A 54,890-nucleotide genomic window follows, 5' to 3' on the forward strand; every position below is an offset into this window, starting at 1 on the left:
ACGTGGCGCGCCGGTCAAACGGCCGCGATACGTATCGCCGCGACCAACAGCCCGCAGCTCTCTGCCGGCGCGGTCGTGACGATCCGGATCTACACCGAGCAGTATCAGCTGGCCAGCGTCACGGCAACCGCCTGACCGTCAGGAACCCCTCGATAGGCCTCGGGAACGTCGGCGACCGTCGTGATGGCGATCTCCCACCTTTTACTTCGTCGGGTTCGCTCGCTCCGTCGCCGGCGCTATGCGCCGGCTGCCTGGGAGAGCTTCGCTCTCCCTCCGCTCACGAACCGCTTCTCGCAAAAGCTGGACCAAAACTGCTGGCCGCTCACACAGTTCGCGGCCAGTCTACTCCTCTGGCACCTTCGCGACCGTCGTGATGGCGATTTCGGGGTTGTAGTCCGGCCCCATCGTCCGGTGTTCGAAGTCGGTGAAGCCGGCCTCGCGGAACATCCGGTCGGCCTCCTCGCGGTCGTAAAAGAGCATGATGGCGTCGGCGAGCTTCTGGAACACCGTCGAGTTCGGGTAGTTCGGGCCGACGATGAGGACCTGGCCGCCCGGCTTCGCCACGCGACGACACTCCCTGATCGCCGCGACGGGATTGGGCCAGTACTCGATGGAGCCCGACGACCAGACGACGTCGAAGCTGTCGTCAGCGAAGGGGAGTCGCTCGGCGTCGCCCAGCTGGAAGGTGACCGGACCGTCGGTCTTCCCGAACTTCGCGTAGGCTTTCTCTAGCTGGTGTGGACTCTGATCGAGGCCGTACACGTGGTCGACCTCGTTCAGCAGCCCTTCGGTGGCAAAGCCCGTGCCACAGCCGACGTCGAGGACCCGGTCTTCGGGAGCGAGGTCGAGCATCCCGATGGCCTCGGTCCGCATCTCCTCGTTCCAGATGAACGGGTTGACCTGATCGTAGACCGTCGAGAGGTACTTGTAGAAGGTCCGTGCCCGCGACTTGTTCTCGAGGACTCCCATTGCCCCATTTTGGGTACTCAGCGACATAATACCATCTTTTTCTTCGGCGGGTGGTCTCGCTGCGCTCGTGCGGATGCTGGTGGTCAGTAGAGGCTGTGCAGTGAGCACGGAAGCATCCACCGAGCGAACGAAGTGAGTGAGTCGTCCGGCAGTTTTAGTCCAGGTTTTACGAGGAGTGGTGCCCGCAGGCCGGCGGCCGAGGACACCCGACGACGTAAAAAGTGGGCACGCACACTGAGCAACGTGGAGATACGAGCATCCGGCGAGATTGCTCGCCGGTTCACTGAACGCGAGGCGAAGCCGAGCGTTCAGCCTTTTTCACCCATGTACACGAGAGCTCGCTCTCGTGTGCCCACCAGAAATCTCTGATTTCTGGGGATGTTTTTGCGAGGAGGGGTGCGCGAACGGAGTGAGCGCACCCGACGAGCAAAAAGATGGTTTCGCAACTACCATATAGGCGCTTCTGCAATCTCCGCATGATTCAAATGCCAAGGCCAGAGGTTCTCGACCAGATTAAAGAGGCCGAGCAGGAGGCCGACGAGATCGTCGCCGAGGCCGAGCAGGCGGCCGAGGACCGGATCGCCGACGCCAGGGAGGAGGCAGACGAGATCCGTCAGGAGGCCCGCGAGGACGCAGCGGAGATCGCCGAGGAACGACTCGCGGACGCCCGCGAGGAGATCGAGGCCGAGCGCGAAGAGCTCCTCGAAGAAGGAGACCAGCAGCGAGCGGCACTCGAAGACGCGGCGGCCGAGCAGAAAGACGAGGTGATCGAGCACGTCCTGGAACGGTTCGAGGAGGCGGTGCATGCTCAGACCTGAGCGGATGAGTCGGGTCTCGGTAACCGGATCCAAGGGCGTCATGGACGACGTCATCGAGACCGTCCACGACCTGAACCTGTTGCACGTCACCGACTACGACGGCTCCTGGGACGGCTTCGACCTGGGCGACCCCATCGAGGGTGCCGAGGAGGCCTCCCAGAAGCTGGTTACCGTCCGCTCGCTGAAGTCCATCCTCGACATCGACGACGAGGACGCCGGCCCGACGCAGCTGGTGACCGACGAGGCGCTCGACGAGGAACTCGAGAGCGTCCGCCAGGACGTCAACGAACTCGACGACCGGCGCGACGAGCTCGTAGACGAACTCCGGAGCGTCGAGGAACGGATCGACAGCGTCGAGCCGTACGCGGCGCTGGGCATCGATCTCGACCTGCTCCAGGGCTACGAGTCGCTCGTCGTCGCCGTCGGAGAGGGCGACGCCGCGGGCATCGAGAGTGAACTCGCCGCGGCCGACGAGGTCGACGAGTTCATGGTTCGGTCGTCGGGCAAGGCGGTCGCGATCTTCGTCTACCCCGAGGGCGAGCCCGAGACCGTCGCCATCCAGGACCTCCTGGTCGGCGCGACGTTCCAGGAGTACGAGATCCCCGACGCCGAGGGGAGCCCCGAGGAGTACATCTCGGAGCTGCAACACCGCAAACAGCAGCTCGAATCCAAGCTCGACACCGTCGAGAACGAACTCGGGGACCTCAAACACGACGTCGCCGGGTTCCTGCTCGCTGCCGAGGAGAAACTCGCGATCAGGGTCCAGCAGGCCGAAGCGCCGCTGAACTTCGCGACGACGGAGAACGCCTTCGTCGCCGAGGGCTGGATCCCGACCACGGACGTCGACGAGCTCCGGATCGCACTCGATTCGGCCGTCGGCGACCACGTCGACGTCGAGGAGCTCGAACGCGCCGAGTACGACAGCGACGGACACGTGACCGGACACGAACCGGTCGAAGAGAGCGGTGGAATGCCCGGCGAACCGGCCGCCGTGGACGGCGGCGACTCCGAGACGGCCACCGACGGTGGCAAAAAGAAAGCCACTGACGGCGGATTGGTGACGATGAGTAGCAGCGAGCCGCCGGTCATCCAGCAGAACTCCAAGCCGGTCAAACCCTTCGAGGCGCTCGTCGAGGTCATCAACCGGCCGAAATACTCCGAGTTCGATCCCACGGTGCTGGTCTTCCTGACGTTCCCGGCCTTTTTCGGGTTCATGATCGGGGACCTCGGCTACGGGATCCTCTACATGCTGCTTGGCTTCTGGCTGATGCGGAGCTTCGACAGTCCCGTCATCAAGAGCCTCGGTGGCGTCGGCCTGTGGGCCGGGCTCTTTACCGGGGTCTTCGGTATCATGTACGGGGAGATATTCGGGTTACACCAGCTCGGCGAGATCGTCTGGGGCGGGAACCCGCCGATGCACAAGGGTCTCCAGCCCGCGTACGCCGACTACGCGCTGGCGTGGCTCGTCATCAGCGTGCTTGCCGGCGTGGCCCACCTGACGATCGCCTGGGTGCTCGACTTCATCGAGAACCTGGGTCACGGGTTCGGGACGGCCATGGGCGAGAGCGGCTCCTGGCTGCTGATGATGTTCGGGCTGTGGGCCTGGATCTTCGCCGGGGCGTTCGGGAGCGCACCCGACCTGCTCTTTAGCGTCTTCACCGGTGATCCCTACAGCGTCGTGCCAGCGAGCGCCCTCCCGCTGCCGTCGGTCGTGGGACTCGCGGGACTCGGCTTGTTCGCGCTCGGGTTCGTCCTGCTGCTGGTCACCGAGCCGATCGAGATCGTCGAGTTCCTCAACGTGATGGTCAACGCGCTGTCGTACACCCGGCTGGCGGCGGTCCTGCTGGCGAAGGCGGGGATGGCCTTCGTGGTCAACCTCCTCTTTTTCGGCGTGTACGTCGACAGCCACGGCGGCTGGCACTTCGGGATCAATCACGCCCCGAGTACGATGGTCGGCGAGACCTACCACGGGGCCGAGATCACGAGCGTGATGTTCGAGGGCCTGATGCACTCGGGCATCGCCGCGCTCGTCCTCGGTATCTTCGTGCTCGTGATCGGGCACCTGCTCGTGTTGACGCTGGGGATCACCAGCGCCGGCCTGCAGGCGATCCGTCTCGAGTACGTGGAGTTCTTCGGGAAGTTCTACGAGGGCGGCGGCAAGCCCTACGTGCCGTTCGGGTACGACCGCGAGTACACCGCCGAGGACTGACCGACAGGACTCCTCGGCACACAGTCGGTGCCCGTTCCCGGTCGGACGCCCCATCGGGCGGCTGATCGTTCGTGTCGCTAGTCATGAGACTGTCTCTCACCGGTAGCTCGCGGGCTGACGGCGGTATTTGGGAAGTTTTATGAAGCCACTACAGCCATATCAGCCTGTTCGGAACGAGCGAATCCCCAAGAGATTCAAAACATGATCGAAAACGCTTTGGCACTCGTAGGCAGTGTCGCACCGATTCTTCAGAACGCCGGAACCTCGTATCCGGCCATTCCCCCGAAAGCGGCGGCAGCGCTCGCGGTCGGTCTGGCGGCGTTCGGTGCTGGCTACGCGGAGCGCGGTATCGGTGCCGCGGCGGTCGGTGCGATCGCGGAGGACGACGACATGTTCGGTCGTGGCCTCATCCTGACGGTCCTGCCCGAGACGCTGGTCATTCTGGCGCTGGTCGTCGTCTTCGTCGTCCCCGACTGGTCGGCCGTCGTCTAAACAAACCCACCTTTTAACGCATGAGCTTAGATACGGTCGTAGAGGACATTCGAGACGAAGCCCGCGCGCGTGCAGAGGATATCAAAGCCGAGGCGGAAGAGAAAGCTGACGCTATCGTCGCCGAGGCCGAGCAGGACGCAGACGAGATCCGAGCCGAGCGCGAGGCAGAGGTCGAATCGACGATCGAACAGGAGCGCGAACAGCGCGTCTCCAGTGCGAAGCTGGAGGCAAAACAGGCACGCCTCGAGGCGCGCCGGACCGTCCTCGCGGACGTTCGCGAGGACGTCGAGTCGGCGGTCGCAGACATCGACGGCGACCAGCGCGAGGAGCTCACCCGAGAGCTGCTGTCGGCTGCCGTCGAGGAGTTCGAGGACGACGCTACGCTGGACGTCTACGGGCGCACCGAGGACGAAGAGCTCCTCGAGTCGCTGCTCGATGAGTTCGAGCAGGACGGACAGTACGCCGGCGAGTACGACTGTCTCGGCGGCGTCGTCGTCGAGAGCGAAGGGTCGCGCATTCGCGTGAACAACACCTTCGACTCAATCGTCGACGACGTGTGGGAACAGAACCTCGGAACGATCAGCGACGAACTGTTCGAGCAATGAGCACGGAGCAAACGGCCACCGGCGGCAATTACGAGTACGTCATCGCGAGAGTCCGGTCGCGCCGTGCCGCGCTCTTCGACGACGACGACTACCGCAAGCTGGTCCGCATGGGCACGGGCGAGATCGCCCGGTTCATGGAGGAAACCGAGTACGAGACCGAGATGAACGCGCTGGGGTCGCGACACACCGGCGTGGACTTAGTCGAGTACGCGCTGAACCGGAACATCGCCAAGCACTTCGACGACCTGCTGCGGTGGGCCGACGGGCGACTGTACGAGTACGTCGCTCGGTACCTCCGGAAGTTCGACGCCTGGAACGTCAAGACGATCATCCGGGGGAAGTACGCCGACGCGAGCCGCGAGGAGGTCGAGACGGACCTCATCCGCGCCGGCGAGTTCGACGACGAGTTCCTCGAATCGCTGCTCACGGCGAGCAGCATCGAGGACGTCGTGGAACTGCTGGAGAACACGCGCTTCGGCGACGGACTCGCCGAGGCGTACCCGGTCTACGAAGAGGAAGGCGTGCTGGTGCCCCTGGAGAACGCGCTCGACCGGGCGTTCTACGAGGAGTTGCTCACCGGGCTCTCCGGTGAGGTCAGTCGCGCGATGGAGCTGTACATCGAGTTCCTCAGCGCGGAAGTTGACTTCCGGAACATGCGCAACGCCTTCCGGCTGGCGCGCAGCGGCGCGGACATCGACCCCTCGGAGTACTACATCGAGGGCGGCAAGCTGTTCGACGCCGACGAGATCAGCCAGCTGTCGCGCAACACCGACCAGCTGGTCGAGTTCGTCCGGGAAAGCAAGTACGGCGAGGACTTAGAGGAAGGACTGGCCTCCCTTGAGGACGCCGACAGCCTGATGCAGCTAGAACAGGCGCTCGACGCAGCACTGCTGGAGTACTCGGACACGCTGTCGAACCGGTACCCGCTATCGGTCTGTCCGGTGCTCGCGTACGTGCTGGCGAAAGAACGGGAGGTCGACAACATCCGGGCCATCGCACGCGGTCGCGAGGCCGGGCTCTCCGAGGACGACATCGAATCAGAGCTGGTGATTCTATGAGCCAGGAGATCGCCGTTATCGGCAGTCCGGACTTCACGACCGGCTTCCGGCTGGCCGGCGTTCGGAAGTTCGCGAACGTCGCCGACGACGAGAAAGACGACCGACTGGACGACGCGGTTCGGGAGACACTTGACGACGAGGAGGTCGGCATCGTCGTGATGCACGACGACGACCTGTCGCATCTCTCGCGGGCCGTCCGCAACGACGTGGAAACGAGCGTCGAACCGGTACTCGTGACCCTCGGTGGCGGCACCGGGAGCGGGAACCTGCGCGAGCAGATCAAGCGAGCGATCGGTATCGACCTGATGGAAGACTAAACTATGAGTCAAGCAACCGAAGCAGACGTCAGCGAAGACGGCGTCATCGAGAGCGTAAGCGGTCCCGTCGTGACTGCCAAAGACCTCGACGCGAAGATGAACGACGTGGTCTACGTCGGTCACGAGGGTCTGATGGGAGAGGTCATCGAGATCGAAGGCGACATCACGACGATCCAGGTGTACGAGGAGACGTCCGCGGTCGCCCCCGGCGAGCCCGTCGAGAACACGGGCGCGCCGCTGTCGGTCGACCTCGGACCGGGCATGCTGGACGCCATCTACGACGGTGTCCAGCGCCCCCTCGACGTCCTCGAGGAGAAGATGGGCAGTGCGTTCCTGGACCGTGGTGTCGACGCGCCCGGAATCGACCTGGAGAAGACCTGGGAGTTCAACCCCGAGGTCTCCGAAGGTGACGAGGTCGAGGCCGGCGACATCATCGGAATCGTTCCCGAGACGCCGAGTATCGACCACAAAGTGATGGTCCCGCCCGATTCGGAGGGCGGCGAGGTCGTCGACGTCAAGTCCGGCGACTACTCCGTCGAGGACACCGTCGTCGAACTGGACACGGGCGAGGAGATCCGGATGCGCCAGGAGTGGCCCGTCCGATCCCAGCGACCCGCCGACGAGAAGCAGACGCCGACGGAACCGCTGGTCAGTGGCCAGCGCATCCTCGACGGCCTGTTCCCCATCGCGAAGGGTGGGACGGCCGCGATTCCGGGCCCCTTCGGCTCCGGGAAGACGGTCACCCAGCACCAGCTCGCCAAGTGGGCCGACGCGGACATCGTCGTCTACGTCGGCTGTGGCGAGCGGGGCAACGAGATGACGGAAGTCATCGAGGACTTCCCGGAACTGGAAGACCCCAAGACCGGGAAGCCCCTGATGTCCCGGACCTGCCTCATCGCGAACACGTCGAACATGCCCGTCGCGGCGCGTGAGTCCTGTATCTACACGGGGATCACCATCGCGGAGTACTTCCGCGACATGGGCTACGACGTGGCGCTGATGGCCGACTCCACCTCCCGGTGGGCCGAGGCCATGCGCGAGATCTCCTCGCGACTCGAGGAGATGCCCGGTGAGGAGGGGTACCCCGCCTACCTCGCCGCGCGTCTCGCGGAGTTCTACGAGCGGGCCGGCTACTTCAGCAACATCAACGGCACCGAGGGTTCGGTCTCCGCGATCGGGGCGGTCTCCCCGCCCGGCGGGGACTTCTCGGAGCCCGTGACCCAGAACACGCTGCGTATCGTCAAGACGTTCTGGGCGCTGGACGCCGACCTCGCCGAGCGTCGGCACTTCCCCTCGATCAACTGGAACGAGTCGTACTCGCTGTATCGGGACCAGCTGGACCCGTGGTTCGAGGACAACGTCGAGGACGACTGGTCCGACCAGCGTCAGTGGGCCATCGACGTGCTCGACGAGGAGACCGAACTGCAGGAGATCGTCCAGCTCGTCGGGAAGGACGCCCTGCCCGAGGACCAGCAGCTCACCCTGGAGGTCGCACGCTACCTGCGTGAAGCCTGGCTCCAGCAGGACGCCTTCCACGACGTGGACACGTTCTGTGAGCCCGAGAAGACCTACGGCATCCTCTCGGCCATCCGGACGTTCAACGACGAGGCCTTCGAGGCGCTCGACGCCGGCGTCCCGATCGAGGAGATCAACGAGGTCGACGCCGCGCCGCGGCTCAACCGTATCGGCGTCCAGGACGAGTGGGAGAGCTACATCGAGGAACTGGAATCGGACATCCAACAACAGGTCCGGGAGCTCTACTAATGCAAAAAGAATACCAGACGATCACGGAAATCAGCGGTCCGCTGGTCTTCGCCGAAGTCGACGAACCCGTCGGCTACGACGAGATCGTCGAGATCGAGACCCCCGACGGCAGCACGCGCCGCGGACAGGTGCTCGAATCGACGAGCGACTTCGTCGCCATCCAGGTCTTCGAGGGAACCGAAGGGATCGACCGCAATTCCTCGGTCCGGTTCCTCGGCGAGACCCTGCAGATGAAGCTCACCGAAGACCTGCTCGGACGCGTCCTGTCCGGCTCCGGTGAGCCCATCGACGGCGGACCCGAGATCGAACCCGACGAGGAACGACCCATCGTCGGCGAGGCAATCAACCCCTACTCCCGGGAGTACCCCGAGGAGTTCATCCAGACCGGCGTTTCCGCCATCGACGGCATGAACACGCTGGTTCGGGGCCAGAAGCTCCCGATCTTCTCGGGGTCGGGCCTGCCCCACAGCGACCTGGCACTCCAGATCGCTCGTCAGGCGACGGTCCCGGAAGAGGACGAGGCCGCCGAAGCCGACGACGAGGAGGGCAGCGAGTTCGCAGTGATCTTCGGCGCGATGGGGATCACCCAGGAAGAGGCCAACGAGTTCATGGAGGACTTCGAGCGCACCGGTGCGCTGGAGCGCTCGGTGGTCTTCATGAACCTCGCGGACGACCCCGCAGTCGAGCGGACGGTCACGCCGCGACTCGCACTCACCACCGCCGAATACCTCGCCTTCGACAAGGGGTATCACGTGCTGGTCATCCTCACGGACATGACCAACTACTGCGAGGCGCTGCGCGAGATCGGTGCCGCACGTGAGGAGGTCCCGGGTCGCCGTGGCTACCCCGGGTACATGTACACGGACCTTGCACAGCTCTACGAGCGGGCCGGCCGCATCGAGGGCCAGGAGGGCTCTGTCACGCAGATCCCGATCCTGACGATGCCGGGCGACGACGACACGCACCCCATCCCGGACCTGACCGGGTACATCACGGAGGGCCAGATCATGATGGATCGGGACCTCAACAGTCAGGGCGTCGAGCCGCCCGTCTACGTGCTGCCGTCGCTCAGCCGTCTGATGGACGACGGGATCGGCGAGGGGCTCACCCGCGAGGACCACGAGGACGTGGCCAACCAGATGTACGCCGCCTACGCCGAGGGTGAGGACCTTCGGGACCTCGTGAACATCGTCGGTCGCGAGGCCCTGAGCGAACGGGACAACCTCTATCTCGACTTCGCCGACCGCTTCGAGACGGAGTTCGTCCAGCAGGGCTTCAAGACGAACCGCAGTCTCGAAGAGACGCTCGACCTCGGCTGGGACCTGCTCTCGACGCTGCCGAAACAGGAACTCAACCGCGTCGACGAGGAGTTCATCGAGACGTACTACGTCGAGGACGAACCGGCCGAGACCGTCGAAGCCGAAGAATAATTCGCCGCAGTTTTCCGTTCTTTTCGACGTCACCGGTAGTGACGGGGCCGTCCTTCGAGAGCGCTGTCACTCGATGCCGGCCCGTTCGAGCCAGCCGCGGAACTGCTCGCGGCGGCGGTCCCAGACGAGCGTGATGAGCGCCAGGCCCGTGATGAAGACGCCACCGCCGATGAACCCGAGTATCATCCGGGATGCGAATTTCTCGATGAGGAACGCCTTGGCGGGGTCCTCGGGGTCGACGTAGGCGGTGATCCGGTCGCCCTGCTCGTACTCGTGGCTGATCTCGAAGGCCCGATCGCCCGACGTTTCGTGGGTGACGATGCCCGGATACAGCACGTCGTTCCGGTACTGCTTGCCCTCGTACTCGTAGCTGTACGTGACCGCGGGTGCGAACTTGCTGCCGGCCTTGTCCTCGAGTGTCGCCGACTCGATGGTCGCGTTGACCGTCTCGGCGTTCTGGATCGCGGTGTACTGCGTGTACAGGACGTAGCCCCCGATCCCCAGCAGGACGATCCCCCCAACAGCGAAGAGAACGGCGAGAAGCTTCAGCGAGTCCATACAGGGTGCATACACCTGCTGATACAAGTAACTTCCACAGGCGAGCGGGCTGTACGGAACCTGGCGCGGCCGGTCGTCGCGGATGACCGGCGTCTCGGGAACCGTCGAGCCGGGGGCATCACGGACGAACTGAAAACAGTTAACCGACTGGGTCAGCAAGGTCCACCCAACAAATGGCCAAAGACGTCAAACCGACCCGGAAGAACCTCATGGCGATCGAGGACCGGATCGAACTCTCCGAGCGGGGCCACGACACGCTCGAAAAGAAGCGGGACGGGCTCATCATGGAGTTCCAGGACATCCTGGACCAGGCCCAGGACGTGCGCTCGAACCTGGCCGAGGACTACGAGACCGCCCAGCGCCGGATCAACATGGCACGGGCCATGGAAGGCGACGTGGCGGTCCGCGGTGCGGCCGCCGCGCTCAAGGAACACCCAGAGCTGACAACCGAGTCGAAAAACATCATGGGCGTCGTCGTCCCCCAGATCGAGTCCTCGAAGGTCAAGAAGACCCTCGACGAGCGCGGGTACGGCATCCTCGGAACGAGTTCCCGCATCGACGAGGCCGCCGAGGCCTACGAGGAACTGCTCGAATCCATCATCCTCGCCGCGGAGGTCGAGACCGCGATGAAGAAGATGCTAGACGAGATCGAACGCACCAAGCGACGGGTCAACGCCCTGGAGTTCAAAGTCCTGCCCGAACTCACCACCAACCAGGAGTACATCGAGCAGAAACTCGAAGAGCAGGAACGAGAGGAGATCTTCCGGATGAAGAAGATCAAGGCCAAGAAGGAAGAAGAGGAGAAAGCAGAGCGGGAAGCCGAGGAAGCGGCGGAAGCCGAAGCCGTCCCGGCCGACGACTGAACGACACGCGTATCGCCGGCGGCCACGCGCGGTTTTCTCGACGCCAACAGGCCCGGTGAGTCGGTTCTCGTAGCGGTCAGGCAATATTTCGGGAGGCACGCCGTCGAGAAGTCCGTGCCTCGGTCGAGAGGGCGAACCTTTTCCATCTACCCGACAATGATAGTTGCATGAACTGTCCCCACTGCAAAACGCAGGTGCTGCGCTTTCCCGTTCCCGAGGAGTACGCGGCATACGCTCCGAAGGACGCCCCCGGTGCGACCATCTGTCCGACCTGTCTGGTGATGGAACCCGACGAGGAACCCCCGTCGGAGCTGCCGGACTTTACGACCATCGGCGAGTCGTTCCCGGCCGAGCCCGACGCCGCGGTCCCGATGGCGCTGGGAATCGGTCTGCTCACCTCGCTCGCGCTGTATCGCCAGCAGATCACCGAACTGTTCGACGCCGTCGAGGAAGCCGGGACCGACCCGATGCTCGTCCTGGACCGGCTCGCCGCGAGCGGCAGCGTCGACAGCCAGATCGACCTGCAGGGCCGGAAACAGCAACTAGAACAGTTGCGGGAGTAGCCGAGCGCCCTATACGCCGGTGTCGTACCGCAGAATGCCCGCGATGCCGCCGAAGGCGTTGAGGAGCTGTTCGCCTTTCTCGAAGTCGGTGGAGATGAACTTCGTCTCGGTCCCGCGCTGGTCGGCGATGTTCATGAGGTGGTCGATGAGGTCCTCGCGGTCCTCCTCGTCGGCTTCGACGGTCTCGCCGCAGCGCGAACACTCGTGGTCGGGGGTGTCCTCGCGGCGGTCGACGACCTCGTGTTCCTCGTGGCCGTTTTCACACTCGTAGGTGACGACGTCTTTGCGCAGGTCCTCGGAGATGAGCAGGCGGTCGACCGCGCCCATGATCAGGTTCTCGCGGGTCGGGCCGAACCCGTAGGTCGCGAGGTTCCCGTCGTGGAGTTCCTTGAAGAACTCCTCCATCTCCGTTTTGTCCTGCATGATCTCGTACTCGCCCAGGACCTCCTGGGCGGCGTCGACGAGGTCGTACAGCCCCGACTCGTCGGTGTAGGAGACGTCGAACTTCCCGAGGACGCTGTCGCGGAGTTCGTGGTGGAGGTAGTCGCCGTCGAGGAACTCGTCTTTGGTGGGGGAGGGACCGCCGACGAGGATGCCGTCCATCTCGTGGCGCTGGTCGACGAAGAGGTCGTCGGCCATCCCGGCGACTTCCTGGTAGAAGTTGTCGATCGCCTCCAGCCGCAGGCGGGCGAATCGCTGGGCGGACTGGCCCCCTTTGCGCTGTTTCCCGGGGACCAGCGAGGACGCGGACTTGACCGGCTCGACGCGTTTGCCCTTGAGCCAGCCGACGTTTGCCTCCCGCCGGTCGAGGACGATGAGGCCGAACAGCCCCTTGTCGCCGAGCATCTCCTCCAGGGGTTCGGTGAGGAAGTCCGAGTCGCAGTGGTACCGGAACGACTCGATGGGCTGGGGCGGCGACTCCAGAACCTTGGTGACCATGTCGGTCCGGCCGCCGCCGCTATCGATGGCCCCCGAGAAGATGACCATCCCGTTCTCGGGCGGGTACGTGTCGTAGTAGCGCAGCCGGTCCTTGATGGAGGTCAGGGCGTCCTGGACCGCGGTCCGGGTCTGTTTTGACTTGATGTTCGACGCTTCGCTGTGCTCCTGGGTGACGTGCTCGACGACCGAACTGACCTGGCGGTCGTCAGGAATGTAGATGGTGACGAGCTGTGTCCCGGAGCCCTCGTACTCTTTCAGGTCCTCGATGACCTTCCGGAACTCGTATTTTTGTTTGTCCGTCTGGTCCTGCTCGGAGCTACTCATTACTTCCTGTTGTAGACCCGGAGACTAAAGGTCGTGGGATTCCGCGGGACCCCCGCTCGCGACGCGACGCGCGGAACTGACGTAAAGACCCCCTCGTATCTGAGCATCAATCCTTACCGACAACTCGACAAAACAATGTGGCAATGTCGACGCAAGAAGGGGAGAGATACACGATCCAGTTCGGGGAAGACGAACAGGTTGCGGTCGCCGAGACCGTTCGGGCGGGGATCGGCGAGGAACTGTCCGACGAGCAGGCCGACGCCATCGTCAGCCACGTGGGGGACCTCGTCGCGGAGAACATCGCTGCGAACGGCGACGCCGACGTGGTCGTCGTCGGGGTCAAAGACCTCATCGTCAAACACCTCGTCGAGGGGGGCCACTCGGACGCCATCGTCGAGCGGACCGCCGACATCGTGCTGGACAACCTGGGAATGGGTTCGGTGTTCATCAAGCGAGCGCTCAAGAAGATCGTCAGGGGCCTCATGGGGCAGTCCGAGGCCGTCGTCAGTGGCGTCGGCGACGTGATCGGCGAGAAACTGGTCGAGGGGGACCACACCGAAGCGCTCGTCGAGGAGGTCGCGCGGCTGGTGGTTCACCAGGCCATCGAGAACGAGTACTCGGAGACCCTGGTCGACGGAACGCTCGACGAGGGGCTAGCGATCATCGTCGAGGAGGAGGGTGTCGAACGTATCGTCGACGAGATGCAGGCGGAGTACCCCGCCGAGACGGCGGCCTGAGGCCCCGCAGTCGGTGGGAATCCACGGGAACCGATGTCGGTCCCGTCAGTCGGTGTGAACTACCGTGTGGCTTTTTATTGATTGCGGGCATGTGTCCACGTAGTATCGTCCGGGCCGGTCACGCGGGCAGCGACCACCGCGGACGACAGTGCGGGAAACCCGGCAAGGGGGACCGACCGCCCGTCAGACGCACGGGTTTATATGTTTCCCTTGTCTGTAGCTACACAACAGGAAGTATGACGGGATACGTCTTCACCATCGCAGGCGGGAAGGGTGGCGTCGGGAAGACCACGACGACCATCAACGTCGCCGTGGCGTTACAGGACGCCGGCCACGACGTCGTCGTCGTCGACGCCGACCTGGGAATGGCGAACCTGGGAGCGATGCTCGACATCGATCACTCCCCGAGTCTCCACCAGGTCCTGGCAGGGAAAGCCGCCGTCAGCGACGCCATCACGGAAGGCCCGGGTGGCATCACCGTCGTGCCCGGCGAGCGGAACCTCGAAGCGTTCGCCGACGCCGACCCGGCGAAGCTCCGGAAGGTCGTCAAAGCCCTCTCGACTGCCTACGAGATCGTCCTCATCGACACCGGTGCCGGATTGAGCCACGAAACGACCGTCCCGCTCGGACTGGCCGACGGCGTCTTGCTGATCACGACCGCAGACGACGTCGCCATCGGCGACACCGTCAAGACCGCCCAGCTGGCCGAACGCATCGAGGGCGACGTGGTCGGTGCCGTCCTGACCCGGGCCAACGACGACACGAACGTCTCGCAGGTCGCCGACAAACTCGACCTGGAGATGCTCGCGGTCGTCCCGGAGGACCAGGACGCCACCAAGTCGGAACCGCTGCTCATCAACCACTCCGACAGCTACGCCGCCGAGGCCTACCGCAGGCTGGCCTCGACCCTAGAGGAGATCTACGAGGTCAACACCGAGGGCGGCGCGACGACCGAACAGGAGTTCGAGCCCGCCGGCAGCGACGACGGCGACGGCAGTGAGACCGACGCCGCCGAAGCCGACGACGGTTCGACCGGCAGCGAGACCGGGATCGGCCCGAACAGCGGTACAGAGGGCAGCGACGGCGACGACAGCGACGACGACGAGGACGAAGACGGCGTGTTCGGGCTCTTCAACTGAGCTGCCAGTACCCATTCTCGCGGCGAATCCCGTCTCGGCGCCCGTTCTCCGTTCGAAGCGGTACATTCAAACGGTCGCTCCGGCCAGTAAGGGGTATGGCAGACGAAGAATCGATACGGACGAGTTGGATCCTGATCTACCTCCTCCTCGTGCTCGGGCTCGGGTTCGCCGCCGTCCGCGGTGTCGGGGGCAGCATCATGGGAACCGTCGTGCCGGCGCTACTGTAACCGGTCGCCCTACATCGACTCCGGCGCAGCGACACCGAGTACCGACAGCGCGTTCGCCATCGTGTGGCGCGCAGCAGCGACCACTGCGAGCCGCGCGTCCCTGACTTCTTCGTCGGCGTCCAGAACCGGACACTCCCGGTAGAAGGCGTTGAACCGTTCCGCGAACGTGCGCGTGTAGGTCGCCACGACGTGTGGCTGGTGGTCGGCGGCCGACTCCTCGATGACGCCGGGGAAGCGAGCGACGGTCCGGAGGAGGGCCCGCGCTTCCGGCGTGTTAAGGTGTTCCACGTCGAGCGCCGACGGATCGGGGACCTCGTAGCCGGCATCCGCTGCCTCGCCGAGGATGCCACAGGTCCGCGCGTGGACGTACTGGACGTACGGCGCGGACTGGGCCTCGAAGTCGAGCGCCCGCTCCCACTCGAAGGTGATCGCCTTCGTGGGTTGTTTCGAGACGATGTCGTAGCGGACGGCACCGATGCCGACCTGGTGGGCGATGCGTTCGACGTCGTCGTCGTCGAGTTCGTCGTTGCGGAGGCGGTCGTCGAGTCTGTCCTCGACCTCCTCGCGCGCGCGGTCGATAGCCTCGTCGAGCAGGTCGTCGAGGTCGATGCCGGTCCCTCGCCGTGTGCTCATCTTCCCTTCGGGGAGGTTGACGTAGGAGTAGAGCACCTGATCGAGCTGGTCGGTGTCGTGGCCGAGCAGGGAGAGCGTGGTGTCGACCTGCTGGGCCTGGAGCTTGTGGTCCTCGCCCAGAACCGTCACCGCGCGGTCGAAGTTGTCGAACTTCCACTCGTGGTGGGCCAGGTCCCGCGTGGCGTAGAGGCTGGTACCGTCCGAGCGGAGGAAGACGAGGTTCTTCTCGATGTCCGGGAGGTCGAGTTGCCAGGCGTCCTCCTCGTACACTGCCTCGTCGAGTTCCTGCAGGCGAGCGACCAGGTCGTCGGTCGCGCCGTCGCGGATAAAGCGGGTCTCCTTGACGAACTCGTCGAACTCCGCGGGGAGACGGCCGAGACACTGCTTCATGCCCGAGAGCACCTTGTCGACGACCTCGCTGACGCGCTCGTAGGCGTCCTCGTCGCCCTCTTCTAGCCCCTGCATGATGGACTGGATCTCCGCTTCCGCGGCCTCGACCTCCTCCTCGGGACCCTCTTCGAGGAACTCGTTGCCGACGCGGTAGTACCGCACCATGTCGTACTCGATTCGGTCCCGCTCTGGCTCCGGCAGGTCCGACTCGTCGAAGGTCTCGTAGGCCCAGGCGAACACGGCCATCTGGCGGCCGGCGTCGTTGACGTAGTAGTGCCGTTCCACGTCGTAGCCGGCGAAATCGAGCACGTTCGCCAGGGCGTCGCCGATGATGGGGTTGCGGGCGCGGCCGACGTGGACGGGACCGGTCGGGTTGGCGCTCGTGTGTTCGACGACGACGCGCTCGTCTTTCGAGTCGAGTCGACCGTACTCCTCGCGCTGGGCGGCCTCGATAGTGGCCTGGAAATAGGCCTCGCTGGGCAGGAAGTTGACGTACGGACCCTGGGGCTGGACGGTGCCCAGATACTCGTAGTCGGCTGGGTCGATCTCGTCGGCGATGTCGGCGGCGACCTTCGGCGGCGGTGCGCCGACCTCGCCGGCCAGCCGGTAGGCGACACTGGACGCCAGGATCGCGTCGACGTCCTCCGGTGGCTCCTCGATACCGAGGTCCTCAGTGGGGAGGTCGAGCGCCGAGAGCGCGCTCTGCAGGGCGTCCTCGACCTCCGCGCGTGCGGACAGGAACATACGCCCCCTTCTGTGGGACCGTGTATATGCGTAACGAGTCGCCCCGACCGCGGGGGACAGCGCAGTCAGCCGAGGTTGGCCGCGTCGTCGCCCGACGCGAGCGCGTCGAGACATGATTCGACGCTCTCGTGAACGCCGTCCGACCAGCACGGGTAGAGCCCGACGAGGTCCCCGTCCCGTCGGATCGTGAGGGAGACGACTGGGAAGACGATGATCCGCTGCGTGGGCGGCCCCGCCGAAAGCAAGCCGCCGACCGCCTTGCGCGACTCGAAGAAGGGTTCGAGTTGGAGGCCGGCACTGTCGGCCACGGCTTCGAGTTCCTCGTACAGCGCGACGGCATCGGCGTCGGCCACGTCGTCTTCGGCGGCCGGGACGTTCACCCGGGACCCTACTCGTTCGATCCGCAGGTCCGGGACCGTCCCCTCGGCCTCGAACGCACGCAAGCGTTCGAGGACTGCCTGCTGGCGACGCGCTGCTGCCCCGGTCGGTGACGCCCGGAGATGGGCCGTCACCGTGATCGTCGCTGCCGTCTCCCCCGTCTCCGCCTCGCCCGTCGTCTCGTCCTCGGACGCCTCGGCCTCCACGACATTGGTAGCCATACCCATACTTGCGGAACATACAATAAAAATCTTTTTCCCAAATCAAGCATCGGCCTATAGCAAAAATAAGCAGACATTCGTATTATTATATAGATCAGACCAGGACTTTGTCCACCGGCAGGGCAGCGAACCGGTCTCGACAGGGACACCCGGGTGCTTTTGCCCGCCGGCGCACAACGCCACTCCAACATGAGTGACTCGGAGTCCGGGGACGGGGGACCGAAGCAGGTTTCGGACCCTAACTACCACAGCGTCAACCACACCGCCGCCCAGACCTGCGGGTGGACGAAAAATGCCCTCAAAGGCGAGGGAAAATGTTACAAAAATATATTTTATGGGATAGAATCGCACAGATGTATACAAATGACGCCGGTCGTCAAGTGCAACGAGCGGTGTGTCTTCTGCTGGCGGGACCACGCGGGGCACGCCTACGAGATGGACGAGGTCGAATGGGACGACCCGAGTGCCGTGGCCGACGCCAGCCTCGAACTCCAGTCGAAGATCCTCTCGGGCTTCGGCGGCAACGAGGAGGTCCCCGACGAGGTGTTCGAGGAGGCCATGGAACCGCGCCACGTGGCAATTTCCCTCGACGGCGAACCCAGTCTCTACCCCTATCTGCCGGAACTCATCGAGGAGTTCCACGAGCGAGACATTACGACGTTCCTCGTCTCGAACGGGACGCGACCCGAAGTCCTCGCCGAGTGTGACCCGACCCAGTTGTACGTCAGCGTCGACGCCGCCGACCGGCGGACGTTCGACGAGACGGTCAAGGCCGTCGAGGACGACGCCTGGGAGAACCTCATCGACACGCTGGACGTGCTGGCCGAGAAAGACGAAACCAGAACGGTGCTGCGGACGACCTGCATCAAGGGGCTGAACATGGCCCACCCCGAGTGGTTCGCGGCGATGTTCCAGCGCGCGGACCCGGACTTCGTGGAGCTGAAGGCGTACATGCACGTCGGCCACTCCCGCGGTCGGCTGGGTCGGGACTCGATGCCCGAACACGAGGAAGTCGTCGACTGGGCCGAGGAGGTCATGGCCGACATGCCCGAGTTCGACGTGTTGAAGCAGGTACCCGCCTCGCGGGTCGCACTGCTGGCGAAAGAGCGCAACACGCTGGTCCCGAAACTCCAGAAGGATAGCGACTTTTGGGCTCGCGACCCGGTTTCCGGAGACTGACGCGGCTTTTTGCTCGCGGAGACCGTGTTGGTTCCATGGAGATCGTTATTCTTGCCTTCGACGGCTTCGACGAACTGGACGCGATCGGTCCCTTCGAGGTGTTCGAGAACGCGGCTCTGGCCGGTGCGGACCTGACGACAGCGATACGAACCGTCGATGGGGCCGAACGGGTGACCGCCAGCCACGGACTCGAAGTCGGGGCCGACGGTGCCCTCTCTAAGGCGGACCCGGACGTGCTACTGGTGCCGGGCGGGGGCTGGAACGCGCGAAACGACGAGGGTGCCTGGGCGGAGGCCGAACGCGGTGCGATCCCGGACGCGGTCCGCGATCACCACGAGCGCGGCGTCACTGTCGCAGGCGTCTGTACGGGCGGGATGCTCCTTTCGCGGGCCGGGATTCTCGACGGGCGGCCGGCGGTCACCCACGCCGGCGCGCTGGAGGACCTGCGAGCAACGGAGGCCGAGGTCGTCGACGCCCGCGTCGTCGACGACGGCGACGTCCTGACGGCCGGCGGCGTCACGTCGGGGTTAGACCTCGCAATGCACTTCGTCGAGCGGGAGTTCGGGGCGTCCGTCGCCCGGGCAGTCCGAACGGAGATGGAGTACGAGCCAACGGGAACGGTCCATCGACTCTGAAGCGAGCGCGATCGAAACAACGCTTTTAGGACGGTAGTCCCTAACTTCTGATCAGGAAACGCTGTTTGCGTTCCTTCGCGTTCCATAGTTGAGACGTATCCCACATTCGTTACGCTTATCCGGAGGAATCCCTAACGTGTGGATATGGCACAAGCGACGGGGCGGACGGTCGGCTACGACGAACTCGCGACGCTGAAGTTGCTGGCCCTGGCGGACGCGCTGGATGGGCAGCAGAAGGTATCGTGTTCGGCGCTGGCCGACGACCTGGACGCCTCGAACCAGACCGCGTCCCGGCGGCTACAGGGACTCGAGGACGCGGGCTACGTCGAACGCGAAATCGTCAGCGATGGGCAGTGGGTCACGATCACGCCCGAGGGCGAGTCGGCGCTCCGTCGGGAGTACGCCGACTACCGCCGGATCTTCGAGCGCGACGCGAGCATCGAGCTCCAAGGGTTCGTGACCAGCGGCATGGGCGAGGGCCGACACTACATCTCGCTGCCGGGCTACATGGAGCAGTTCATCGACGAACTCGGGTACGAGCCGTTCGCAGGAACGTTGAACGTCGACCTGACGGCCGAGAGCGTCCGGGCTCGGGCCGGCATGGCCGCACTCGAACCCGTCGGGATCGACGGCTGGGAGGACGACGAGCGCACGTACGGTCCGGCCTACTGTTATCCCGCGGCGGTCGAGACCGAGGACAGCATCTACGAGCCGGCCCACGTCATCGCCCCGGAACGAACCCACCACGACGAGGACCAACTGGAGGTCATCGCCCCGGTGAAACTTCGGGAAGAACTGGGCCTCGAAGACGATCAGGAGGTCACGATCGATGTCACGGAGCGATAAGATGCGCCAGTCGTCGAGCACCGTCGACGCGGCGGTCGCCGCCTTCCGGGCCGGCCAGCCCGTACTGATTCACGACGCCGCCGACCGCGAAGGCGAGACCGATCTGGTGTATCCCGCGGGCGAATTGACCCCCGACGCGGTCGCCCGCATGCGAAACGACGCCGGCGGACTGATCTGTACCGCCCTCTCCCACGGGGTGGCCGAGACCCTGGAGCTCCCCTTCCTGCAGGAGACCATCGACCACCCGCTGTCGGCCGACCACGACCTGGCGTACGACGAACGGTCGTCCTTTTCGCTGACGGTCAACCACCGCGACACCTTCACCGGCATCACCGACGAGGACCGCGCGCTGACCATCACGGAACTGGCCGACGTCGCGGCCGACCCCGACCTCGACGCCTTCGCCGAGCAGTTCCGCGCCCCCGGCCACGTCCACCTGCTGAAGGCCGCGCCCGGCCTCCTGGACGACCGACTGGGTCACACTGAACTGGCCGTTGCGCTGGCCGCCGCGGCCGACCAGTCGCCCGCCGCCGTGGTCTGTGAGATGCTCGACGACGAGAGCGGCGAGGCGCTCACCCCCGCGGCCGCACAGTCCTACGGCGAGCGCAACGACATCCCCTACGTCGAAGGCAGTCAACTCGTCGAGCGACTTTCGTAAGCCCGTTTTTTCGGTTTTCGCCGTTTTCGCGTCCAGTACCGTCAGTTTCAGCTATCGATCGACGATCGGCCCGCGACCACTCCATAAACCACTATTCGCAATATAAAATTCTGCGTTCGCAGTGAGACGCCGACACAGCGAAACCGGCGAAAACAGCGGCGAGCGTGTCGCTATCTGGGCGTCAGTCGAGCTGGCGAAAAACCGGCCCGGGACAGTGACTCGGCGGGATTCCCGCGAACGGAGAAGCGGGAAGTCGGCGAGGGAATGAGACGAACGAAGTGAGTCGAATGGACTCGGCGGAAGTTACTCGTCGACGGTGACTGGTGTCTGGTTGAGGTAGGCGTTGAACGTCTCGACGTCGCCGGTGATGATGCGGCCGATGTTGGCCTCGTATCCCCCGACGACGTAGTCGCCGCCGTTCTGCGGCTGGCGCGGTTCGGGAATGTGAGCGCGGCCGTCATCGACGCTGACGACGACGTGGTACTCGACCGGCGAGTTGTCGTAGAAGACGTAGTAGCCAAAGCGGGCGTTCGATCCCTGGATCCCGTTGGTCCAGGGCTGGTGGTACTGGCTGTCGATCTGTTCCTCACGGCTGATCCGCAGCGAGACGTCAGGTTGGTACGTCCAGGTCCCCCGGTTTGCGAACCGGATCCACTCGTGGTACTCCGAGCCCCCGACCATCTCTCGGATGTCCTGAGAGTTCGGCATTCGGCCGAGCGTACTCGATGGACCATCATAAATCGCCCTGAATGTCCCGAATTCCAACCATTGAAGCCACAGACCGAACGCGTCTCAGGACTCGTCGTCTGCCAACGCGGCGACGCGGCCGTCGCCCAGAACGCCTCGTTTAGCGGCCGTGTCCAGCGAATCTCGCCGACCCGCCCGTCGATACCGGTGGCTGGGCGTCGTGGTTGTCGGATGTACGCCCGCTCCGAACCGCCGCTCGACCGGTAGTGGAGGAGCGATTTCACGGAGCACTGTGACCGACTACGGCCGATTTCGTATAGCGGCATTCAGTTTATCTTCAGTCAGTGCGGGTTCTGCCCGAATTGGGAGGGCAGCGGAGTACCAGCGGGTCGCGGGCGGCACGGAAACGGTTAAGGCCGAATTACGCCAAGGGCAACCAGACAATGGGTTTCGACGAGATGGACGTCGATCTGATCTGGCAGGACGGAGAGTTCGTCGACTGGGAGGACGCACAGGTCCACGTCCTCACGCACGGGCTCCACTACGGGACCGGCGTCTTCGAGGGCGTTCGGTGTTACGACACGGAAAAGGGGCCCGCGATCTTCCGCTGGGAGGAACACTTAGATCGGTTCTACCAGTCGGGCGATCCGTACGACATCGAGATCCCCTACGAGAAGGAGGAACTCACGGAGGCGACGGAGGAACTCATCCGCCGGCAGGACCTCCAGTCGTGTTACATCCGCCCGATCGCCTTCTACGGCTACGACATGCTCGGGCTCAACCCCGAGAGCTGCCCGGTCGAGACGGCCATCGCCGTCTGGCCGTGGGGCGCGTATCTCGGCGAGGAGGCGCTCGAAGAGGGGATCGACGTTGCGGTCTCCTCCTGGCGCAAGTACGCATCCAGCCAGATGCCGACCAACTCCAAGACGACCGGGACGTACGTCAACAGCGTGCTCGCGTCACAGGAGGCAAAGGCGAACGGCTACACGGAGGCCATCGTCCTGAACAAGGAGGGCAACGTCGCCGAGGGACCGGGCGAGAACGTCTTCCTCGTGCGTGACGGCGAACTGTACACGCCCGGACTGGCCGAATCGAACCTCGACGGCATCACCCGCCGCAGCGTCATCACTATCGCCGAGGACCTGGGATACACCGTCCACGACGGCGCGACGGTCTCACGGAGCGAGCTGTACACGGCCGACGAGTTGTTCTTCACGGGAACGGCGGCCGAACTGACGCCCATCCGGAGCGTCGACGACAACGAGATCGGCGCGGGCACGAAGGGGCCGGTGACCGACGAGATCCAGCAGCGCTTCTTCGAGATCATCGAGCGCCGCACCGACGAGTACGACGACTGGTTCCGCTACCTCTGAGCGGCGGCTCCCCGCCGGTTACCGGTTCTGGATCATCCGCTCGACCGAGTTCATGATGCCACCTTTCCCGAGCGCGCGGTCCATCGCGTTGCTGAGCCGCGACTGCTCGAAATAACTCCCGAAGGCGAGGAAGGTGGGGGGCCAGAGCCCGACGAACAGCCCCATCTCCCGGTTGCCCTGGACGAAAAACTCGTACCACGACAGCAGTACCGACGCCACCGCGGCGACGATGTACGGGTCAGTGCTCGACCGCTGTGCGACTTCGACCGCCGCGTCTTCCTCCTGGGTTCGCGTTGCCATACACTGCCCGTAGCGCCAGGACGTCCTTAGTTAGAAGCCGCGTTGTCGACCCTGCCCAGCGAACACGGCGAGTCGGGGCGAGTAGAGCTATCGTACGCCCAACGTGACCGTTCTCGGGTGTTTTCGGCGACCGGGCGGACCGCAGCGACGGGTCCGGCGGCGAGGCCGCCAGTAAGGGCAGCGAAAAGCTATCAGTCGTCGTCGTTCCCGGTAGTCGGTGCGCCGCCGTCGGAGTCGGTCGCCGGTCCGTCCTCGCCGTCGCCGACCATCTCCTCGGTGACGGCGATAGAGATGCCGTTGTCCCGTGACTCACCGAAACCAGCGCTGAGCACGCGGGTCAGGGCGTCCTCGACGCCTTCGTCGGTCTCCTCGTACCGGTCGGAGTCGACTTCGATCACGTACCCGGTGGTGATGTTCGGGGAGGTCGGGAGGAACAGCACGTCGCGGCCGTCCGGGGTCGTCTTGCCGGTCTTGAACGCGGTCATGCGGAGGCCGTCCCACACTTCGAGTTTGACCGGCGTCTGGAGTTCTTCGGTCCCGGAGACGGCGGTTTCGACGGCCATCTTCGAGGCGTTGTAGACCACCCGCAGGCCGGGGAGACGGTTCATCAGGTTGTCGATGACCTCCTCGAAGATGTCGCCGAAGGCGGTGCGGCTGAGGTAGCCGACCGAGAGCACCAGGAGGAAGAACACGACGAGCGTGAGGGCGACGCGCAGCGTCGGGTCCTCGATGGGGACCGGCACCGACGCGAGCTGGTTGTAGATGATCGCGACGATGTAGGCGGTGACGATGAGCGGCAGGAGGACGATCAACCCACTCGCGATGTCCCGTTTCCAGGCAGCCATTGAACTGGGCGACGTTTCCCACCGCTCCCCCTACTAGTTGACGATTGCCCGCAGCGCGAAGAGGAGGTTCCCCTTGCGCTCTGCCAGCCGCCGATAGAAATACGAGAGCCACTTCGACCCGTAGGGAACGTACTGCCGGACCTCGTAGGACCCCGCCAGGTCGTACTGGGCGTCCTCGCGAACGCCCATGAGCATCTGGATCTCGAAGTCGGTCCCGTGCTCGGCGTGGAGGTCCGTCGCCAGATCGATCATCTCGGGGTCGTGACTCCCCACGGCGATGCCGCCGTCGAACGTCTGGAACATCCGCTCCAACAGTGATCGGTAGGCCTCGTCGACGCGCGCTTTGTCCGTATAGGCGACGTCGGCTGGCTCGTCGTAGGCTCCCTTGACCAGCCGGACCTTCCCCGGCAGCGTCGCCAGCCGCTCTACGTCGTCGGCCGTCCGCCGGAGGTTGGCCTGGACGCAGACGCCGACGCCCCCGTCGTGGGCGCGAGTCTGGGCCTCGAAGGCGTCTAGCGTCGCGTCGGTCGTCGTGTGGTCCTCCATGTCGAGCCAGACGAACACCCCCTCGGTCGCAGCGCGGTCGACGAGACGGTCCAGGTTCTCCCGGAAAACGGTCTCGGACACGTCCAGGCCGATCTGGGAGGGCTTGACCGAGATGCACGCGCCCAGGTCGGTGCCCGCGATGTCCGCGACCAGTCGGCAGTACGTCTCGGTGTCGGCGTCGGCCGGCGGGCGCTGGTCGTAGTGCTCGCCGAGCAGGTTGAGGATGGCGCCGACCGACCGCTCGTCGAGTCGCCGGGCGTGTTCCAGGGCGGTAGCCGCCCCTTCCCCGGCCACGAACCGGCGCGCAATCGGGGGGATCATACCAGTGACTATCGGCTAACAGGCAATGAGTGCGGTGGTGGGCAGGGAGCGGTCGAACCGAACCCACCGCGGTTAAGGGTCCTGACAGCGAGGATACGGGTAGCAATGGATATCGTGGCGGTGCTCGTGACGGCGTTCTGGGCGATGTTGCCCGCCTACGTGCCGAACAACGCGGCCGTACTCACGGGCGGCGGACCGCCCATCGACGGGGGACGGACGTGGGGCGGTCGCCGCCTGCTCGGCGACGGGAAAACCTGGCGGGGAACCGTGGGCGGCATCGCGGCTGGGGCGGTCCTGGCGCTCCTGTTGAACGCGGTCCGGCCCACGCTCGACGAACTGATCGCGGTCGAGTTGCCGGCGGCGTTCCCCCTGGCGGCCGTCGTCGCGCTGCCGACGGGCGCGCTGTTGGGTGACATCCTCGCCTCTTTCCTGAAGCGGCGGACCGGGCGCGAGCGCGGCGCGGCGTTCCCCGGCGTCGACCAGCTCGATTTCGTCGTCGTGTCGCTGGCGCTGACGGCCGTCGCCGCGCCGGGCTGGTTCGGGGCGACGTTTACCCTCCCCGTGCTGGCGACGGTGCTGGTCATCACGCCGCTGTTGCACGTCAGCACGAACGTCATCGCCTACAAGCTCTCGCTGAAGAGCGAACCCTGGTAGGCGTGGTTTTCAGTCGGCTCTGTCGAGCGAAAGTCGAACCACCGAGCCGTCGGCGTCGTTCTCGAAGGAGACCGAGCCGCCCGAGCGGCGGACGATGAGCACGACCAGCCACAGCCCGACGCCGCTGGAGTGGTGCAGGGGCGTCTCCTCGCCGTCCTCGAAGACGCGCAGTTCCGCCTCGGGGATGCCGGGGCCGTCGTCGCGGACCTCGATGGTGACCGTCTCCGCGTCGCAGGTGGCCGAGATCCGGGCCTCGGGGGTCGCAGTCTCGGCGTGAACGACCGCGTTCTCGACGAGGTTCGCCAGCGCCACCGGTAGCGTCGGGAGCGCCCGGACCCGGCAGTCCGCGTCGAAGGTCTGCGTGACGGTGAACGGGTCGACGCTGCCACGGACCCGCTCGACGGCTTCGTCGACCGCCTCCGCGAGGTCGTGTGTCACGCGCTCGTTATCGCTGGTCAGGACCCGTTCGATGGTCGAGGCCTTCCGGCTCCGGGAGGCGATATCGTCGCTTTTGTCCTGGATCTTCCCCGCGAGGGCGGCGGGGTCACCGGTGGTCTTGCGGGCGATCTCCTCGGCGTAGCCGTCGACGACGGAGACGTCGTTTCTGATGTTGTGCCGGAGCACGCGACTGAGAACCTGCTTCAGAAGGTCCAGTTCCGCCTCGCGGTCCTTGAGTTCGGACACGTCCCTGAGGACGATGACGCGTCCCTCGACGAGACTCTCACCGGAACGGACCGGCGAGATCTGCAGGTGGAAGTGGTGCGTCTCCCCGTGCCGGTCGACCTGAATTTCGGTGTCGACGACGGTCGTCGACTCGAACTGCTCGACCATCGCGGGGAACTCGCCGAAGAAGTCCCGCCCCGGCGTCCCGACGGCGTCGTTCTCACTGACGTCGAACAGTTCGAGCGCGGCCGCGTTGATGTCGACGACCCGGTCGTCGTCGTCGAGCGTGACGACGGCGTCTTCCATCTGGTCCAACACCGTTTTCCGGGCGATGGGGAGGAGTTCGAGCAGTCGATACCGAAACAGCGCCCACGCGAACAGTGCAGTCGTCACCAGGAACGCGAGCGGCGTCAGGTCCAGGTCGGGATAGGGCGTGATCCCGGCGACGAAGAGGATGTTCGCGACGAACGGGATCAGCGCACCGGCGAACAGCATCCCCGTCTGGTTGCGACGGATGCCCTGTGCGTTGCGGTAATCGTCGAGAAAGAGTGCGAGCCCGGCGACGACGAGGGCGTAGGAAAACAGCGCCTGGACGTAGAACCACGGGCCGAACTCGGCGTGAAACACGCCGATGCTGTCCACGTACCGGTAGGTGAAGACGTACTGGGGGCCGAGCCAGATGACGGCCTGGCTGAAGAGGGGAAACGCGAACAGCCAGAACCAGCGCGAGCGCCGTTCGATGCGTCGGCGGCGGACGTACTCCAGCGCGAGCAGGAACCAGGCGATGGTGACGACGTCGGTGAAGAAATACCGGAGGTTCACCGCGACGAAGGTGGGAGCGGTGGCGTCGACGACGAGGCTGAGCCCGTAGGTGCTGGACCACCCGGCGACGGAACACACGAAGACGACGAACCAGCGAGTGCCCGGCTTGCCGCTCTGCTGTGCGGCCACGTACGCCATCAGCAAGGCCGGCACGAGCGTGGTCACCAGGGCGACACCCAAGACGTCGACGGCGAGTACCATCTGTGCGACAACAAACACATATGAGAGGATATACTAAAAATTGTACCCCGCCACCGGCTGTAATCAGGGGGTCATCGCCGAACTGGTGGGCTTTTCACCACGGACGCCAGAGGGAGGGGTATGAACGCCCGCGGCAGGACGCTCCGGTTGGCCACCCGGGGCTCGGACCTCGCGCTCCGGCAGGCAGCGTCGGTCAAGTCGACACTGGAAGACCGCCGGCACGCGGTCGAACTCGTCGAAGTGGAGACGACCGGCGACCAGATACGTGACGAACTCATCCACCGGCTCGGGAAGACGGGCGCGTTCGTCCGGAGTCTCGACCAGAAGGTGATGGACGGGGAACTCGACGGCGCCATCCACTCGATGAAGGACATGCCGACCGAACAGCCCGACGACCTCGTGGTCGCGGGCGTCCCGGAACGCGCGGCCGCCGAGGACGTGCTCCTGACGCCCGACGGCACCGGCCTGGCGGACCTCCCCGAGGGCGCGACCGTCGGCACGTCGAGCCTCCGTCGACAGGCCCAGTTACTCGCCGAGCGACCGGATCTCGACGTGCAGCCGCTCCGTGGCAACGTCGACACGCGCATCGAGAAGTTGCTCGCGCCCGGCCTGCAGGCCGAACACGAACGGCGGATCGACCACGCCGAGGGCGAGGGTGGGTTCGACAGCAGCGAGGAGGACGCCCTGGAGTTCGACCAGGAGACCGAGAACTGGTTCAACGAGCTTTCGGAGATCGAACGCCGGGCGATGGAACGGGACATCGACACCGAGTACGACGCCATCGTGCTCGCTCGCGCCGGACTGGAGCGGGCGGGCCTGCTCCACCACGTCGAACACGAGTCGCTCCCGAAATCGACGTTCGTCCCCGCGCCGGGACAGGGGGCGCTGGCCGTGACCGCCCTCGACGGCGACACTGCCGAGAGCATCCGGGAGACGATCGACCACCCGCCCGCGCGGGTCGCGACCAGCGTCGAGCGCATCGTCCTCGACGAACTCGGTGGCGGCTGTGTCGCCCCCATCGGCGTCAACGCCGTCCTCCAGGGCGCGGTCGTCCACACGACGGTCCGCGTGCTCAGTCGCGACGGGAGCGAGGAGGTCAGCGCCGGGCGGGACCTCCCGGTCGAGAGCCATCCGCGAGCCGCCCGCGAACTCGCCGCCGAGTTGCGCGAGCGGGGCGCGGCCGACCTCATCGAGCAGGCCCGCCGCGAGGAACCCGACGACGCGAAACGAGAGGAATAAATGGGCCCGGCAGCGAACGGACGGCAATCATGACGGACGACGCCGATATCGCCGAGGGGACGGTCTACCTGGTCGGCAGCGGCCCCGGTGACCCCGAACTCCTGACGGTGAAAGCGAAACGAATACTGGAAGAGGCCGACGTGGTGCTCCACGACAAACTGCCCGGCCCCGACATCCTCGGGATGATCCCCGAGGAGAAACGCGAGGACGTGGGCAAGCGCGCCCGCGGCGAGCGGACCTCCCAGCAGTACACGAACGAGCGAATGAGCGAGCTCGCCCACGACGGCAAGACCGTGGCCCGGCTGAAAGGCGGCGACCCGTTCGTGTTCGGCCGCGGCGGGGAAGAGGCCCGATACCTGGCCGAACACGGCGTCCCCTTCGAAGTCGTGCCGGGCGTCACCTCGGCCATCGCCGGCCCGGGCGTCGCGGGGATTCCCGTGACCCACCGGGACCACGCCTCGTCGGTGTCGTTCGTGACCGGCCACGAGGACCCGACCAAGGAGAAGTCGGCCGTCGACTGGGAGGCGCTGGCCGCCACCGGCGGCACCATCGTCGTGCTGATGGGCGTCGGGAAGCTCCCGGATTACACGCAGGCGCTGCGTGAAGCCGGCATGGACCCCGGAACGCCGGTCGCGCTGGTCGAGCGGGGCACCTGGCCCGACCAGCAGGTCGTCACCGGGACGATGGACACAATCGTCGACGCCCGCGACGAGGCCGGCATCGAACCGCCGGCCGTGACGGTCATCGGCGACGTGGCCGCCGAGCGCCAGAACGTACTGGCTTTCCTCCGGAACGAGCGCACGGAGGGAGCGTGACGCGGGACCTCCGGGTCGCGGCGTTTCGCCCTGACGACGAGCGCATGGCCGAGGCGGTCGAACTGATCGAGTCGCTGGGCGCGACGCCCGTCGCCGACCCCATGCTCGCCGTCGATCCGACGGGCGCGGTCCCCCGGACCGACGCCGACTTCACGATTCTGACCAGCAAGACCGGCGCGGAACTGGCCGGCGAGGCCGGCTGGCAGCCCACCGACACCACGCTGTGTGCCATCGGCGATCCGACCGCCGACGCACTCGAAGCCGAGGGGTACAGCGTCGATCTGATCCCCGAGGCGTTCTCCTCGACCGGCCTCGTCGATACCCTCGAAGGAAAGTGTGGTGGGGCACGGGTAGAGGTCGCCCGGTCCGACCACGGAAGCGACGTGTTGACCGACGGCCTGAACGCGGCCGGCGCGTTCGTCCACGAGACGATCCTCTACCGGCTCACCCGACCCGACGGGGCCGGGGAGTCGGCCGCGCTGGCCGCCGAGGGCGACCTGGACGCCGCGCTGTTTACGTCCTCGCTGACCGTCGAGAACTTCCTCGACGCCGCCGCGGAACGGAACGTCCGTGAGGGGGCCATCGCCGGCCTGAACGACCCGGACACCGTCGTCGGCGTCATCGGCGAACCGACGCGCGAGACGGCCGAGGGACTCGGTATCGGCGTCGACGTGGTCCCCGACCGCGCGGACTTTTCGGAACTGGCCCGAACCGCCATCGAGACCGCCAGGTCGGATCACGACCGCTGATTCCGTCGTAGGTACTATCCAGGGGCCGTCAGCCGGAGGTTCCGGGCGCGGAACGCACGCCCTTTCTCGAAGACGGCCATCATCGGGTTCTGGCCGAGCGGTCGAAAGGAGATCTCGTAGCCGCGTTCGTGGTTCCGGCCCGCGACGCGGTACGTCCCGTCGTCGTCGCCGGCGGTCGTCAGGACGATCTCGTGGTCGGCACCTTCGATCTCGAAGGCGAGGGTGTCGCCCGGTTGGGCCGCGAGCAGTCGAGCGCAGTCGGCCGGGCACGCATACACGGATTCTGGGCGGTGCAACGAGGGAACGTCGCGGTCGGGGTCGGTGTACTCGGCACCGATCCCGTCGGAGACGATGAGCAGAGTGACCCCGTAGTTCCGGTCGGGATTGTGGAGGTGGACGGCGGTCCGTTCGCCCGAGGGGTCGATGCGAGGGCCGGCCAGCCACGCTCGGTGGGAGTCGAAATCCGCGCGGCGGAGGCCACGGGCCGCCATCGCTGCCTCGTCGGCCTCACCTGTCGCGTGGGCGATCGCAGTGACCGACCCGACCAGAAACGGGCCCTCGTCGTCACGGTCGGTGCGGACGGCGACCCAGGTGTCGAGCGTCGCGTGGGTGAAGACGTGTTCGGCGGTCGAGAGGTCCCGATCGACGAGAGACGGGCCGGCGGCCTCGACGACGGTGAGCGCCCCGCGTGCGGTCTCGCGGACGACCGGGTGGGCGTCCGTCCGGCAGCACTCGCGTAACACGCGACGGGCCCACGGCGGGTCGTTGGCGGCGATCGCACGGCAGGCGCTCTGGCGGACGCCGGGCTCCTCGGACGCGGCCAGTTCCTGCAGGCGCTGTGAGACCACGTCGAGCAGGCCCGGATCGGTTCGTTCGAGCGGGACCAGGGTTTCCAACACGAACCGCTGGACGGGCGGATGCTCGTCGAGCAGCGAGCGGGTAATGGCATCGACGTGTTCGTGGATGACCTCCGGATAGCGGGGGGCGAGCGATGCGAGCGCCCAGGCGACGTTCTCGCGGACGCGCTCGTCGTCGGTGAGCGACGGGAGCAGGTCCGCGACGGCGAACCGCAGCCGCTGGGGGCGGACAGCGGCGAGTTCGGCGAGCGAGCGGGCCGCGCCCATCCGAACCGGGACCGACTCGTCGGCGAGCGCGTCGACGAGCGCCTCCGCGACTGGCCCGACCGCCGTCGGATCGTCGACGGCCACCTCGAACAGGGCGTTGGCGACGGCACGCCGAACCGGCTCGTGGTCGTCGGCGAGTCCGTCGGTCAGTCGAGCGAGCGAGCCGTACAACCGAGCCGGCGTCGCCGTCGCGACCTCCGACAGCGACTGTGCCGCCGCTTCCCGCTCCTCCGGCGTCCCTGAAAGCAGTGCCTCGAAGGGTAACGACGACGGCATTGTGACGTGGTAACTAGTCTATCCAGTTTCTCGTAAATCTTCCGCCGCAGCCGACGCGAGACGGGGGAACAACCGATATAACGGTGATACGTCGACGAGGTGTCGACCGGAGGTTTAAACCGGAGACCGCGATATCGAATCCATGATGGCCGGACCAGTGCCAGCGCTCGACGACCGGGCCACAGCGTGTGCAGGTCGCCTCCAGGCGGCCGATTCCGTGTTGCTCGCCTCGCACATCGACGCCGACGGGTTGACCAGCGCCGCCGTCGCCGCGACGGCGCTCGAACGCGCGGGGATTCCCTTCGAGACCGTGTTCAAAAAACAGCTCGACGCGGCGGAGATCGCGTCGATCGCCGCCCGAGAGTACGATACCGTCCTCTTCACCGACTTCGGGAGCGGGCAACTCGACGTCATCACCGAACACGAGGCCGCGGGCGATTTCACGCCCGTCATCGCCGACCACCACCAGCCCGCCGAGTCGGACACCGAGTTCCACCTCAACCCGCTGCTTGAGGGCATCGACGGTGCCTCGGAACTGTCGGGCGCGGGCGCGAGTTACGTCCTCGCCCGAGCACTGGAAGACGACAGCGTCGACAACCGCGACCTGGCGGCGCTGGCGATCGTCGGTGCCGTCGGCGACATGCAGGCGGTCGGCGGCGAACTGGTCGGGACCAACGAGCGCATCGTCGAGGAGGGCGTCGCCGCCGGCGTCGTCGAGGAGGGGACCGACCTCTCGCTGTACGGCAAACAGACCCGCCCACTGCCCAAGCTCCTGGAGTACGCCAGCGAGGTGGGGATTCCCGGCATCTCCAACGACCAGGCGGGGTCGATCAAATTCCTCGACGATCTCGGACTCGATCTGAAGGAGAACGGCGAGTGGCGGCGCTGGGTCGATCTGACCGCCGACGAGCGCCAGACCGTCGCCAGCGCGCTGGTCCAGAAAGCGGTCAAGCGGGGCGTGCCGGCCGACAAGATCGACGGGCTCGTCGGGACCACTTACACGCTGCCGGCCGAACCCGAGGGGACCGAACTCCGGGACGCCAGCGAGTTCTCGACCCTGCTGAACGCGACGGCGCGCTACGAGCGCGCGGACGTGGGCCTGGCAGTCTGTCTCGGCGACCGCGATGACGGATTGCAGCGCGCCCGCCGACTGCTCCAGAACCACCGGCGGAACCTCTCGGAGGGCCTGGAGTGGGTCAAAGAACAGGGCGTGACCCGCGAGGAACACCTCCAGTGGTTCGACGCCGGCGAGGCCATCCGGGAGACCATCGTCGGCATCGTCGCCGGAATGGCCGTCGGCGTCGACGGCGTCGACCCGGACGTGCCAATCATCGCCTTCGCCCGCAAGAACGACGAGGAGACGAAGGTCTCGGCCAGGGGGACCGGTCGCCTCGTCGGGAAGGGACTGGACCTCTCGGTCGTGATGGGCGAAGCGAGCGCGGCGGTCGGCGGTGGCGGCGGCGGCCACAACGTCGCTGCCGGCGCGACCGTCCCCGCCGGCCGCGAGCAGGAGTTCATCGAGCACGCCGATCGTCTGGTCGGCGAGCAACTCGGCTAGAGGCACTCAGGAGCGGTCGATCGTTCGTTCGAACTCCTGTATCGCGTCGTCGCTCCCGGCGACGAACACCTCGTCGTCAGTCCGGACCGTCGCGTTCTCGTCGGTCCGGACCGCCCCGTCACGGGCGACTGCGACCACGGTCCACCCCCGCTCGGGATCGCCCCGGAGTTCCGCCAGCGACCGACCGGTAAACGACGCCGCGTCGGCCCTGACGAGTCGGATCTGACTCACCGGATCCATCACCTGTTCGCCGTGGACCTCGGCCGCGACCAGCCGCGCCGACACCTGCTGGACCGAGAGCACGTAATCGGCACCCGCTCGAAACGCGGCCGACGCCTTCTCCGTGTCAGTCACCCGGACGAGGATCTCCAGGTCCTCGGCCAGCGACCGGGCCATCGCCACGGTCAACAGCGCAGTCGCGTCGTCGTCGACCGTGACGACCAGCGCCGAGGCCTCGTCGATGGCAGCCGCCCGGAGCGTCTCCGGTTCCGTGACGTCACCGACGACATCGGGATCACTCGCCGGGGACTCGTCGATCGTCGTGACCGAAACGTCCGCCGGGAGCGTCTCGCGTGCCACTGTTCCGCCCTCACCGAGTCCGGCGATGACGATGCGAGAGTGGGCCGACCCGCGCAGTCGCCGCACGCCAGCCACCTCGGCCGAGACGGCGTCGATGGCGCTCTCTGGACCAGCGACGACCAGCACGGTGTTAGGGGTGAGTCGGTCGTCGGGCGACGGGGGCAGGCGCAGTTCACCGTCGAACCACCCGGCGACCAGCGTGAGGTCCGGCCGACGTGCGACCGGCGAGTCCCGGACACGGACTCCGTGGAGCGGACTGTCGTGGCGGACGAGGATCTCGCGGATCGAAACCGGGTCGCCGTCGGTCGGCGCGTCGACCGAGACCGGCGTCGTCGCCTTCTCCGCGAGCCGTTGGCCGATGAGCGCGTGTGGCGCGACGCTGCGGTCGACGCCGATCTCGGCGAGCGCGGCTTTCCGACGGGTCGAGGCCGTGAAGCTGATCACCCGGAGCTCCTCGTTTTCCTCAAGGGCCGTCAACACGACGCTCGCCGTGCTGTCCCCGGCGTCCGTAATGAGCAGCGACGCCGTCTCGATGCTGGCGCGGTGGAGGTCCGATCGCACCTCCGGGTCGCCGTTGATGGCCTGGTAGCCGTCGTCCGAGAGCCGGATCGCCTCGTCGTCGTCGGACTCGATGAGGACGTAGTCCACGTCCAACTCTTCGAGTTCGTCGAGGAGCACCTCGGTGTCGCGCTGGTACTCGGCGACGACGACGTGCTCGTGTTTGGCCGTGAGTCGGTCGTCGAGGTTGAGCGGCGACCGCTCGAACAGCGGGATGACCAGAACCCGAAGCGTGACGAACCCGATGACGATGCCGGTCACCTGCATCCCCGCGACGAACATGTTCATCAGCGGCGTCGTCCACGGCGAGTCCGCCCCGTAGCCCGTCGTCGTCATCGTCTCGATGACCGTGTTGAACGCCTGGAAGATCGATCGCGGCCGATCTTCGAGCGTCCGCATTCCCCAGTAGTAGAGCACCACGAAAGAGAGGATGACAGTGCTCAGACCGAGCGCGTAGACGACGAGTAACCGCTGACGCCGGGTGAGGTTGTCGGGATGTAACCCCTCGATAGTGCGAAATTCGCGCATCCTACAAGAACCGGGTCCGCCGCAGGTATCAATCCTGTTCCCACGAGACTCGGGCGTGACCGTGAACTCGAAGCGCGCCATGAAAACAGTGGAAGCGCAGAGGACTCGCTCCGCTTCGTTCGCGTTTTGATCGCGAAACGTGGGACCGCCGTGGACTCGCTCCGCTCGTCCACGTGTTCCCATTTTTGCGTCGCAAAAAGTGGGACCGCCCGGATTGTGAACTACGCGAACACGGTCGCTCGCTGACGCTCGCGCTGCGTGCTCTCTCGTTCAAATCGGGGATCGCTTTCTCGACGCGGCGCTCGCGAGTGAGCGCCGCAAAAAGGTCAGTGGGACCGCCCGGATTTGAACCGGGGTCACGGGCACCCAAGGCCCGAAGTATACCAGGCTAACCCACGGTCCCGCACGTATCACTCCCCGATGGGCAGTGGTAAGGGTTTCGTTGCGAACCGACCACGCCACCGCCTGACTCACCCCGACGACACGTCGGGCCTGGCGTCCGGGCGCTGCGGGACCGGTCAGGACGGGGCGATTTGACTCCGAATGACTGCGTATCGCGCCGCAAAGGAGTCCTCACCGCGGAAACAGTCCGTCGCCACCGCCGCCGGGTCGAACCGGGCCTCGCCCGACTGCCCGTTAGCGACGAACACCAGTCCCTCCTCGCCCTCGTGCCAGCGCCCGCCGACCGTCCGCCGGAGCACCTCCGCGAAGTACCCGCCCGCCTCGACGACGCGCGCGGCCAGGTAGCCCGAATCCGCCGCGTTCGCCGCCGGGAGGTCCACGTCCGGTACGTCCTCGGCGGAATACTCCTCGGCGACGAGCGCGTCGAGTCGCTCCAGCGATTCCGGCGAGAAGTCCAGGTCCTGACCCGGCCACGTCGCTGCGAACGCCACCGCGTCCTCCTGAATCCCGTCGGGCGTCAGTCCCTCGTCAGTTCCCGTTCCGTCGTCGAGGTCCAGCGCTTCCGGTTCCGAGTCGTCTCCCCCGGAGTCGTCCGCCGATTCTGTCGTCTCGTCACTGCCGTCCGCGTGCGGGATCACGTCGTCCATCGACCCCGTCGGCCCGTCAGACTCGGGTTCCGAGTCGGACTCGTCGGTCGCCGACGCGTTCGACCCACCGGTCGGGGGTTCGACCGACTCGTCGGCGGGGTCCGTGGCCGCGTCGTCGCCGGAACCGACCGCTGCAGGCGGTTCCTCCTCGAGAGCGGTCGCGTCCGTACTTGTCGTTTCAGACAGACCGGTGTCGGCGGACGAGGCCTCACCGCCGTCGTCGATGCCCACGATTTCGGCGGGCGACAGCGATTCCGACCGTTCCGCGTTCTCGTCAGGCGACTCGTCGGTCGACCCTCCAGTAGCAGGGGAGTCGTCCACGGGAACGTCCGGTGCCTGCGTGGCATCGGCCGGTTCGTCGTCCGGAATCCCGTCGAGGGAATCGTCTCCCGCCGGTCGGTCCGGTTCCCGTGTCGGAACGGCTGGCGCCTCCCGACCGGCGTCTTCGGCGACAGCGGTGATGGCGTGTGCGAACGACCGGCTTCCGGTCAGCGCCACCTCGGCGACGTCGAAAACCGGGACAGTAATATCGCTCTCGCCCTCGGCACCCGGGACGACGACAACGACCGCGTCGCTTCGGCGGGTCCACTCGGCGTCGAGTTCACGGACCAGCACCTCGCCGTAGTAACAGCCGAGTTGCTTGAGCAGTTCCGTGTACATCTTCGAGTCCATGTCCTCGCCGCCGGCTTCGACCCCGTCGAACTCGTCGTCGGCCCACTCGCTCTCGACGAGTACGTCCAGCCGCGCGAGCGAGACCGCCGAGAAATCCAGGTCGTAGGCGTCCCAGAAGGCCGCGAACTCCTCGGCGTCCGGGCGAAAGTCCGGCCGCAGGTTCACGTCCTCGTCGGCCGCCTCGGCCTCGTCGTCCTCGCCGAGGTCCGCGCCCAGTTGTGCGGCGAGGTCGGTGAACACGGGTTCCTCGGCGAAGGCGTGGCTCGCGACCTCGAACACGTCGACGGTCCGTGCCTCCTCGCCGGTCGGCACGGTGACCGCCCAGTGGTCGCCGTCCTCGGTCCACTCCCCGTCGAACTCGCGGACGAGTACCTCGCCGAGATAGCTGCCCGCGCGGATGGTAAAGCCCGTGTGCATGTCCGCGACACGTTCGCCCCCGTCGTCGCTGTCCTCGCGTATCACGTCGAGTCTGGCCCCCTGTTTCCGGGCGAACGCGTCGAGTCGTTCCAGCGATTCGGCCGAGTAATCCAGGTCGCACTCCGCCCACGCTCCGACGGCGTCGACCGCCTTGTTCCGGAAGTCCATCGGCGTCGGATCCCGCACGTCGAGTCGCGGTACGGTTCCTGCAGCAGCCGACAACTCGTCGCTCGGGTCCGCCGACTCCTCGTCGTCGAGCAGCCCGCGAACCGAATCGAACAGCCCCATAGCGTAGGCACTGCACGCCGCGAGAATAGGTCTTTGGGCGGCAACAGCGCTACTGATCCTCGTCTTTCAGCTCCATGTCCGCGACGATGCCCCTCGGGTCTTTCCCCTTCCGGATCCCGTCGAGCATCAGGAACGCGTCACCGGGAGCGAGGAAGTGTCTCGTCACTGCTCGGCCCATCGGCGTGGGGTCGAGACCGTCGATGAACTCGTATTCGAGCAGTTTGGCGATCGCGTGTTTCGTCGGCACCTCGCCGACCATCCGGTCGTTGAGTCGCTTCGCGCCCTTCCCCGCGACGGTGACGTTCGCCAGCGTCTCCTCGACCGCGGAGGCCTCGTCGTACCGGGTGACCACCGGCTCCATCTCGCCTTTCAGGAGCTTGAAGGCCACCTCGTCCTCGGTCATCTCCATGCTGTTGTGATACGAACAGTCCGGTTCCACCAGCAGGTAGACGGTCCCCTTGTCGTGGTAGTCCGGTCGCCCGGCGCGGCCGAGCATCTGGCTGAACTCCTGGACCGTGAGCCACTCGATGCCCATCGCCAGCGAGTCGAAGATGACCTGCGAGGCCGGGAAGTCCACACCCGCCGCCAGCGCCGCCGTCGTCACGACCGCCGCCAGGTCCTGGTCGGCGAAGTCGGATTCGACGCGTTTGCGCCGCTTGTAGTCCAGCCCCGCGTGGTAGGGGGCCGAGGAGTACTGCAACTGCCGGCTGATCTCGTGACACCGCCGCCGGGAGTTCGTGAAGATGATCGTCTGCCCACGATACCCTTTTGAGGATTTCTGGTCGAACGCGCGCTTGACCAGTTTCTTCTCGGTCTCGATCTTCTCGCGGCCGTCGGCGAACGTGACGTGACGCTCGATGGGGACCGGGCGCTCCTCGAACTCGATGAGTTGGGCCCTGAGCTTCTCCGCCAGGTTGCCGGGATTGCCGACGGTCGCCGAGAGGTAGATCCACTGCGTCTCGCTGTGGGCGTCGCCGCCCGAAGAGTTTTGCTCGCGGGCTTCGCCCGCTCGCTCGTTCCGGGACGACTTCGTCGTCCCGCGCTGCTCGCAGTAGTACTTCAACCGAGAGATCAGCCCGTCCAGGCGATGCCCGCGCTCGTCCTCGCCGAGGGTGTGGACCTCGTCGATGACGACCGTCCCGATATCGCCCAGGTCCTTCCCGGTCCGGAGCGCGTGGTCGATACCTTCGTAGGTACCGACGATGATGTCGGCGTCCGGGGAGAAACGGTTGCCGTCGTCGTTGATGCGGCTGGCCCCGACTCGGATCGTCACGTCGGCGATGTCGCCGTAGCGCTCCTCGAAGGCCTCGTGTTTCTGGTTGGCCAGCGCAACGAGGGGCACGAGAAAGAGCATCTTCCCCTCGCCGTTGAGCACGCGGTCGAGCCCGGCCATCTCGCCGATGAGCGTCTTTCCTGTCGCAGTGGCGCTCACCACGAGCTGATCTTTGCCGCCGAGGGCACCGTTCTCGACGGCGAGGCTCTGGACTGGGAGCAGTTCCTCGAACCGGCCTTCGATCTTCGACTGGATGCCGGGGTGCATCGACAGCGAGTCGACCCGAACGGGGTCGACCTCGTCGAGCGTCGCGCTGATCTCGTCGAACTTGGTGAGGTCGGGGTCGAGTTGCCCCGAGAGCAGGTTCGTGATACGTTCTAAGTCCTGCACGTCGAAGAGGAGTTCCTCCAGGCGGTCGCGTGCGCCCGCGCTCATCTCCCCGCGCATGGCCAGTTGGCGGTCGAGTTCCTGGCTGGCACAGTCCGGGCAGATGGACTCGTCGTCGGCCTCGATGGCCGTCTCCGAGGTGATCGGGGAGTACTTCCCGTCGCTGGCGCAGTGGCGACAGGTCCGGACGACCTTCGCGTCCAACTGATAGGCGTCGAGCATCTCACGGAGTTCCTCGCGGCCATGCGAGGAGGTCTGCTGGGAGATGCGGATGCGGGTCGCACGGCGGGCGATGTCGACGAACTCGTCGGGATTGCGCGGCTCCTCGCTGGTCCCCTCCTTGATGCGGAACTTGCCCGGGCGCGGCCCGGCGCTGGTCTCCTTGAGTTCGAGGACGGCCTGGAACAGCCGCTGTCCGTCCCGCTCGATGACCGCCCGGTAGTCGTCGCCGACCTCGTGGAGGAACAACGTGTCGACCTGCGCGACCTGCTGTGACACGATCAGTGGTATGTAATCGTGCTATTTCAAGCGCTCGGAAGTTCGGCGAGCACCGAGGTGACGCAAACAGGACAAGACGACACTTGTCAATCGGTGATACCGACAGACACGATGAGTCAACGCTCGACCGCGCGTGTGTTCTTTCTCGTCGGTCTCCGCTGTACTCCCGGCGTCGTCTGCCTCGTTATCGGCAGTAGGATCAGGCTGTTCGAGTCCCGATGAGCCGAGACGGTTACTCCTCGGCCAGTCGGATCTCGCCGTCGCCGTTCTGTGGCGGAACAACGTGTTGACCTGCTGCGACACGTTCGGGGGCGTAGTCGTGCAATTTTCCAGCGCTCGGAGAGCCACGATTCGCCTCCGTACACTACGCTCCCGAAGCGTTTACTCCCTGCAGACCAATCACCCGCGTATGGCTCGCGCTGACACTGGTGACGACGATGGGCAACGAGAGATCAAGTTGCTCGAAAACCCGAACGGGCAGTGGACAGCGCGCGATCTCCGGGTCGAAATCAGCGCGCAGGGGGAAACACGAGAGGCAGCCTTAGAGAGCCTGGATGCTGTCGTCGACGCAGTAACTGGTGACGGCGGCCACGAACCCACCGACGAGGAGTTACGGGAGTTGGGCGTAGACCCGGAGACGGCGCGGTCGCAGGGCGGCGAGCTTCCAGACGTCCTCAAGTAACGGATGGTCACGCGAGATTTCTCCGGTGAGGACGTGTACAAGGTTCTCGTCAACGTCGGTGGCTTTCGCCACATCCGGACGACCGGCGATCACCTGATTCTCCGCTGGGACCCGCCAACCGATCACGACGACACAGATCCACGGATCGTTACGGTCCCGGCCCACGATTCGATCAGTATCGGGACGTTACGTGACATCGCTGACGACGCGGGTGCAGACGACTTCCAGGCCTTCTGTGCGTGGATCGACCGGCATTCGTGATCCCATCGCAACGTTTGATTGCCATCGTTCCCACCACCACTTTCTGTTAGCACACCACAGGCAGAAAGCACTTAGCTCACTGTCAGAAGAGTTAGGCCGATGGACTGGGACCTGTTTCCCGCCTTCGTGCTCTGTGTCGTCGGGCTAGGGGCCGTCATCGGTGCATTCGTCGCGTTTCCGAACGCAGGGCAGGTGGAGTACTACCACTCCGTCGAGCGCGTGTCGAACGACACCGTTCCCAACGATTCGAGACCGCTCGCGTCTGACGACCTCTCACCGGAGGCACGAGCAGTCTTTCGAGACGCTCGGAACGCGCCGGACGACGAGGCGATCGTCACTGACCCCGAGCAGAAACCGCCGGAGTTCGAGTACGTTGGCGATCAGGAGAACGTCTACTACGTTCGAGACGACGGCTCGTACTACCAGCTGCGGACCGGCAAAATTGGTGGCGGACCCCTTGCGATGTTTGGGCTCGCGGTCAAGGGGTTTCTCGGGATCAGTGGGCTGGCCCTCCTCGGTATCGGCGGTGACTCCCTTCGAAGACGGGAACTCCAAACCCCGTTAGCAACGCTCGGCATCCTCATCGCGTTCGTGAGTCTCGTCGCCGTCAATTGGATCCTGGACCAGATGCTCGGCGTACTCCTTCCGATCTGGGCGTGGGCTATCGCCATCGCCCTCGCCGTGATCGTCCCCATCAAAGTGACCGGCAGGGTCGTCGATCAGTCCTCGGCTAACTGAATCTCGTCGTCGCCCGTCGGCACCGCACAGATGAACGAACCTTCCTCCTCGCCTTCGTTGCGGTACCAGTGGACAGTCTCGGCAGGAATGAACAGCGAATCGCCGGCCGAGACCGTGTGCTCTTCGTCTTCTATCCCCACCGTGTACTCCCCGGCCAGCACGTACTGCTCGTGTTCGATCTCGTTGGTGTGTTTCGGGATTTCGCCGCCGGGTGCGAGCGTGAAGCGGCGAATCGCCAGGTTGGGTGCGCCGTGGTCCTCGTTGATGAGGACGCCCTTCCGGACGCCGTCGGCCGCTCCCACGTCCTCGTACTCGACGTCCTCGGCGTCTCGGATCACCGCTGTCGGCTCTGTCGGTTCGCTCATACACCAGCGAGGGAGCGCGGGACTAAAGAGCCAGCGACACCCCGGAGACCGACCGCCAAACACGGGCTTAAGAGTCCGCCATCCGTAGGCTTGCACATGCAAAGTTTCCGGATCGGGAGTCTGTTCGGCATCCCGATCAAGCTCGACCTGACCTTCCTGCTGGTGCTCCCGCTCTTCGCGTGGCTCATCGGCGCGCAGGTCGGCCAGTGGGTCGGAATCTTGAACGACACCTGGAGCGCGGCGATCCCGGTCGACGCATTGGCCGACCCCGAGACGACCGTCGTCCTCGGTATCGTCGCCGCGGTGGGCCTGTTCGTCGGCGTCGTCCTCCACGAACTGGGCCACTCGCTGGTCGCCATGCGATTCGGGTTCCCCATCGCCTCGATCACGCTGTGGCTGTTCGGCGGCGTCGCCCAGCTCACCGAGATGCCCGAAGACTGGAAGCAGGAACTCGCCATCGCCGTCGCCGGCCCCATCGTAAGCGTCGGCCTCGGCGTCGGCTCCTATCTGGCCTTCCTCGGGACGCCAGCCAGCCTGCCGGCCGTCAAGTTCCTGCTGGGGTATCTGGCGCTGATGAACCTCGCGCTGGCCGCGTTCAACATGCTCCCGGGCTTCCCGATGGACGGCGGCCGCGTCCTCCGGGCGCTGCTGGCCTCCCGGGTCCCCTACGCGAAAGCCACCCAGTGGGCCGCCGAGGTCGGCAAGTTCTTCGCCATCCTGCTCGGACTCTTCGGCCTGTTCGGCGGCGGCGGCCTCTTCCTGGTCGCCATCGCCTTCTTCATCTACATCGGAGCATCCAGCGAGGCCCAGCAGACGGTCATGCGCGCCGCCTTCGAGGGCGTCACCGTCGGCGACATCATGACCCCGGTCGAGCAGGTCCAGACCGTCGCACCCGACACCAGCGTCGCCGCGCTCTTAGAGCGGATGTTCCGCGAACGCCACACCGGCTATCCGGTCATGGAAAACGGCGAGTCGCGTCGCGACTCGGATAGAGCGAGCGGGGAGCCGAGCGACCCGCGAGACGGCGAAGTCGTCGGCCTCGTCGCGCTCGACGACGCGCTCGAAGTCAAGGAGGTCGAACGCGACGCCTTCCGCGTCGACGAGATCATGACCACCGATCTGAAGACGGTCGGTCCGGACACCGACGTGATGGACGCGCTGACGACGCTCCAGCAAAACAGCGTGGGCCGCCTGCTCGTCATGGACGAAACCGGCGAGTTCCGCGGCCTCATCACCCGCTCGGACATCATGACCGCGCTCACCATCATCAAACAGAGCGGGGCCTACCGCGGCCGCCCCGACGACGAGGACCTCGACGCCGAGTCCCCGGCCAGCCAGCCCGACGGCCGGTTCTAGTCGAGCGGCTCCTCGCTCGCGCCCGTCTCGTCGATCAGCCACTCGATGGCCGCCTCGACCTCTTCGGGGTCGTCACCGGTCACCTTCAGCCGATTGTGCCCCGCCGACCGGTCGGGGTAACACCCAACCGAGACGTCGAACTCCTTGCCGGCCTCGGTCAGCACGTCGACGAGGTTCCCCTCCGGGCGCTCGGTGTAGAGGAACTCCGAGACGGCGTCGCCCTCGAACTCCTCCTCGACGGCCTCGAACATCGTCTTCATCTCGTCGGGAATCCCCGGCAGCACGTAGACGTTCTCGACGACGCACCCCGGCGAGAGCCCGCCGCGATTGAGTAGCGGGCGACTCCCCGCCGGAATGGTCGCCTCAGTCTCGGCGTCGATGTCCAGGTCCGGATAGCTCTCCGCGATGGCCGCCAGCGTCTCCTCGACCTCGGCGAACGCGAGGTCGTCGACGGCCAACTCGCGGTCGAACGCGTCCGCAACCGCGGCCATCGTAACGTCGTCGGGCGTGCCCCCGAGTCCGCCGGTGACGACGACCGCGTCGTAGGCCTCGCTGTAGGTCCGGACGTTCTCGGCGATGTCCTCGCGATCGTCCGGGACCACGAGAACCCGCTGGACCGAGACCCCGCGTTCCGAGAGGCGGTCGGCCAGCCAGGTGGCGTTCGTGTTCACCGTATCGCCGGCCAGCAGTTCGTCACCGACCGTCAGGAGTGCGACCTGCATCTGTCGAGTCCACGGGCGGCACGTAATTAGGGATTGTCCTACGAGAACGTCCCGCGACGGACCCCACCGCCAACCACGACAGGACACGGCAACCCTCCGCTGTGCGGTCCGAATCGGACGCCGGCAGGGACACAAGCAAGCAGTCGGGCTTTCGGGATCAGGCCAAAATCGGCCCTCCGGTGGCACTCGACACAGAGCGAGACAACGTTTTCGAGGAAGTGAGCATCCGTCTTCCTGAATCCGTCCGCCTCGGCAAATAGTCGGACCGGCACGATGTGGTGGACGTCCGGATTGCGGCCGACCTCGGCCTTCGCTTTCCCACAAATTTGGCACTCGTAGTCGTCCCGTTCGAGTGCCCGCCTGCGCGTCTCGGCCCAGCCTTTGCCGTACGCACCGTTTCCGCCACCTTCCCAGTTTGGATGCCCCTCGCCCGTGAACGCCTCGGAGAGCCACTCGCTCCGGCAGTCGTCGCTACAGAGTGTTACCTCCCCAGTGACATTGCTTGGATAGCGTGAGATAGCTTCACCGCAGATTGCGCAATCGAGTTCGGTTTTCCCACCGTTCCAGCAGGGGTGGTTTTCACCCTCAAGAACTGGTGGGTCCCGCCATTGTCCGTTTTCGACGCAGTCCGGGCAATAGAGCCCTGCTTTTTCCGACGGATAGTACTCGAATTCGACATCGCAGATGTCACATTCTGTCGCTGTCTTCCCTCCCCGATAGTTCGGATTCTGTTTGCCTGCGCAGGAAGTTGCGGCTTCACGGCACTCCTCGGAACAGTATGTATTCTGATGGTCGCTGTAGAATTCTCGCTCACATTTTTTGCACTCGCCATTGGAAAGCTGTGCGGCATGAATGGAGTTTCGGTGGGTCCGGAGTACCTCTCGGGTATCGAACACCCATCCACAGGTGGGACACTCGTGTTCCGCCATCTATGATTAACCCACGATTCGTAGTGGCATTAATTCGGTCCACGCAGAGCGAAAGTAAAACTAGACCGATCAGGTATACCTAAAGAATGTGAAAGTGTAAGTCCAGGTGCGAGAATTGAACCCGCGTCTCAGCCTCCACAAGGCTGAAGGATAGTCCACTACCCCAACCCGGACACGCTTGCGTTGTTACATTGCAACCTAATTCGCCTGGACCTGAAATACGTTACGACTCCGTACACCGGCGCGACACTATCTCACACACCAGTTTCGAGACGTTTTTCCCCCGAGAGCGCGTATGAGGTGGCAAGCGTGGCCATCACGGACAAGATTTACGTCAAGAACCACCGGCAGATCGCCTCCCAGCTGGAGACGTCGATCCCGAAGGGGGCCTTCTCCGGTGCGACGCTCGACCTGCTCTTCCAGGGCGAGAACCTCGCGAAACTCGACGAGACCACCCAGGACCGGGTGCTGGACTTCGCCGAGGACTTCATGGACTGTGACTGTCAGGCCAATCCCCACTGTGGCCATCCCGAGGAGAAGTTCATCTCCTACCTGCTGGAACTCCGCGAGCAGGGTCTGGGGCCGGACGCCATCGTCGACGTGATGGGCGACGACTACATGCTCTACGCCTATCCCGGCGACATCCTTTCGTTTCTGGACAATTCGGTCCGCACGTTAGAAGCAGTCGAGTCGCTGGCCGAGGTGGAGGGCAACGAGGAGATGGCGCGGCGAGCCGGCGAGACGAAGGGGAATCTGGTCAGATAGACCCGTCGTCGAAGCCGCTGCCGATCCGATAGGGGGAGTCGTCTTCCTCCTCGCCTTCGTCTAAGTCTTCGAGCTGGATGACCTCCTCGCCACCCTCGTGTTCGTCGAGTTCCTGGCGGAGTTTGGTCACGTAGCGTTTGTGTTCTTCGAGCTGTTCGCGCAGGTGTTCGGCTTCGAGTTCCAGCCGCTCGTGTTCGCGGACGAAGCTCTTCGGGACTTCGACTTTCGGCGGGAAACTCGTCTCGTCGCTCGACCGCTCGTTGACCTCGTGTTCGGGGACGACCTCGACCTGGCCGTCGTGGGCAACGAGCAGATCCACGTAATCGCGGAAGACCGCAGACAGCGAGAGGTCCCGCTGTTCTGCGATTTCGCGGAGCGTCTCGAACTTCTCCTGGCTCACGCGAAAGGAGATCGTCTTGTTTTTGTTGCCCATCGTAGTGACACATTGGTCACTACACCTACTTAACGGTTTGTCAGACACTCTCACGTCGGGCGATTAGGGTGCGGGGACCCGGCCCGAGAGCGAGGCCAGTCAGGCGTCGGCGGCGACGTCCGCGTCGTCGGTCGTCTCCAGACTCTCCAGCGCCTCGACGACCGCCCGTCGGTAGTTCTCGACCGGCAGGTCGTACTCCTCGCGGGCCATCTGGACGTACTCGTTGGCGACGGCGGCGTCGCCGTCCGCCGACGGTACGGCCGGTTCGTCGTCCCCCTCGTCTGCGGCGTCGAACCGCTGGAGGCGCTCGATGGTCCGCTCGGCGGTCTCGACGACCCAGCGGTCCCGCGTGGCCTCGTCGACCGTCGTGATGGATTCCGGTCGCACGGAGACGTTCACTTCGCCGTCGTCGGTCTCGTAGGTCCGCGGTTTGCCGACGACCGCGACATACGCCGGCGGTTCGAGTTCCCGCAGCATCGAGGCGGCGTCGGGCTGGTACTGCCCGGCGTACATGAAGAACGTGTCACCGTTCGGGTCGACGACCCGTCCCTGCCAGTACTCGCTGTCCTCGCCCACGTCCTCGGTCTCGGTGAGGGTGCCGACGACGAAGATCCGGTTGGCTCGCTCGCCCGTCGGGAGCAGGAGGTAGACGGGCGCGCGCTCGTCGTCGGATTCCTTGAACGTGTAACCAGCGTCGTTGAACTCGCGTGCGAACACGCGCCGGGCGACCTCTCGGGTTGGAACTGCTGCCATTTAGATCGACCTCGCTTTGATCAGGGTTGCTTCGGCATCTACCGCGCCGTCCAGTTCCTCGACTTCGTCGGCCAGCACGTACCGCCTGAACGTGGGTCCGCTCACGCGGTAGTACTTCCCGAGGGTCTCCTTGCGCATCTGGTCGGCCACGACGGTCGTGTCCAGCGCGTCCATGGCCATCTCCTTGGCCTCCTCCAGGGTGATCCCGGTGAACTCCTCGGTGGCCTCCTTGTCGAAGATGACCTCGTGAACGTCGTTGCCGTCGTCGAGCACGCCCTTGATGCGGAGGTCGAACTCGCCTTCCGCTTCGCCGTGTTCCGAACAGCGGCCGTTCTGCAACACGCGCGTACAGTCCTCCTCGGGACAGCGCTTGATGAGGCCGCTGCCGCTCTGGATGTCGACCAGCGCGCCCTCGACGGTCGCGTCGTCGTCGCCGACCTCGATGTCGTCCTCGGACTCCTCTATCACTGTGGTCCGGTTCAGCTTCACGGAGAATCGGCCCTGGTACTCGTCGGTCACGACGTTGCGCAGGTCGTAGACCTGGCCCTCTTCGAGGTCCTGGAGGTCCGATTTCGACCACTTCGTGAACTTGATGGTTCCGGTGGGGTCGCCCAGCAGGCCGACCTGTGCGACGGCGTCGCTGTCGGCGTCCCACAGTTCGATGACCTTGGCCGTGAGGTCGATCCACTCTTCGGGCGCGTCGACCTCGCTGATCTGCTTGCGTTCGTTGCCGTCACCGCCGCCGCCCGAGATGTCCTCGCGCTCCATGCCCGCCTCGTCCAGGTACGTGCTGGTGACGCTCCGGCGCGCCTCGTCGGCGGGCACCTTGTATTCGTTGACCAGCGTGTCCAGTCGCTCCGCGACGTCGTCGACTGAAATCTCCAACTGGTCGGAAAACTGCTCGTGTATCTCTTCCGCTTGGGTACGCAAATCTGTCATTGCTCTCACTGCCTCCGCGTCGTTTTCAATGGGAGGCAAGCCACGGTTGGTCGCCTTCAAATATAAAGGCTCGCCCGGCGGGGCGAAAGTGGAAAACCGCAGGACTCCGCCACGGTTTCGGAACCGTCCCCGTTACGCGTCCGGTCCTTCCCAGGCCGCGAGGGTCGCGGACGTGTCCCCGTCACTTGCCTCGTAGATGACGCGCAACTCGCCGTCGGATTCGACGCCGAGCGTGACCCTGTCGCCAGCGACCACGGCAGGGCCGTCGTCGAGATCCCTGTTCGTCGACCCGGCCCACTGCCCGCCGGCGGTCATGTCGACCCCGGAGACGTCCGCGAAGCCAGTCCCCCGGACGTAGAGTTCTGACTGGCGGACGGTGTCGCCGCCGTCGTGTGTGATGGCGACCGTCCCAGTGCCGTCGCCGGTTGCCTCGTACTCGAAGGAGAAGGCCACCTGTGGCGTTTCGACCGCCCGGCCACCGCCCGAGTCCGACGCCATCGCCTCCTCGACGACATCCACCAGCTCCGCGACCGCCGCCTCGTAGGAGACGACCACGTCCGTCCCGTCCTGGCCGACTTCGACGGCGTCCAGTTCCGAACCGAGGGCTCCGTCACCGGCCTGGTCGCTCGCGAACGCGAACAGCCCGTCGAGCAGGGACGCCAGGTCCTCGGCCGTGTCCTCGTCCTCGGCGGCGAACGTCGTCTCGACGCCGCGGTTGTCCCCGTTTTCGTAGACCGCGCCCGCGACCGTCTCCACGTCGTCGAGAGTCGTCAGGTCGAATTCGTCGTCCGGGCCGGAAGTGTCGGGCAACTGATCGGTCGGGACCGTGCCGACGAACGCGACCGGTCCGGACCGGGCGTCGGCGTAGGCAGTCCTGAGGTTCTCGTCCATCGCGTCCTCGTCGCCGTGTTCGACGTCGATGGCGTCCTTGACGGCATCTTCCGAGCCGATGACGTACTCGCCGTCGGCGACGACGCCGATCCAGTTCCCGTGTTCGTACTCGGGTTCGTAGACCGGTCGGTCCGCGTGGTCGGTCTCCTCGAAGTCGTAGTAGGAGTCTTCGAGCGAGTCGACCACCGCGTCCTCGTCCCAGTCGGCCTCGAACAGCATGCCGTAGAACTCCCGACTGGCGCTCCCGTAACTCGAATCGGAGCGCCACGCGAAAAACGGCGTCACCGTCTCGACGCCGTCCGGGTCGAGCCCGGTTTCGGCCTCGAAGTCCGAGAGCATCCCCTCGAAGTCCTCGGGGCCGCTGTACCAGGATTTCTCGGCCTGGACGCCGAGCATCGCGTCGACGACGCTCCGGGTTCCGTCGTCGTCGATGACCGCGGCCGCGTCGGCGTGTGCCGCCGCGTCGGCCGATTCCGGGACGCCGGTCAGGTCCTCGCCCGTCCCGGGGTTCTCGGAGTTCAGCAGTCCCGCACAACCGGCGAGACTCCCGAGCGTCGCGAGGCCCGACAGGGCAGCGCCGGTCCGCAGTACGTCACGTCTGGAGGGTTCGTGCGAAGCCATACCGAACCTATCGGCTCCAGAATGTTAGTTTTTCGCCACGTATCTCGGGCCGTGGTGACTGAAAAAAGCGGCCTTCAGCGCGCTGTGATCAACGACGCGAGCGGGATCAGTTCTCGTAGGCGTCCTCGATCATGCCGGTGATGTCGTCGACCGTGGTCTCGTAGTTGATGGTGACTTTCTTGCCGTTTTGCTCGACCTCGATTTCGTCGATTTCGTCGGCCAGGTCGCCATCCGGCATCTGATCGCTCCCGAGCGTGATGATCGCCTCGATGGTGTCGCCCATGTCTTCGGCCGCGCCTTCCTCGTCGGCTTTGATCGTCACGTCCACGCCGCGGGTGTCGCCGTCGGTATAGACCGAGCCCGCGACCCAGACCGCCTCGTCGAACCCTTCGAGGTCGACCGAGTTCTCACCGTAGCCGTACTCGTCGTCGAAGCTCTCCTCGGGGATTTCGCTGACGAACCGAAGCGGTGCCGACCCCTTCGTCGAGGTGAAGCCGTTGCGGAGTTCCTCGTCCATCTTGTCGCCGCCGTCGGTCCGAACGTCGATGGTGTCCTCGACGGCGTCCTCGCTGCCGACGACGTACTCGTTGTCGCCCAGGACGCCCATGAACGTCGGGTTGTAGTCGCTCTCGCCCTCGTAGATGGTCTTGCCGTTGTACTCGTCCTCGTCGAGTTCGCTCCCGTCCTCCTCGATGGCGTCGACGATGTCGTCCTCTGACCAGCCGGACTTGAACACGAAGCCCGCGTACTCGCTGTCGGCGCTGCCGTAATCGTTGTAGTCGAAGAACATCGTCCCGAGGTCGACCTCCGTCGGGTCGAGGTCGTACTCGTCCTCGAATTGCGAGAGCGCCTCGTCGAAGTCCTCCGGCCCGTTGTACTCGCCGTAGTAGCTCTGCTCGGCCTGTGCGGCCTGTGCTTCGATCGAGGCGTTGACGATATCCTTGGTCCCGTCGTCTTCGAGGATCGCATCGACGTCGATCGAAACCGCCATCGCGGTGTCCTCCGGGAGCTTCTTCACCTGTCCCGTGCCGGTACCGCCACCGAGTAGCGAGTTCAGTTGCGAACAACCCGACAGACTCGCCGTTACAGCGAGCCCCGAAAGCGCCGCACCGGTCCGTAGCACGTCTCGCCGCGAAGTTCTGTTCCCTTCCATGAATCACCGATATCGCTACAATAATATTATACTTGTCATGCGAAAGTCGAATTCGCCGCGACAGTTTCTCTTCAAAATCGGTCGAAACCGACGGAACGGAACCGAGCGACGGACCTTTGTGGCGGTAGCGCGACGGTGATAGCATGGATCAGGGGCGTCTCCACCGCTTCCTTCGGACGACGGTCCGGTCGGCCAGCCAGCAGGTCGAGGCGGCCAAACGGGCCTACAGCGACGCAAAGCGGAGCGCGCTCGCCGACCTGCCCCAGGACGAGGCGGGGCGGGCGAGGATCGTCTGCCGGCGCTACGCCGAGCGTCGGGCGGTTTCGCTCGACGAGCAGGCCCGCCCGACCTGTTTCGACGCCGACCACCAGGACTGCCGGGGCTGCGTCGAGGACATCCGCGAGGGGACCGTCGAAACCTGGTAGGCTTTTCCCGTCGGCGTTCGTGAGGCCTGCATGGACCGCCCGCTCGTCGCGGTCGTCCTCGCCGGCGGCACCGGAACCCGCCTCTACCCCGCCAGCCGCAGCGACAGACCCAAGCAGTTCCTCGAGTTCGACGACGATCAGTCGCTACTCGCCGCTACCGTCGACCGCGCCGAGTTCGCCGACGAGGTGTACGTCCTCACGCGACCCGCCTTCGCCGACGACGTTCGGAATCACGCCCCCAACGCCGGCGTCCTCACCGAACCCGAACCCAAAGACACCGGGCCAGCGCTGGTCTACGCCGCCCATCGCATCCGCGAACAGGTCGGCGAGTGCGTGCTCTGCTGTCTGCCGAGCGACCATCACGTCAGCGGTGAGTTCGCGTCGACGATGGAAACGGCGGCGACCGCCGCAGTCGAAACGGGGGGGCTCGTCACCGTCGGCGTCGAGCCGACGCGTCCCGCCACCGGGTACGGCTACGTCAGGCCCGGCGAGCACCGCGACGGCTACTACACCGTCGACGAGTTCGTCGAGAAACCCGACGCCGAGACCGCCCGCCGGTACGTCGAGGAGGGCTACTACTGGAACGCTGGGATCTTCGCCTGGACGCCCAACGCCCTGCTGTCGGCCGCTCGCCAGACCGCCCTCGAACCGCTGGTCGAAGCGCTCGACGACGGAAATCCCGAACAGGGGTTCGAGGCCACCGATCCCGTCAGCATCGACTACGCCGTCCTCGAAGGGACCCGCCGCGCGTACCTCGTCCCCGCCACGTTCGAGTGGGACGACCTGGGCTCGTGGGACGCCTTCGAGCGCGTGCTCGACGCCGACGAGGACGGGAACGTCGCCGTCGGCGACGCACTCCTGAAAGACGCCGAGGACTGCATCGTCGCCACCGACGGCCACGTCAGCGCCGTCGGCGTCTCAGACCTCGTGATCGCCAGTTACGGCGACCGCACGCTCGTCCTGCCCAAACGCGAGGCTCAGCGCGTCAGGGAAATCGTCGCCCGGTTGCGCGAGGAAAACCGCTTTTAGCTCCGCAGACTGCCGCCGTCGACCGGCACCGCTGCACCGTTGACGTAACTCGCCGCGTCGCTGGAGAGCCACGCGACCGCCTCGCCGAGTTCCTCGGGGTCACCGACGCGCTCCAGGGGCACCCCCTCGGACCAGTCCTCCCTGCCTTCCTCGTAGTCCGCGAACTCGCCGCGGTCGACCGACTGCTCGATGAGTTCCTCGATGCGACTCGTCTCGTGTGCGCCCGGCAGGACCGCATTGGTGCGCACCTCGGGCGCGAACTCCCGCGCCTGGGTCTTCATGAGGCCGATGACCGCCCGCCGCACCGAGTTCGAGAGAACCAGGCCGTCGATGACCTCCTGGACCGATCGGGAGGTGATGTTGACGATGGTGCCGCCGTCGCCCGCCTTCAGGTGGGGGTAGGCCGCCCGAGTCGCCCGGACGACGCTCATCACGAGCAGGTCGTAGGCGTGCTGCCAGTCCTCGTCGTCGGTGTCGAGGAAGGGGCCGCTCGGCGGGCCGCCCGCGCTCGTCACCACGTGGTCCAGTCCGCCGAACGCCTCGACCGTCTCGTCGACGAATCCTTCGGGGGCATCTTTCTCGGTGACGTCCGCTTGGACCGCGAGTACGTCGCCAGAGCCGATGTCGGCCAACGCCTCCCGGGCGTCGGCGAGGCGCTCCTCGTCACGGCCACAGATGGCCACGTCCGCGTCTTCCTCGGCGAAGGCCTCGGCGCAGGCGAAGCCGAGGCCGCTGCTGGCTGCCGTACACAGTGCCGCATTGCCGTCGAGTCCCAGATCCATGCCCTAATCGAGGCGTGCCGGCCCCTAAAACCTCCACGTTCGAGCGACTTCCTGCCCGGTCACTCCGAACTGGGCTGTCGGCGGACCCGGACCTCGCCGTCGCTGGTGACGCCGACGAACAGTTCCTCCTCGACGTTGCGGCCCGTGACGGCGTTCCCGGCCGCGTCGCTGACGAGTTTCATCAGGTCCGGGGCGGTGTAGCTCACCTTCACGCCCGCCTCGTCGCAGCGGTCGAACACCCGGGCCGGCACGTCGTACAGATCCGTGCCCGGTTCGAGGACGACGCGAACCGGCGCGTGCAGGGCTTCCGAGAACGCGACCGTTTCGCGCGCCTTCTCGACGTTGTCCCGCGCACTGGCCTCGACGCTGGAGACGTTCGCGCGTGACGTCCCCAGTCGGTCGGCGATCTCGGCCTGGGCCAGCCCGCGCTCCCGGAGCGCGAGCACCTCGGCCTGGCGCCTGGTCAGAACGTTCGTCTCCGCGTCGAACCCGGCCCGGTCTAACACGTCGTCGACATCGATGTCATCGGTCATTGCTGTAATGTACGTCTCGCGTCCGCTCTCGTCAGGATTGAATCGCCCGCGCGAAAAAGCCATCGTCCACCCGGCCACCCTCAAACGCGTCGTGTCCACCGCGGTCCGGCAGTCCTGCCGGTAGTTCGACCCGTCTCCGGGCCGATGTCGTCTCAGCTTCCCCAGAAGTTGTCCCGGCTTCCCAGCCGTGGATCCTCTTTCGTCACCGTGTCCGACTCCTCGTCTCCGTCTTCCTCGTCCTCGTCGGTTTCGGCCGCTTCGTCGCCGTCGTCGGCCTCGCTGTCGTCGGCCTCGGCGTCGTCGGCCTCTTCGGCCTCCTCCTCTTCCAACGGAAGTCGCTCGACCTCTTCGGCCTTGGCGTGGTTGGAGTGGACGCGCGTGATCTTCACTCGCGAGCGTGCCTCCGGCAATACGCCGTCGACCATCACGATGAAGCCGTCCTCGGTGCGGCCGACCCCGGCACCGCTCTCGTGGATGTCTTCGACGGTCACGACGACTTCCTGTCCCTGCTGGACAGGTTGTTCTTTCAGGTCGCGGATCGGCTGGTTGTAATGCTGACACCACTCGGCACCGCCCCGGTCACCGTAGTGCTGACAGCCCATGCCCTGGACCCGTTCGGAGAAGCTGGGGCAATCATCCGCGAGTGGACAGTCCGGCATGCACAGTCTTACTCAGAGCGCGAAGTAAACGCTTACGACACCGCTTTCCCCGCGTGCTCCCCGACGAACCGGCCTCACCGACGGAAGCCGCCGAAAACCGCCCACTCGGACCGACGATCGCAAGGTGAGGCAAACGCCCAGTCGTCGATTCAATATAGCGATTACCGGTTTATTCCCGACTCTGTCCCGATCCGTCCGACAGACCCAGATCACCGATAAATTCGCCGAATACGCCGTTTGAGAGGGTTCAGATGAGAGAGGGCGGAGCGACAGGACAACCACGGTACCGCGAGCCACGTGAACGAGAACCACAGCAGACCACGACACCAGCATCACGGCTTCGGCGCGGTCGGTGAGACGACACGGCCAGTCTGCAGAACCAGCGCGTCACGCCGAGCGGACCGAGACGGCACGGAACGCCGAGGACCACTAACACCGTCGCCCCGGCCCGGCATTCGCTCGGTCGCTTGGAACCGGAGACTGCACGTGACGAGCAGCCGGGGATATCCGTGGCAGTTCCAGACGACGGTCACGAACGGGCACAGCTACCGGGACCACTGCGTTGGCGACAGCGGGATGTGCAGTGGCACGAGCTGGCTGGCACGAGCGCACCGATTTCGGCCGGTTCGGACAGCAGCCGATCCACCAGACTAATCGGACGGAACGACCGATCTTCGCGGGCGCTCGCGCGATCGAAAGTCCAAGCCCTGCCTCGACCCACACCGACGCTGCCGGAAAGCGGGGTCTGCCTGGAGAGGGCGATTTGGTTGCCCACCCACGGCGACCGAACGAGGGGCGGATCTCGACGACCCCGTCGAGCCGAGCGACAGCGGAGGACACGCGCTCGGCACGACGATTCCGGACAGACGAGTCGTCGACAGAACTGGCCACAGTCGCAGAGGCAACGAGCCGGCGATATCAGCGGCTGCAGCGCGTTCTTGCGGCCCTCAGTTCAGTTTAGGGGAATTCGTCCTGTCGCAGTCGATAAACCAGATACGGCGATACGAAATAGTCGGTGCGGGGTCGTGGGAGCGACTGGGGAATCGGGTAGTTAGGTCCGGAGACGCACCGCAAGCAACAGTCCGGCGGCGGCGAGGGTCGTGGCGGCGAGCAGTGCCCAGCCGAGTCCGTACCCGTTCGTCTCGACCAGCAGGCCGAACAGCGGCGGGGCGAGGAGACCGCCGACGTTGATCGCGGTCTGGCCGCCGGCCGTCGCCCCGCCGATGTCGTCGGCGGCGACGAGTTCGGAGAGACAGGAGTAGAAGACGCCTGTCGACCCGTGGATGGAGACCCCGAGGCCGGCGAACAGCAGGACGGCGGCCGGGAGTGACCAGGCCCGACTGGCGATAGCGGCGAAGAGCACGGCCGCGAGGGCAGTCTGGCCGAGCGCGACGGTGGCCGCACCGGTCGCGCCGCCGAGACGGTCCGCGAGGTTCCCGGCACCGATCCGGCCGACGCTGCCCGTGACCTGCGTCACCGCGAGGACGACCCCGCCGGCGGTGGCACCCGCACCCACCACGTCGTCCACGTAGAGCACGGTGTAGCCGAGCATCGAGAAGATGGAGGCACCGATGAAGAGGCCGGACGCGACGAGCAGGACGTACGCCCGGTTGGCCCGGAGGCCCGAGAGGTCCGGGAGGGAGAACTCGCCGCTGCCGCGTGACCCGTCGTAGAGGGCGAGGAACCCGACCGCGTAGCCCCCCGCCAGCACCGCGACGACCCAGAAGCCGATCTGC

The 54,890-nt window shown here is 65.7% G+C and carries 57 protein-coding genes and 2 tRNA genes (2 of these 59 running past the window's edge); 31 read left to right on the forward strand and 28 right to left on the reverse strand.

Annotated features, from left to right (window positions below):
* Nucleotides 1–135: the 3' portion of a type IV pilin N-terminal domain-containing protein gene (locus E2481_RS12465; protein WP_136717480.1), read on the forward strand. Its footprint begins 330 nt before the window's first position; the window shows 135 of its 465 coding nt (coding positions 331–465); the start codon falls outside the window, past its left edge; its stop codon occupies nt 133–135.
* Between the two features lie 207 nt (nt 136–342).
* Here E2481_RS12465 and E2481_RS12470 read toward each other — a convergent pair whose 3' ends face one another.
* A complete protein-coding gene (locus tag E2481_RS12470; protein ID WP_136717481.1) occupies nt 343–969 on the reverse strand; it encodes a methyltransferase domain-containing protein in 627 nt (208 codons plus the stop codon).
* Between the two features lie 485 nt (nt 970–1,454).
* Between E2481_RS12470 and ahaH the strand changes: the two genes are divergently transcribed.
* From ahaH to E2481_RS12510, 8 genes are all read left to right on the forward strand, one after another.
* Nucleotides 1,455–1,787, forward strand: coding sequence for an ATP synthase archaeal subunit H (gene ahaH, locus E2481_RS12475; RefSeq protein WP_136717482.1), 333 nt, complete (start codon nt 1,455–1,457; stop codon nt 1,785–1,787).
* Nucleotides 1,774–3,996 carry a V-type ATP synthase subunit I gene (locus E2481_RS12480; protein ID WP_136717483.1) on the forward strand — a complete coding sequence of 741 codons (2,223 nt, stop codon included), beginning with the start codon at nt 1,774–1,776 and terminating at the stop codon, nt 3,994–3,996. The genes ahaH and E2481_RS12480 overlap by 14 nt, the downstream gene beginning before the upstream one ends.
* A 201-nt stretch (nt 3,997–4,197) precedes the next feature.
* Complete coding sequence (locus E2481_RS12485; protein WP_136717484.1) at nt 4,198–4,488, forward strand: F0F1 ATP synthase subunit C; 291 nt, start codon at nt 4,198–4,200, stop codon at nt 4,486–4,488.
* A gap of 20 nt (nt 4,489–4,508) precedes the next feature.
* Entirely contained in the window at nt 4,509–5,093 is a 585-nt protein-coding gene (locus E2481_RS12490) for a V-type ATP synthase subunit E (RefSeq protein WP_136717485.1), read from the forward strand.
* On the forward strand, nt 5,090–6,151 hold the full coding sequence (locus tag E2481_RS12495) for a V-type ATP synthase subunit C (protein WP_136717486.1): 1,062 nt from the start codon (nt 5,090–5,092) through the stop codon (nt 6,149–6,151). The genes E2481_RS12490 and E2481_RS12495 overlap by 4 nt, the downstream gene beginning before the upstream one ends.
* Complete coding sequence (locus E2481_RS12500; RefSeq protein ID WP_136717487.1) at nt 6,148–6,468, forward strand: V-type ATP synthase subunit F; 321 nt, start codon at nt 6,148–6,150, stop codon at nt 6,466–6,468. Before E2481_RS12495 ends, E2481_RS12500 begins: the two co-directional genes overlap by 4 nt.
* Before the next feature lie 3 nt (nt 6,469–6,471).
* Nucleotides 6,472–8,232 (forward strand): ATP synthase subunit A, encoded by a 1,761-nt coding sequence (locus E2481_RS12505; RefSeq protein ID WP_136717488.1) that lies wholly within the window; start codon nt 6,472–6,474, stop codon nt 8,230–8,232.
* On the forward strand, nt 8,232–9,662 hold the full coding sequence (locus E2481_RS12510) for an ATP synthase subunit B (RefSeq protein WP_136717489.1): 1,431 nt from the start codon (nt 8,232–8,234) through the stop codon (nt 9,660–9,662). Before E2481_RS12505 ends, E2481_RS12510 begins: the two co-directional genes overlap by 1 nt.
* Before the next feature lie 66 nt (nt 9,663–9,728).
* Here the strand turns inward: E2481_RS12510 and E2481_RS12515 are convergent, their stop codons facing one another.
* Nucleotides 9,729–10,220, reverse strand: coding sequence for a DUF3592 domain-containing protein (locus tag E2481_RS12515; RefSeq protein WP_136717490.1), 492 nt, complete (start codon nt 10,218–10,220; stop codon nt 9,729–9,731).
* A gap of 173 nt (nt 10,221–10,393) precedes the next feature.
* Between E2481_RS12515 and E2481_RS12520 the strand changes: the two genes are divergently transcribed.
* Nucleotides 10,394–11,083: a V-type ATP synthase subunit D gene (locus tag E2481_RS12520; protein ID WP_136717491.1), complete on the forward strand. Its 690-nt coding sequence runs from the start codon at nt 10,394–10,396 to the stop codon at nt 11,081–11,083.
* A gap of 167 nt (nt 11,084–11,250) precedes the next feature.
* Nucleotides 11,251–11,646, forward strand: a complete 396-nt coding sequence (locus tag E2481_RS12525) for a DUF6276 family protein (RefSeq protein ID WP_136717492.1) — start codon at nt 11,251–11,253, stop codon at nt 11,644–11,646.
* 9 nt (nt 11,647–11,655) lie between these two features.
* Here E2481_RS12525 and prf1 read toward each other — a convergent pair whose 3' ends face one another.
* A complete protein-coding gene (gene prf1, locus E2481_RS12530; RefSeq protein WP_136717493.1) occupies nt 11,656–12,909 on the reverse strand; it encodes a peptide chain release factor aRF-1 in 1,254 nt (417 codons plus the stop codon).
* A gap of 143 nt (nt 12,910–13,052) precedes the next feature.
* Between prf1 and E2481_RS12535 the strand changes: the two genes are divergently transcribed.
* The 3 genes from E2481_RS12535 (at nt 13,053) to E2481_RS19025 (ending at nt 15,012) form a co-directional block, all read left to right on the forward strand.
* Nucleotides 13,053–13,646 (forward strand): hypothetical protein, encoded by a 594-nt coding sequence (locus E2481_RS12535; RefSeq protein ID WP_136717494.1) that lies wholly within the window; start codon nt 13,053–13,055, stop codon nt 13,644–13,646.
* Between the two features lie 236 nt (nt 13,647–13,882).
* A complete protein-coding gene (locus E2481_RS12540; RefSeq protein WP_136717495.1) occupies nt 13,883–14,785 on the forward strand; it encodes a MinD/ParA family ATP-binding protein in 903 nt (300 codons plus the stop codon).
* A gap of 95 nt (nt 14,786–14,880) precedes the next feature.
* Nucleotides 14,881–15,012, forward strand: a complete 132-nt coding sequence (locus E2481_RS19025) for a hypothetical protein (RefSeq protein ID WP_256867900.1) — start codon at nt 14,881–14,883, stop codon at nt 15,010–15,012.
* Between the two features lie 9 nt (nt 15,013–15,021).
* Here E2481_RS19025 and argS read toward each other — a convergent pair whose 3' ends face one another.
* Entirely contained in the window at nt 15,022–16,779 is a 1,758-nt protein-coding gene (gene argS, locus E2481_RS12545) for an arginine--tRNA ligase (RefSeq protein ID WP_136717496.1), read from the reverse strand.
* A gap of 65 nt (nt 16,780–16,844) precedes the next feature.
* A complete protein-coding gene (locus tag E2481_RS12550; RefSeq protein ID WP_136717497.1) occupies nt 16,845–17,378 on the reverse strand; it encodes an HTH domain-containing protein in 534 nt (177 codons plus the stop codon).
* Between the two features lie 189 nt (nt 17,379–17,567).
* Here E2481_RS12550 and twy1 point away from each other — a divergent pair, with 189 nt between their 5' ends.
* From twy1 to ribB, 4 genes are all read left to right on the forward strand, one after another.
* Complete coding sequence (gene twy1, locus E2481_RS12555) at nt 17,568–18,557, forward strand: 4-demethylwyosine synthase TYW1 (protein WP_136717498.1); 990 nt, start codon at nt 17,568–17,570, stop codon at nt 18,555–18,557.
* Nucleotides 18,558–18,592: 35 nt separating this feature from the next.
* Entirely contained in the window at nt 18,593–19,192 is a 600-nt protein-coding gene (locus E2481_RS12560; RefSeq protein ID WP_136717499.1) for a DJ-1/PfpI family protein, read from the forward strand.
* 144 nt (nt 19,193–19,336) lie between these two features.
* On the forward strand, nt 19,337–20,038 hold the full coding sequence (locus E2481_RS12565) for a DUF120 domain-containing protein (protein WP_136717500.1): 702 nt from the start codon (nt 19,337–19,339) through the stop codon (nt 20,036–20,038).
* Complete coding sequence (ribB, locus tag E2481_RS12570) at nt 20,022–20,696, forward strand: 3,4-dihydroxy-2-butanone-4-phosphate synthase (protein WP_136717501.1); 675 nt, start codon at nt 20,022–20,024, stop codon at nt 20,694–20,696. Before E2481_RS12565 ends, ribB begins: the two co-directional genes overlap by 17 nt.
* Before the next feature lie 303 nt (nt 20,697–20,999).
* Here the strand turns inward: ribB and E2481_RS12575 are convergent, their stop codons facing one another.
* Nucleotides 21,000–21,404 carry a hypothetical protein gene (locus E2481_RS12575; RefSeq protein ID WP_136717502.1) on the reverse strand — a complete coding sequence of 135 codons (405 nt, stop codon included), beginning with the start codon at nt 21,402–21,404 and terminating at the stop codon, nt 21,000–21,002.
* A gap of 422 nt (nt 21,405–21,826) precedes the next feature.
* On the opposite strand from E2481_RS12575, the gene E2481_RS12580 reads away from it, so the two are divergent.
* Nucleotides 21,827–22,756 (forward strand): branched-chain amino acid transaminase, encoded by a 930-nt coding sequence (locus E2481_RS12580; RefSeq protein ID WP_136717503.1) that lies wholly within the window; start codon nt 21,827–21,829, stop codon nt 22,754–22,756.
* A gap of 18 nt (nt 22,757–22,774) precedes the next feature.
* On the opposite strand, the gene E2481_RS12585 is transcribed toward E2481_RS12580, so the two are convergent.
* The 3 genes from E2481_RS12585 to E2481_RS12595 form a co-directional block, all read right to left on the reverse strand.
* Entirely contained in the window at nt 22,775–23,056 is a 282-nt protein-coding gene (locus E2481_RS12585) for a hypothetical protein (protein WP_136717504.1), read from the reverse strand.
* A gap of 191 nt (nt 23,057–23,247) precedes the next feature.
* On the reverse strand, nt 23,248–23,901 hold the full coding sequence (locus E2481_RS12590) for a DUF502 domain-containing protein (protein ID WP_136717505.1): 654 nt from the start codon (nt 23,899–23,901) through the stop codon (nt 23,248–23,250).
* A 33-nt stretch (nt 23,902–23,934) separates the two neighbouring features.
* Nucleotides 23,935–24,768, reverse strand: coding sequence for a proline dehydrogenase family protein (locus E2481_RS12595; RefSeq protein WP_136717506.1), 834 nt, complete (start codon nt 24,766–24,768; stop codon nt 23,935–23,937).
* 105 nt (nt 24,769–24,873) lie between these two features.
* Between E2481_RS12595 and E2481_RS12600 the strand changes: the two genes are divergently transcribed.
* Nucleotides 24,874–25,422, forward strand: coding sequence for a CDP-2,3-bis-(O-geranylgeranyl)-sn-glycerol synthase (locus E2481_RS12600; protein WP_136717507.1), 549 nt, complete (start codon nt 24,874–24,876; stop codon nt 25,420–25,422).
* Between the two features lie 9 nt (nt 25,423–25,431).
* Here E2481_RS12600 and E2481_RS12605 read toward each other — a convergent pair whose 3' ends face one another.
* Nucleotides 25,432–27,108, reverse strand: a complete 1,677-nt coding sequence (locus E2481_RS12605) for a histidine kinase N-terminal 7TM domain-containing protein (protein ID WP_136717508.1) — start codon at nt 27,106–27,108, stop codon at nt 25,432–25,434.
* A gap of 120 nt (nt 27,109–27,228) precedes the next feature.
* Between E2481_RS12605 and hemC the strand changes: the two genes are divergently transcribed.
* The 3 genes from hemC to E2481_RS12620 are packed head-to-tail and all read left to right on the forward strand — an operon-like array spanning nt 27,229 to nt 29,911.
* Nucleotides 27,229–28,347: a hydroxymethylbilane synthase gene (gene hemC / locus E2481_RS12610; protein WP_136717509.1), complete on the forward strand. Its 1,119-nt coding sequence runs from the start codon at nt 27,229–27,231 to the stop codon at nt 28,345–28,347.
* A gap of 29 nt (nt 28,348–28,376) precedes the next feature.
* Nucleotides 28,377–29,162: a uroporphyrinogen-III C-methyltransferase gene (cobA, locus tag E2481_RS12615; RefSeq protein WP_136717510.1), complete on the forward strand. Its 786-nt coding sequence runs from the start codon at nt 28,377–28,379 to the stop codon at nt 29,160–29,162.
* The gene (locus E2481_RS12620; RefSeq protein WP_136717511.1) at nt 29,159–29,911 is read left to right on the forward strand and encodes a uroporphyrinogen-III synthase; all 753 of its coding nucleotides are present in this window, start codon (nt 29,159–29,161) and stop codon (nt 29,909–29,911) included. Before cobA ends, E2481_RS12620 begins: the two co-directional genes overlap by 4 nt.
* A 14-nt stretch (nt 29,912–29,925) precedes the next feature.
* Here E2481_RS12620 and E2481_RS12625 read toward each other — a convergent pair whose 3' ends face one another.
* Nucleotides 29,926–31,311 carry a HEAT repeat domain-containing protein gene (locus E2481_RS12625; RefSeq protein ID WP_136717512.1) on the reverse strand — a complete coding sequence of 462 codons (1,386 nt, stop codon included), beginning with the start codon at nt 31,309–31,311 and terminating at the stop codon, nt 29,926–29,928.
* A gap of 145 nt (nt 31,312–31,456) precedes the next feature.
* Here E2481_RS12625 and E2481_RS12630 point away from each other — a divergent pair, with 145 nt between their 5' ends.
* Nucleotides 31,457–32,869 carry a DHHA1 domain-containing protein gene (locus E2481_RS12630; RefSeq protein WP_136717559.1) on the forward strand — a complete coding sequence of 471 codons (1,413 nt, stop codon included), beginning with the start codon at nt 31,457–31,459 and terminating at the stop codon, nt 32,867–32,869.
* A gap of 6 nt (nt 32,870–32,875) precedes the next feature.
* Here the strand turns inward: E2481_RS12630 and E2481_RS12635 are convergent, their stop codons facing one another.
* The 4 genes from E2481_RS12635 to E2481_RS12650 form a co-directional block, all read right to left on the reverse strand.
* On the reverse strand, nt 32,876–34,534 hold the full coding sequence (locus E2481_RS12635; protein WP_136717513.1) for a potassium channel family protein: 1,659 nt from the start codon (nt 34,532–34,534) through the stop codon (nt 32,876–32,878).
* A 330-nt stretch (nt 34,535–34,864) separates the two neighbouring features.
* Nucleotides 34,865–34,937 (reverse strand) — tRNA-Pro (locus E2481_RS12640).
* 115 nt (nt 34,938–35,052) lie between these two features.
* Entirely contained in the window at nt 35,053–36,960 is a 1,908-nt protein-coding gene (locus E2481_RS12645) for a hypothetical protein (RefSeq protein ID WP_136717514.1), read from the reverse strand.
* 49 nt (nt 36,961–37,009) lie between these two features.
* Nucleotides 37,010–39,118 carry a DEAD/DEAH box helicase gene (locus E2481_RS12650; protein WP_136717515.1) on the reverse strand — a complete coding sequence of 703 codons (2,109 nt, stop codon included), beginning with the start codon at nt 39,116–39,118 and terminating at the stop codon, nt 37,010–37,012.
* Between the two features lie 409 nt (nt 39,119–39,527).
* Between E2481_RS12650 and E2481_RS12655 the strand changes: the two genes are divergently transcribed.
* From E2481_RS12655 to E2481_RS12665, 3 genes are all read left to right on the forward strand, one after another.
* On the forward strand, nt 39,528–39,800 hold the full coding sequence (locus E2481_RS12655; RefSeq protein WP_136717516.1) for a type II toxin-antitoxin system HicB family antitoxin: 273 nt from the start codon (nt 39,528–39,530) through the stop codon (nt 39,798–39,800).
* Between the two features lie 3 nt (nt 39,801–39,803).
* Entirely contained in the window at nt 39,804–40,061 is a 258-nt protein-coding gene (locus E2481_RS12660) for a type II toxin-antitoxin system HicA family toxin (RefSeq protein ID WP_136717517.1), read from the forward strand.
* Nucleotides 40,062–40,160: 99 nt separating this feature from the next.
* On the forward strand, nt 40,161–40,799 hold the full coding sequence (locus E2481_RS12665) for a hypothetical protein (RefSeq protein WP_136717518.1): 639 nt from the start codon (nt 40,161–40,163) through the stop codon (nt 40,797–40,799).
* On the opposite strand, the gene E2481_RS12670 is transcribed toward E2481_RS12665, so the two are convergent.
* Nucleotides 40,781–41,164, reverse strand: coding sequence for a cupin domain-containing protein (locus tag E2481_RS12670; protein WP_136717519.1), 384 nt, complete (start codon nt 41,162–41,164; stop codon nt 40,781–40,783). The two genes, E2481_RS12665 and E2481_RS12670, sit on opposite strands and share 19 nt — an antisense overlap.
* A 96-nt stretch (nt 41,165–41,260) precedes the next feature.
* Here E2481_RS12670 and E2481_RS12675 point away from each other — a divergent pair, with 96 nt between their 5' ends.
* On the forward strand, nt 41,261–42,520 hold the full coding sequence (locus E2481_RS12675; protein WP_136717520.1) for a CBS domain-containing protein: 1,260 nt from the start codon (nt 41,261–41,263) through the stop codon (nt 42,518–42,520).
* On the opposite strand, the gene E2481_RS12680 is transcribed toward E2481_RS12675, so the two are convergent.
* From E2481_RS12680 to E2481_RS12690, 3 genes are all read right to left on the reverse strand, one after another.
* Nucleotides 42,517–43,242, reverse strand: coding sequence for a competence/damage-inducible protein A (locus E2481_RS12680; RefSeq protein ID WP_136717521.1), 726 nt, complete (start codon nt 43,240–43,242; stop codon nt 42,517–42,519). The two genes, E2481_RS12675 and E2481_RS12680, sit on opposite strands and share 4 nt — an antisense overlap.
* 38 nt (nt 43,243–43,280) lie before the next feature.
* Nucleotides 43,281–44,171, reverse strand: coding sequence for an HNH endonuclease (locus E2481_RS12685; RefSeq protein ID WP_136717522.1), 891 nt, complete (start codon nt 44,169–44,171; stop codon nt 43,281–43,283).
* Nucleotides 44,172–44,271: 100 nt separating this feature from the next.
* Nucleotides 44,272–44,344: transfer RNA gene (locus E2481_RS12690), tRNA-His, on the reverse strand.
* 136 nt (nt 44,345–44,480) lie between these two features.
* Between E2481_RS12690 and E2481_RS12695 the strand changes: the two genes are divergently transcribed.
* Complete coding sequence (locus E2481_RS12695) at nt 44,481–44,936, forward strand: DUF5814 domain-containing protein (protein ID WP_136717523.1); 456 nt, start codon at nt 44,481–44,483, stop codon at nt 44,934–44,936.
* Here the strand turns inward: E2481_RS12695 and E2481_RS12700 are convergent.
* From E2481_RS12700 to E2481_RS12720, 5 genes are all read right to left on the reverse strand, one after another.
* On the reverse strand, nt 44,929–45,369 hold the full coding sequence (locus tag E2481_RS12700) for a CopG family transcriptional regulator (protein WP_136717524.1): 441 nt from the start codon (nt 45,367–45,369) through the stop codon (nt 44,929–44,931). The two genes, E2481_RS12695 and E2481_RS12700, sit on opposite strands and share 8 nt — an antisense overlap.
* A 99-nt stretch (nt 45,370–45,468) precedes the next feature.
* Nucleotides 45,469–46,122: an RPA family protein gene (locus E2481_RS12705; protein ID WP_136717525.1), complete on the reverse strand. Its 654-nt coding sequence runs from the start codon at nt 46,120–46,122 to the stop codon at nt 45,469–45,471.
* On the reverse strand, nt 46,123–47,061 hold the full coding sequence (locus E2481_RS12710; RefSeq protein WP_136717526.1) for a replication factor A: 939 nt from the start codon (nt 47,059–47,061) through the stop codon (nt 46,123–46,125).
* Nucleotides 47,062–47,193: 132 nt separating this feature from the next.
* Nucleotides 47,194–48,573, reverse strand: coding sequence for a twin-arginine translocation signal domain-containing protein (locus E2481_RS12715; protein ID WP_136717527.1), 1,380 nt, complete (start codon nt 48,571–48,573; stop codon nt 47,194–47,196).
* 106 nt (nt 48,574–48,679) lie between these two features.
* Nucleotides 48,680–49,726 carry a hypothetical protein gene (locus tag E2481_RS12720; protein WP_136717528.1) on the reverse strand — a complete coding sequence of 349 codons (1,047 nt, stop codon included), beginning with the start codon at nt 49,724–49,726 and terminating at the stop codon, nt 48,680–48,682.
* Nucleotides 49,727–49,869: 143 nt separating this feature from the next.
* Here E2481_RS12720 and E2481_RS12725 point away from each other — a divergent pair, with 143 nt between their 5' ends.
* A complete protein-coding gene (locus E2481_RS12725) occupies nt 49,870–50,151 on the forward strand; it encodes a DUF7091 family protein (RefSeq protein ID WP_136717529.1) in 282 nt (93 codons plus the stop codon).
* A 30-nt stretch (nt 50,152–50,181) separates the two neighbouring features.
* A complete protein-coding gene (locus E2481_RS12730) occupies nt 50,182–51,180 on the forward strand; it encodes a mannose-1-phosphate guanylyltransferase (RefSeq protein WP_136717530.1) in 999 nt (332 codons plus the stop codon).
* On the opposite strand, the gene E2481_RS12735 is transcribed toward E2481_RS12730, so the two are convergent.
* The 4 genes from E2481_RS12735 to E2481_RS12750 form a co-directional block, all read right to left on the reverse strand.
* The gene (locus tag E2481_RS12735; protein ID WP_136717531.1) at nt 51,177–51,962 is read right to left on the reverse strand and encodes an SDR family oxidoreductase; all 786 of its coding nucleotides are present in this window, start codon (nt 51,960–51,962) and stop codon (nt 51,177–51,179) included. The genes E2481_RS12730 and E2481_RS12735 overlap by 4 nt on opposite strands.
* Before the next feature lie 59 nt (nt 51,963–52,021).
* Nucleotides 52,022–52,495, reverse strand: coding sequence for a Tfx family DNA-binding protein (locus E2481_RS12740; protein WP_136717532.1), 474 nt, complete (start codon nt 52,493–52,495; stop codon nt 52,022–52,024).
* A 152-nt stretch (nt 52,496–52,647) separates the two neighbouring features.
* Nucleotides 52,648–53,154: a TRAM domain-containing protein gene (locus E2481_RS12745; protein WP_136717533.1), complete on the reverse strand. Its 507-nt coding sequence runs from the start codon at nt 53,152–53,154 to the stop codon at nt 52,648–52,650.
* Nucleotides 53,155–54,205: 1,051 nt separating this feature from the next.
* Nucleotides 54,206–54,890, reverse strand: the 3' portion of a protein-coding gene (locus tag E2481_RS12750; RefSeq protein ID WP_136717534.1) for an MFS transporter. It continues 503 nt past the right edge of the window; only the last 685 of its 1,188 coding nucleotides appear in the window; its start codon lies beyond the right edge, outside the window; it ends in the stop codon at nt 54,206–54,208.

This window comes from Halorientalis salina (assembly GCF_005049285.1).
GTDB classification, from domain to species: Archaea; Halobacteriota; Halobacteria; order Halobacteriales; family Haloarculaceae; genus Halorientalis; species Halorientalis salina.

Bases quoted from the DNA above. Each gene is read 5' to 3' on its own strand.
- E2481_RS12470 (WP_136717481.1), bottom strand. From the start codon at position 969: ATGGGAGTCCTCGAGAACAAGTCGCGGGCACGGACCTTCTACAAGTAC.
- ahaH (WP_136717482.1), top strand. From the start codon at position 1,455: ATGCCAAGGCCAGAGGTTCTCGACCAGATTAAAGAGGCCGAGCAGGAG.
- E2481_RS12480 (WP_136717483.1), top strand. From the start codon at position 1,774: ATGCTCAGACCTGAGCGGATGAGTCGGGTCTCGGTAACCGGATCCAAG.
- E2481_RS12485 (WP_136717484.1), top strand. From the start codon at position 4,198: ATGATCGAAAACGCTTTGGCACTCGTAGGCAGTGTCGCACCGATTCTT.
- E2481_RS12490 (WP_136717485.1), top strand. From the start codon at position 4,509: ATGAGCTTAGATACGGTCGTAGAGGACATTCGAGACGAAGCCCGCGCG.
- E2481_RS12495 (WP_136717486.1), top strand. From the start codon at position 5,090: ATGAGCACGGAGCAAACGGCCACCGGCGGCAATTACGAGTACGTCATC.
- E2481_RS12500 (WP_136717487.1), top strand. From the start codon at position 6,148: ATGAGCCAGGAGATCGCCGTTATCGGCAGTCCGGACTTCACGACCGGC.
- E2481_RS12505 (WP_136717488.1), top strand. From the start codon at position 6,472: ATGAGTCAAGCAACCGAAGCAGACGTCAGCGAAGACGGCGTCATCGAG.
- E2481_RS12510 (WP_136717489.1), top strand. From the start codon at position 8,232: ATGCAAAAAGAATACCAGACGATCACGGAAATCAGCGGTCCGCTGGTC.
- E2481_RS12515 (WP_136717490.1), bottom strand. From the start codon at position 10,220: ATGGACTCGCTGAAGCTTCTCGCCGTTCTCTTCGCTGTTGGGGGGATC.
- E2481_RS12520 (WP_136717491.1), top strand. From the start codon at position 10,394: ATGGCCAAAGACGTCAAACCGACCCGGAAGAACCTCATGGCGATCGAG.
- E2481_RS12525 (WP_136717492.1), top strand. From the start codon at position 11,251: ATGAACTGTCCCCACTGCAAAACGCAGGTGCTGCGCTTTCCCGTTCCC.
- prf1 (WP_136717493.1), bottom strand. From the start codon at position 12,909: ATGAGTAGCTCCGAGCAGGACCAGACGGACAAACAAAAATACGAGTTC.
- E2481_RS12535 (WP_136717494.1), top strand. From the start codon at position 13,053: ATGTCGACGCAAGAAGGGGAGAGATACACGATCCAGTTCGGGGAAGAC.
- E2481_RS12540 (WP_136717495.1), top strand. From the start codon at position 13,883: ATGACGGGATACGTCTTCACCATCGCAGGCGGGAAGGGTGGCGTCGGG.
- E2481_RS19025 (WP_256867900.1), top strand. From the start codon at position 14,881: ATGGCAGACGAAGAATCGATACGGACGAGTTGGATCCTGATCTACCTC.
- argS (WP_136717496.1), bottom strand. From the start codon at position 16,779: ATGTTCCTGTCCGCACGCGCGGAGGTCGAGGACGCCCTGCAGAGCGCG.
- E2481_RS12550 (WP_136717497.1), bottom strand. From the start codon at position 17,378: ATGGCTACCAATGTCGTGGAGGCCGAGGCGTCCGAGGACGAGACGACG.
- twy1 (WP_136717498.1), top strand. From the start codon at position 17,568: ATGAGTGACTCGGAGTCCGGGGACGGGGGACCGAAGCAGGTTTCGGAC.
- E2481_RS12560 (WP_136717499.1), top strand. From the start codon at position 18,593: ATGGAGATCGTTATTCTTGCCTTCGACGGCTTCGACGAACTGGACGCG.
- E2481_RS12565 (WP_136717500.1), top strand. From the start codon at position 19,337: ATGGCACAAGCGACGGGGCGGACGGTCGGCTACGACGAACTCGCGACG.
- ribB (WP_136717501.1), top strand. From the start codon at position 20,022: ATGTCACGGAGCGATAAGATGCGCCAGTCGTCGAGCACCGTCGACGCG.
- E2481_RS12575 (WP_136717502.1), bottom strand. From the start codon at position 21,404: ATGCCGAACTCTCAGGACATCCGAGAGATGGTCGGGGGCTCGGAGTAC.
- E2481_RS12580 (WP_136717503.1), top strand. From the start codon at position 21,827: ATGGGTTTCGACGAGATGGACGTCGATCTGATCTGGCAGGACGGAGAG.
- E2481_RS12585 (WP_136717504.1), bottom strand. From the start codon at position 23,056: ATGGCAACGCGAACCCAGGAGGAAGACGCGGCGGTCGAAGTCGCACAG.
- E2481_RS12590 (WP_136717505.1), bottom strand. From the start codon at position 23,901: ATGGCTGCCTGGAAACGGGACATCGCGAGTGGGTTGATCGTCCTCCTG.
- E2481_RS12595 (WP_136717506.1), bottom strand. From the start codon at position 24,768: ATGATCCCCCCGATTGCGCGCCGGTTCGTGGCCGGGGAAGGGGCGGCT.
- E2481_RS12600 (WP_136717507.1), top strand. From the start codon at position 24,874: ATGGATATCGTGGCGGTGCTCGTGACGGCGTTCTGGGCGATGTTGCCC.
- E2481_RS12605 (WP_136717508.1), bottom strand. From the start codon at position 27,108: ATGGTACTCGCCGTCGACGTCTTGGGTGTCGCCCTGGTGACCACGCTC.
- hemC (WP_136717509.1), top strand. From the start codon at position 27,229: ATGAACGCCCGCGGCAGGACGCTCCGGTTGGCCACCCGGGGCTCGGAC.
- cobA (WP_136717510.1), top strand. From the start codon at position 28,377: ATGACGGACGACGCCGATATCGCCGAGGGGACGGTCTACCTGGTCGGC.
- E2481_RS12625 (WP_136717512.1), bottom strand. From the start codon at position 31,311: ATGCCGTCGTCGTTACCCTTCGAGGCACTGCTTTCAGGGACGCCGGAG.
- E2481_RS12630 (WP_136717559.1), top strand. From the start codon at position 31,457: ATGGCCGGACCAGTGCCAGCGCTCGACGACCGGGCCACAGCGTGTGCA.
- E2481_RS12635 (WP_136717513.1), bottom strand. From the start codon at position 34,534: ATGCGCGAATTTCGCACTATCGAGGGGTTACATCCCGACAACCTCACC.
- E2481_RS12645 (WP_136717514.1), bottom strand. From the start codon at position 36,960: ATGGGGCTGTTCGATTCGGTTCGCGGGCTGCTCGACGACGAGGAGTCG.
- E2481_RS12655 (WP_136717516.1), top strand. From the start codon at position 39,528: ATGGCTCGCGCTGACACTGGTGACGACGATGGGCAACGAGAGATCAAG.
- E2481_RS12660 (WP_136717517.1), top strand. From the start codon at position 39,804: ATGGTCACGCGAGATTTCTCCGGTGAGGACGTGTACAAGGTTCTCGTC.
- E2481_RS12665 (WP_136717518.1), top strand. From the start codon at position 40,161: ATGGACTGGGACCTGTTTCCCGCCTTCGTGCTCTGTGTCGTCGGGCTA.
- E2481_RS12670 (WP_136717519.1), bottom strand. From the start codon at position 41,164: ATGAGCGAACCGACAGAGCCGACAGCGGTGATCCGAGACGCCGAGGAC.
- E2481_RS12675 (WP_136717520.1), top strand. From the start codon at position 41,261: ATGCAAAGTTTCCGGATCGGGAGTCTGTTCGGCATCCCGATCAAGCTC.
- E2481_RS12680 (WP_136717521.1), bottom strand. From the start codon at position 43,242: ATGCAGGTCGCACTCCTGACGGTCGGTGACGAACTGCTGGCCGGCGAT.
- E2481_RS12685 (WP_136717522.1), bottom strand. From the start codon at position 44,171: ATGGCGGAACACGAGTGTCCCACCTGTGGATGGGTGTTCGATACCCGA.
- E2481_RS12700 (WP_136717524.1), bottom strand. From the start codon at position 45,369: ATGGGCAACAAAAACAAGACGATCTCCTTTCGCGTGAGCCAGGAGAAG.
- E2481_RS12705 (WP_136717525.1), bottom strand. From the start codon at position 46,122: ATGGCAGCAGTTCCAACCCGAGAGGTCGCCCGGCGCGTGTTCGCACGC.
- E2481_RS12710 (WP_136717526.1), bottom strand. From the start codon at position 47,061: ATGACAGATTTGCGTACCCAAGCGGAAGAGATACACGAGCAGTTTTCC.
- E2481_RS12715 (WP_136717527.1), bottom strand. From the start codon at position 48,573: ATGGCTTCGCACGAACCCTCCAGACGTGACGTACTGCGGACCGGCGCT.
- E2481_RS12720 (WP_136717528.1), bottom strand. From the start codon at position 49,726: ATGGAAGGGAACAGAACTTCGCGGCGAGACGTGCTACGGACCGGTGCG.
- E2481_RS12725 (WP_136717529.1), top strand. From the start codon at position 49,870: ATGGATCAGGGGCGTCTCCACCGCTTCCTTCGGACGACGGTCCGGTCG.
- E2481_RS12730 (WP_136717530.1), top strand. From the start codon at position 50,182: ATGGACCGCCCGCTCGTCGCGGTCGTCCTCGCCGGCGGCACCGGAACC.
- E2481_RS12735 (WP_136717531.1), bottom strand. From the start codon at position 51,962: ATGGATCTGGGACTCGACGGCAATGCGGCACTGTGTACGGCAGCCAGC.
- E2481_RS12740 (WP_136717532.1), bottom strand. From the start codon at position 52,495: ATGACCGATGACATCGATGTCGACGACGTGTTAGACCGGGCCGGGTTC.
- E2481_RS12745 (WP_136717533.1), bottom strand. From the start codon at position 53,154: ATGCCGGACTGTCCACTCGCGGATGATTGCCCCAGCTTCTCCGAACGG.